This window comes from Alteromonas antoniana (assembly GCF_019249295.1).
GTDB lineage: Bacteria > Pseudomonadota > Gammaproteobacteria > Enterobacterales > Alteromonadaceae > Alteromonas > Alteromonas antoniana.
This window is the reverse complement of sequence record NZ_JAESDH010000016.1, coordinates 1-57671: the sequence shown is the minus strand read 5'-3', so window position 1 is coordinate 57671 and position 57671 is coordinate 1. Positions and strand designations below refer to the sequence as shown.

Sequence of the window (57671 nt, the reverse complement as noted above, 5' to 3'; positions counted from 1 at the left end):
AATGCCAGTCACCGGCTTGTGAAAGCGGCAGCATCGCTTTCCCTTTGGTTATCGTAAGCGAGGCCTTTGCCAGCGCCTGTTCCGTTTTCTTATTTTGTTTTAAAGGCAGTTTAGCGCGCGCTTCCTGGATCCGCGCATCCAGCGGCACCGAGGTAAACCCGCCAATGCCAAAACTGGCTTTCGTTTTGGCAATGCGTTTGGCAGACCGCGCCATGTTCGCGGCATTGAGCCGGCCGTCTTTCACCGCATTCACCACATCATCAAACACTTTTGAGAACGTGGAGATGTCCTTCGGGGTTCGAACCGATACGGGCATCAGCGCAATATCAGCACCGGCGTCAAAGGTGTGGATCACCGCTTCTGCCTGTGAAAAATAGTGAGCAATACCGGCCATATCCAACGCGTCGGTAACGATCAGTCCGGTATATGCCAACTCCTGCCTGAGGACACCGGTTAAGATTTTTTTCGACATGGTTGCCGGGACAATGGTTGGCTTGCCATCTTTGGCCTGAAAGCGGGTATCGTCCAGTTGCGGATATTGTATGTGCGCGGTCATCACCATGGCGGGCGGTGTTGGCCCGGCAATGATCCGGGCAAACGGATAGACGTCGGTACGGTTAATCGTGGCGCGATCGTGGTTCACTACCGGTAGTCCGGTATGGCTGTCGACATGGGTATCGCCATGGCCGGGGAAGTGTTTAATGGCGCTCAGAACACCTTCTTCCTGCATGCCGGTGACGGTGGCCTGCCCCAGCGCTGCCACGAGTCTGGGATCTTCTCCATAACTACGCACATTAATAACGGGGTTATCCGGGTTGCTGTTCACATCCACCGTGGGTGCGAAGTTGACGTTAAACCCCAGCATTTTAATTTCCCGCGCGATGCCTTTTGCCACATCGGTGGCAAAGGCGGTGCCATGCACCGGGTAGGTTGCCCCTATCGCCATGTTGCCAACAAAGCGTGTGGCAATATGATCATTTAACCGCGCCACGCGCCCGCCTTCCTGATCGATAGCGATAAACAGCGGCGGCAGTCCATGCTTTTTCATCAGCGCCTGAAGCTGATAGTTCAGCCGTATGATCTGAGGGATATCCTGTAAGTTTTCTGCAAACAGCAGAACGCCGCCAATGTGTTTGCTTACCAGCAGCTGTTCCATCTCGGGTGTCAGCGACAGCACGGGCTTACGGCATTGATGGGAAGCGGTTCCGTCATCACAGAAATAACGAAAATCGAGCATCATTTTTTGCCCGATTTGGGCTGTCAGCGCGTTATCTCCTGAAGCGGGAAGCGCTTTAGCACTGAAAAAAGAAAGCACAAAAATGCAAAGGCACAGCGTTCGGATAAGCATGGAATACTCAGGCTGACTACAGGGTAAAAGCATCCTACCCCACCAGGCTGATAAAATAAATTATTCCTCCGAGCATTGTCCGGGTTTAGCGTTATCGCAGAATTGCTCGATCATGACTAAATTGAAGTGGAAGCCACCCCCTATTATCTCAAGAATATTTTATTATCAGGAAGTAGTCATCATTGGCTAATACCGGTATGGTGATCATTCAGACTATCTGGAGACCGGACTGTGTCATCGCCTCTGTTTTGCGGCTTCTTCCGCCGTACTGTGCTGATATTGATTGTTGCCGCTTTGATGAGCTGCAGCACATCAAATATTGTGCAGTTGCCGTCGAAGAATCAGGGGGAGCGCATTAAGACCCTGGTTATTCATTACACCGCACTGAACTACGCTGACAGCGTAAAAGCCCTGGTGGATGAAGGCGGACTCAGCGCCCATTATCTGGTGCCGGAATCCGGCGACCCGAGCTACCCATACAACCATTTGAAAGTGATGCAGCTGGTGGATGAATCCCGGCGCGCATGGCATGCCGGGATCAGCACATGGCAAGGCCGGTCAGGTCTTAATGATCAGTCAATTGGCATTGAAGTGGTTAATGTGCCGGATTGTCACTGGGAAAAAGATGTCCCTGGTCAACATAACGAGCACGGTGCCAGCCGCCCCTGCCTTTTTCCCGACTATGACAGCGAGCAAATTGCGCTGCTGACTACCCTCATTCGCGACATCCTGGCGCGAAATCCTGATATCAACCCTACGGCCGTTGTAGGTCATGCTGACATCGCGTTTAACCGCAAAAGCGATCCGGGTCCGCGTTTTCCCTGGTATGCGCTTTATCAGGCCGGTATTGGCGCCTGGTACGATAAAGAAACGCTGAACACCTACTGGCAGACGTTTGCTTCCCGGCCGGTTTCAATATCGCTGTTTCAGCAGGCCCTGGCCCGCTACGGCTATGGCGTGATGGAAACCGGGCAATTGGATGAACAGACCATTAATGCTATCAGTGCATTTCAGATGCACTTTCTCCCCTGGCAGGTAAGCGGTCGCCCCGACGCCCAGACATCGGCCGCTGTATTTGCACTGCTGGATAAGTATTTTCCGCAACAGGCTGAAATCATGGTGTCTCGCTATCAACGTGAGGGCGATGTCCTGCCACCCCCCCAAACTGAGCGTAAACGAGGGCAGATAGATATGCACTTTACCGCAGCAAGCGGTGCAGACCGGCAGGGAAATAATAAAGCCCGGTTCAGGGCGTATCGTGGTCGCGGTGACATCGTGATTGAAGCAAGCGAAGATGTGAGTGCCACGTTGCGCGTAAACGGTGACGCGTTAAATATCGCTGACGTGCTGTCCGCCAACACACAGTATGCCTATTCCCTGGCAAGACGTACCCACGATGGCATCAATACGTTTTCAGTCAGTGAGATTTCTCCGGCAACCGGTTCCGTGCACGTGACCGTGCCTTACCCGGTTCTTGTCGACAATAGCGCCGCCTATACCAACGCCTTTCGCGAGGTGGATAAGCAGATTCAGCACGATGTTGATAACGGTTTCCCGGGTGCCGTGCTGCTGGTCATCAAAGACGGAGAAATCATCAAACACGATGCCTACGGGTACGCCCTCAGATACGATGAAAACCAGCAGCCCCTTGAAAATCCGCAACCGATGACGAAAACCACCGTTTTCGATCTGGCCTCGAATACCAAAATGTTCGCCACTACACTGGCACTGATGAAACTGGTCGCTGACGGCAAGCTGGATGTATCGGAACCATTGCAAACCTATATTCCGGAGTATCGCGGCGCCGGAAGAGATGCCCGGCGCGTTATCGACCTGCTCAGTCATCAGTCTGGCTACGCACCGGAAGTGAAGTTTTTCACACCAGAGAACCAGCTCGGTTCCGACTTTTACTCTTTAGATAAAACGCGCACCACCGAACTGCTGTTACAGCACCTGCCGTTTACCGCTGGCCGCGCCGGGCAGACTATATACAGCGATACCAACTTTATGCTGCTGGGTTTACTGGTTGAGCGTATAACCGGGATGACACTGGATGCCTACTGTGAGTCGCAGATATATGAACCGCTGGGGCTCACTCACACCCGTTTTACGCCGCTCTCAAAAGGCGCTCAGAAGAACGCCTTTGCTGCTACGGAGATAAACGGAAATACCCGCAATGGCACTATCGACTTTCCCGGCATTCGAACATCGACGCTGCGTGGAGAGGTACATGATGAAAAAGCCTTCTATTCAATGGGAGGGGTTTCCGGTCACGCAGGCCTGTTTTCTACTGCCGGAGAACTGGCAGTGCTGGTACAGGCACTGATCAACCGGGGTGGCTACGATGACGTCCATCTCTTTGACGGCGACATCATGCAGTTATTTATCAGCCCCGGGCCCGATACTTATGCATATGGCCTGGGCTGGCGGCGAGCCGGAGATGGCGGGAAACATTCGTATTTCGGCCCCTACGCCAGTGACAGCGCATTTGGCCACACCGGATGGACCGGCACAGTAACGGTAATAGATCCCGCGCTGGATTTGGGCATTATATTACTGACCAACGCCCGCCACTCCCCCATAAAGCAGGACAGTGCAGGTAATCCCGTCTTTTCCGGCTCTCAGTTTGATACCGGCAACTACGAGCGGATTGTCACGTTGATTTATGAGGCGGTGCTCCATCATCGTACCCGGTGATGCCAGATCCTCGCTGGACTTACCCGATAATGCACATCGCCACACGGTCTACTCATTCAACAATGGTATGTGCACAGGTCTCGGCGGCTTGGTATTCTTTGAGCGCGCTGGAAACGCGCCACGTTGAGGCAGCCTTGCTTTGTTTTTTCAGCCGGTTTCCCTGCCGGTAATCATAATCAGACTGGCTATCGACAACCTGATTGCGGTACGCTTACGCATTCGCTTCAGGCCCCGACGCTCCCTGCAGCATGAAAACATTCTCCCGCTTTGCTCATGATCTGACATCAACGGGAAAGCAGGGGCTGTACCAAACAAAAATAACACAGGAAAAAGTATGGATTGGCTGTCCATTGTCCCGCCGCTGGTGGCGATTGTTGTCGTCTTCTGGAAAAAAGAAGTCATTCTTGCGCTGGTGCTTGCGGTACTTTGCGCCGAAGGGTTGCTGTTACTTCAGCAGCCAGGCGAAAGCGTGCTGCTTACGCCTGTCACCGGTATCGAACGGGTAATTGATACCGCTTCCAGCCCTGGTAATACCCGAGTGCTGATTTTTTCAGTACTGGTAGGCGCATTACTGGCTTTTATTCGCGATTCAGGCGGGGTCACCGCCACGGTCAACTGGCTTGTCAATAAAGGGGTTGCCCGCGGTAAAAAGCAGGTTGGCGGGCTGACCATGTTTACCGGTGTCGCCGTTTTTATAGAATCAAATTTAAGCGTACTGACCTCCGGTATTTTTGCGCGGGGATTGTTTGATAAATTCGGCATGAGCCGGGCGCGACTGGCATACATTATCGACAGTACCAGCGCCCCGGTCTGCATTCTTATTTTACTCAATGGCTGGGGCGCGTTTGTGCTCAGCCTGCTGGACAGCTACGAGCTGGAGTCCACCTCTGCAGCTATTCTGTGGGGGAGCGTACCGCTGAACTTCTATGCGCTGTTTACGTTAGCCATCGTGCTGTACACCATCATTACCGATAAGGTTCACGGACCAATGGCTGAAGAGGATAAGCGCAGCCGTAAAACCGACACCGTAATCAAAACGGAACCCGCAACACGTGCCCGCTATATGCTGCTTCCTCTGATAACCATGGTCGTGAGCATGGTGGGCTTTATGCTATGGACCGGCGACGGAAAACTGGCCGATGGCAGCGGCAGCAAATCGGTTCTTTATGCGACGGCGCTGGCAACCGCACTGGCATATCTGCTACTTATCACCCATAAGCGTTTCACCCATAAAGAGGCGGTGGAAATCGGCTTTAAGGGCATGGGAGAGCTGTTGCCTCTGGTCACCATCGTGTTGCTCTCACTGACACTGGGAAGCAGCCTGAAAGTACTGGGTACCGGCGTGTTCGTTGCCGGTGTGGTGGGCGAGTTTCTGCCCCTGGTATTAATTGTACCAATGCTGTTTCTGGCCGGTGCCGTGATGTCGTTTACTACCGGCACGTCATGGGGAACCTTTGCGATCCTAATCCCCATCGGGGTCCCCCTGATCCAGTCTCTTGGCCTTCCGCCGTCACTGGTGGTGGCGGCGATACTCGGTGGCGGCATTTTCGGCGATCACTGCTCGCCAATTTCAGATACTACAGCGGTGTCTTCGCTGGCGGCTGGTTGTGATGTATTAACGCATGTAAAAACCCAGTTCCCCTACGCGCTGGTGGCAGGGGGGGCTACGCTGATTGCCTACTTACTGGCAAGTATCGCGATGATTGGCTAACCCTGATCCCCATTTATCGCTCGCAGATAACTTCAGCGCAGTTTCATGGCAGCGAGAAACAAAGCTAACGCGCAACCATGGCAACGAGATGTAACACGAATCTGCAATGGGGTGTGGTCAGAGGATAATGCACATTCCGCAGAGTACGCAGGGCCGGGTAAACCTTCGATCAGGCGGCCGCCAGCCCTGTCTCCTGGTCAGAATAGAAAGGCAGCGTCAGGCGTTGCAGGCTATATAAAGGTTGTCAGCAGCTGACAAAACGACGGCAACGTGATGTCAGCTTTCCTACTTCGCAAACAGCTGCGACATTGACGCAAACGCTTTAAATTCCAGCGCGTTACCAAACGGGTCGTTAAAGAACATCGTTGCCTGCTCGCCGGGTTGCCCTTTAAAGCGAATATAAGGTGCAATAATGAACTCAGTTTCGGCCACTTTGAGACGTTCAGACAACGCCTGCCAGTCATCCATATCCAGCACAACACCAAAATGCGGCACCGGCACAGCATGGTCGTCAACGGCGTTATGCGAGGGCGGCGTTGGCATACTCGCAACACAGTGAGTTACCACCTGATGGCCGAAAAAATTCCAGTCAATCCATTGGCTGTCACTTCTGCCCTCTTCACAACCTAACAGCTCACCATAAAACGTGCGCGCATCATCAAGGTTGGTAACCGGAATTGCCAGGTGAAACGGATTGGGCATGTAACGACACTCCTTATATCAGTCCTGCGTTCGCTTTGCAGGGCCCTGTAGTTAGTAGAATAGTCAGGGTTTCAGCTCGCTTGCTGGCAATGGCTACTGCCATTCCCTGCGAGCTCCGCCTTGCGATTGCAACACTCAGGACTCGCTGAGTGCTCATAGATTAACTCGCGTCTTCTCCGGTTGGGTTTGCGAGAAGACTACAAAAACTTCTTCAGTATTTTCAGTTTTAAATCCGAGAACGGCGCGTAACGAAAAGCGGCATCAAATAAGAATGAGCGCCGCATCACGGTTTTCAAATGACTGAACGTATCAAATCCAGCCTGGCCATGATAGCTACCCATGCCTGAGTTTCCTACCCCACCAAACGGCAATTCAGGGTTTGCCATAAACATCATGGTATCGTTGATACACACATTGCCCGCACTGGTTGATGATAACACTCTGTCTTCCAGATGCTTGTCATCGGTAAACAGATACAATGCCAGCGGCTTGGGCCTGTCGTTAATAAATGCGATAGCATCATCCATACTATCGACCGTGATAACAGGGAGTATTGGACCAAAAATTTCTTCCTGCATCAGGGCACTGTCTTTTGCTGGATCCACCACAATCGTCGGCGCCATAGCGTTGGCAATGTCGTCAACCTCGCCTCCCAGTGCAATGTCCTGCCCTTCCAGATAACTTTTCAGCCGCGCTAAATGCCGCGGGTTTATAATGTTACCGTAGTCATCGCTTTGCAGTGGATTATCACCATATTGCTTTCTAAGCTCTTCGGTAATTGCCTCCATGAAGGCAGGCAGCAACCCTTTTTCTACCAGCACGTAATCAGGCGCAATACAGGTTTGCCCGGCATTCATCCATTTCCCCCAGACAATGCGTCTGGCGCTTACCGCAAGATGCGTGCGTGAATCGACCAGACAGGGGCTCTTTCCTCCCAGTTCAAGGGTGACTGGCGTTAAGTGCTTTGCTGCGGCGCTCATTACCACTTTTCCTACCGCTTCACCGCCGGTATAAAAGATATGGTCCCATTGCAGTGCCAGCAGCGCCGTCGTTTCCTCTTTGGCCCCCTCAACAACGCACACAGCATCACCATCAAGATATTTCGGGATCAGTTCAGCGAGCATGGCAGAGGTATTTGCAGCCAACTCGGAGGGTTTCAGTACCGCGCAGTTTCCTGCCGCCAGCGCGGCGATATAGGGTGCCAATACCAGTTGAAACGGATAGTTCCACGCGCCGATAATCAGCACCGTACCCAACGGTTCCGGATACCGGAAGCTTTTACCGGGCCAGGCAACTACAGGCGTACTGACTTTACGGGGCTTACTCCAGCCGCTCAGGTGCTTCAGGGTATGCCTGATATCACCAAGTAAAAAACCAATCTCCGAGGTATAGCTTTCTGCCTGGCACTTTCCTAAGTCTTTTTCCAACGCTTCTGCAATTTGTTGCTGGTTTTCTTCAACCAACGCAGCCAATGCATTGAGCTGCGCTTTTCTCCAGGACAGCGCGCGGGTTTTACCGCTTCGAAATGTTGTATTTAGTGACTCAAGCAGCGCTGAATAGTGCTCTTGCATACTCATTTGATTCCCCGTTTAGTCTGTACTTAGCATATACCAGTTGAGCTGCCGTTTACCAACCCGCTTTGCAATGCGTTGTTTGTTGGGAGCATGTCATTTCACCGTCACGTAGGTTTTGTGTGTTGGGAGCTTGTCATTCAACCGACAGATATGCCTTGCGAATGGGGAGCTTGTCATTCAACCGACACGAATGCGCTGCCTTTGCGGCGCGCTACGTTGCCAATATTCACCAGGGAAGATGGACCCCGAAGCACTGCAGAAAAGAGATGCATGAGACCAAGAAGCTAGAGCTGAAGAAAGTGTGAACGATGACGTATCGTACCGTTCGGCGCTTATCCGCACCACTTCATGATAACATCGCGCATTTCGCGTTCGCGGAACGGTTTACCAAGATGGTCATTCATACCGCTGGCAATGGCTTTTTGCTTGTCTTCCACCATAGCGGCGGCGGTCAGTGCGACAATTGGCACCGTGATCCCCGCCTTCCGGATTTCCCGTGTTGCTTCGTACCCATCCATTACCGGCATCTGAATGTCCATCAGTACCAGCGCATAGGTATTGCCTTTCACTTTATCAACAGCTTGTTTGCCGTTTTCGGCAATGTCAGGGTGAATGCCGATATGCTGCAATTGCTCACTGATTACCGCCTGATTGATGGCATTATCTTCTACCAGCAACACTTTACCGGACAATGCCATATTATTCGTAACAGCTGAGGATACCGCGTGCTCCTGTGATACGGCCTGGAGGCGTTCGGCGTCAGTCGCCGGACGAATGGGTAAGGTAACGGTCATGGTCGTGCCTTTGCCTTGTGCACTTTCGACCTCAAATTTTCCCCCCATGGTTTTTACCAGCCGTGAGCTGATTGCCATGCCCAGCCCGGTGCCGCCGTACTTGCGGCTGGTAGAGGTATCGGCCTGAGTGAACGCATCAAACAGACTATCAATCTGTTTGTCAGTCATACCGATACCGGAATCCTTTACTGTCCAGGTCATCGCGGCTTCACCGGCGGCAGTTTGCTCCGGCGTGACAACAACGTCGATTCCACCGGTATGCGTAAACTTAACCGCATTACTCACCAGATTCACCAATACCTGATTCAGTCGTAAGGCATCCCCCACGTAGTACTTTTCGCATTTACCGCCAAAACGAAATGTCAGCGTCAGATTTTTCTCCTGAACCTGTGAACGGAACATGCTATCGAGCTGACGGATGATATCGGTCAGGGCAAAGACTTCCGTCTCCAGTTCCAGTTTATTGGCCTCGATTTTGGAGAAATCCAGAATATCATTGATGATTTGCAGCAACATCTCACCGGACTGGTTAATTCGCGTAAACTTCTCATGTGCCTCCGGGCTCACCGCCTGACGGCTTCCCAAGCTGCTCAGTCCGATAATCGCATTCATGGGGGTGCGAATTTCGTGACTCATGTTCGCCAGAAAATCACTTTTTGCTTTATTGGACTTCACCGCCTGATCACGCGCTTCTTGCAGCTGTTTTTCAGACTCCATCAAGCGGTCGTTACTTAATTTCAGGTCCCGGGTACGGGTTTCTACCTGATACTCCACTTCATTAGCATGCCCGGCAAGGATCACGATAAACCATCCCAGTAACCCGGTGAAAAGCAATCCGGCAGCCAGCAGCAACTGTACGCCCCATGGCTGGATGATATATTCAGTTTCGCTGAACTGAATCAACTCCCAGGCGCGGCCACCAACCGGCACGATATGGCGCTCGAATAAGGGAAAATAGTCAGACGGAGTATTGTAACGATCGGGGGCCAACATCTTTTTCAGTGCCTGCAAGGCGGACTCTGACATCTCAGAGTGATACATTATGGCTTGCTCTTCCGGCGCATCGGGATCCACCAGTGCAATACCGGTATTGTCCAGAACGTTGCCAGAGAGCGTCATCTCAGCCATATCACTTACCCTCAGTATCGCCGTGGCATAGCCCTCTGACATATAACTGTCGGTATCGGTCGTGATGGCCTGAGCGGGCAAAAACAGCAACACGCCCGTTTGTTCACTCTCCCCCTGAATCAGTCGGATAGGCTGGGTTGGGAACACATTCTCTGTGACTTTTGCTATTTCCAGCGCCGTGGCGCGGGTCGACTGAGAGTTTGCCACATAACCTAACGCTTCACGGTTTCGTTCAAATGGCGCGATGTAGCTCACCACGACATGCTCATGTCGCGGCTGCACAGCCTCAATACTGCCATCCTCTCCCCGTTCGTTAACGACAAAGTCGGTGGCAAATTGTCCCTCGCGGTACCGCTGCTGCATATGAGACTCAAAGGCTTTAAGTTCTTCGTCAGGGACCCTGGCATTCCAGGACAGACCGTGCAAAATTGGATTGCGCTGCATCAGTTCTGCGCTGAACACATCAAATTCATCAGGCAATAGTTCTGTGTGTGAGCCCACAAAACCGGCGGTGCTGTGCAGAATATTGATGACATTGCTAACCTCGCTTTTCAGCGATTGTGACATCATCGCGGCATTGTCAGAAAAGGCCTGATGTTGCTTGTTTTTCTCCATTTGTGTGGCCAGCCACGACAGACTCAGGATGCCAAGGGTTATGCCAATCAGTGACAGCAATACCAGCTTGGGTTTTTGATGTGATACCGAGAACGTTTTCGGAAACAATACCAGCAACCAGGGAAACAAAAAGATGACCCCGATGGCATCACCAGCCCACCAGTTTATCCAGCTAATGAGCAATGCTCCGGTGTCGATAAAGCCGTACATCCACAGCAACAGGCAACTCACTGAGGCGCAAATTACCGTGCTGAGTATCGCGCCCAGTAAAACGAAAGTGACAACATTCGATGAGCGGTGATAGGCGAACGGAAAACCAATGGTCTTCTTTATAAGCACGCTGCCAACGGCAGCCTGCAGGCAGGCAGCGGCGCTCATCAGTGCAGGCAGAAGATAATCGATGTTCCAGTTGCCTGAGCCTATGGTTTTGACGTTCAGAACAAAGGCACCCAACAAGACTCCCGCCAGCCCGGTACGCCCGAATAATAATGCCGACGCCAGGGCGATGCCGGCAGCTGGCCATATGATTGCCGCGAATCCCGGAGGCATAGCCACTTTCTGACCCAGCACGCCTAATACGAAATAGAGCGCAGCGGTGAGAATAAGGACTTGAGCGTGCCTGGCAATAGTCATAGCGAGAGTACAAAAACAGAAGGAACAAAAGTGAATAAGAGGGCCGGCAGACCGTATCCCGATGCGGAAGTGGCGTTCAGAGACGACAGCGCGGCCTCGCCACCATGATTGTGCGATACCAGTTTCTGTAGCAACCAGCCTTTATCTGAGAGGTTGCATAGACGAAAATTATCAGTAGACCACCGTATTCCGTTTTTAGTGCGTCCGGACACAAACGTGTCTGTCAGTTTTTTCCTGAACACGAATAGACTAGCGCCAGCGTAGTTTTGAACTGCATAGTTCATACTAAAACATTTTCTCACCGAAAAGCCACAATATTCAGCTTCGGCCGCTATTGCGCCGCGCGTTTCATATAGCAGACATGACATTTCGCAGTAAGCGTAACTGATTTGCAGTGCGCGCAACGAAATGAACGGTTTGCTCCCCTGCCACGCTATCAATTCGACGGTAGGTGCTGCGGACTCCTGGTTTGACAACCGGATGCTCATGCGCACGCCAAAGATTAGCCGGCACCGGGGCGACGCCAAAAAGTCGCTGCCGGAAACAACACAGCCTGCAAAAGCAGGCTGTGGATAATCACTGAATAACGTGTGTGTTATGCGTCGTAAGGGTGACGTAACACAATGGTTTCGTTACGATCCGGGCCGGTAGAAATAATATCCACAGGCACCCCGGTGATGTGCTCAAGGCGCATAATGTAATTCTTTGCAGCCTGAGGCAGATCTTCATAACGGGTGATACCAAAGGTGTTATCAGACCAACCTGGCATTTCTTCGTAAACAGGCGTTACCAGGTCATAGCCGTCTGCGGCCATTGGCGGTACATCCTTGACATTACCTTGTGCGTCTTTATAGCCCGTACAAATTTGCAGGGTATCCAGACCGTCAAGTACGTCCAACTTGGTCAGACAGAAGCCGGTAATAGAGTTAATCTGAACGGCACGCTTCATGGCAACGGCGTCAAACCAGCCAGTACGACGCTTACGTCCGGTGGTAGCACCAAACTCGTGACCTTTAACACCCAGGTGCTCGCCCACGTTACAATCCAGTTCGGTAGGGAACGGACCCGAACCGACCCGCGTAGTGTAGGCCTTAACGATACCCAGTACGTAATCGAGTTTCAGCGGACCAAAGCCCGCGCCGGTTGCGACACCACCTACTGTGGTGTTTGAAGAGGTCACATAAGGATAGGTACCGTGATCGATATCAAGCAGCGTACCCTGCGCACCTTCAAACATGATGGGCAGACCGGCTTTATGCGCCTTATCCAGCTCGTCGGTGACGTCCACTACCATGGCTTTCAGAATATCGGCCACAGCCAGCGCTTTTTCCAACGTTTCATCGAAATCAACCGGCTCTTCTTTGTAATACTGTGTCAGCGTGAAGTTATGGATATCCAGTACTTCTTTCAGCTTAACGGCGAAGTCCTCGGCGTTAAACAAATCGCCTACGCGAAGGCCGCGGCGCGATACTTTATCTTCATATGCCGGACCGATACCACGGCCTGTGGTGCCAATGGCTTTCTTACCGCGGGCTTTCTCACGAGCCACGTCAAGCGCAATGTGATAAGGCAGGATCAAAGGACACGCTTCGCTGATTTTCAGGCGCTCTTTAACCGGCACGCCACGCTCTTCCAGCATTTTGATTTCGGTCATTAGGGCGTCCGGGCTCAGCACCACGCCATTACCAATGATACAGGTAACATTGCTGCGCAGAATACCCGATGGGATTAAATGAAGGACGGTCTTTTCGCCGTCAATTACCAGCGTGTGACCGGCATTATGGCCGCCCTGATAACGGACCACATATTTAGCGCGATCAGTGAGAAGATCAACAACCTTACCTTTACCCTCGTCACCCCATTGGGTGCCGAGTACCACAACGTTCTTTGCCATGAATCAAATGCGTAAAAAAATTAGGCGTGGATTCTATCAAAAATCACCTGTGGTGATCATCTCTTTTATGCGCAAAAAGGCATCACTCAGGACATTTTTCCCGCATTTCAATGAATTTCAGCGTGTTAGCAAGGCTCCACTGCGTTGCCAGAAAAATTTACTGATCAACCAGATACCAACGATACTTGTCTGATGCCACAATAGCTTCTGTCTGTTCGCCAGCTAATCGGGACGTGCATGGGCACACCTCGTCAGATAGCCGGGGGGGATCTTATCAGCGAACAAGATAAAACAGACTCACGATACCTACTACGACCAGTACACCACCAATCTGTCGAAGGTGATTGGTCGGTTGCTGACTAATTTGAAGCAGATACAGGCGCCAGCGCTGCGGAAACAGCAGTGGCCCGATCCCTTCAATAATTAATACGATAGCCAATGCCTGCCATAGCCAGTCCATATCTACTCCTTACCTTGCCTGACTGTGGATGTCAGTTATTTGCCTGTTGTCTAGTACCTTGCAGCCACATTTAATGCATCGTGTGACTGCACGCCTGGCCATTAGCGGCACTGCGCCAGCGCACTGATGTCGATGCTGTCCGGGTCATGATACATCGCAAACCCAAACCGCAGGCGATTACCGCGATAGTCTGTAAGAATATTGTGTGTTTTCAGCTGTGAGGCAATGCGGGAAGTGGTATCTGCATCAGGTAGCTCAAACGTGAGAAAGTGGCCGCGCCGGGCAGGATCTGTCACCAGCAGTTGCTGCCTGTTTATGAGCGGATGCGAAAGTTCATCCAGCTGATCCAGAAACGCGTCCTGTACGGCCATGACATGCGCATCCACCGCGGCTATCGTAATCCCTTCGTCCGCGAATAAGTCCATCACCGCCCGCAACCGATACAGTGCGGAAAAGTCCATGGTGGCTCCAGCAAAGCGCATCCCATCCTCGCTGTACTGTACTTCTCCGGCACGAGGCTTATCCAGCGCCCCAAATTCTGCAAACCAGCCGGTATACAGTGGTCTTAGTTTGCAGCCGCGCGGCACATGTGCAAAACACACACCTTCTCCGCCCTGCGCGTACTTATAGCCGCCAGCGAGATAGAAAATCCGTGACTCAAGCTCGCGAATATCCAGAGGCTTGGCCATAAAGTGATGATAACCGTCAATAATCACAATGGTGTCGCTGTCGGCAACGGCTTCAACAATGCGGTTGATGTCCTTGACGACAAACCCGGAATTGAAAAAGACATGGCTGAGAAAAACCACGTCATACTGTCCGTCGTCAATTGCCGCAATGAAGCGATCGGTAAAAGAAGCGAAAGGCTGCGCAGCCACAGTATCCACAGTCACATTATCCAGCTCAGCAAGACGATTTGCCTGACGGAAAAAACTATGAAATTCACTGTCTGTGGAAAGCATCCGCAGCGAACGACGCCAGTCCTTGCAACTGAGAATACGAAAGAGTAATTCGTGGGTGTTGGAAGCGAACACGATTTGCTCTGGGCATGTGGTATTCAACAAGCTACTGATGTGTTGTTGTAACTGCGGTACACAGGTTTCAAAAAAGTGCCCCCATTTATCATCGACCCAGCGTGCGCTGTCATCCCAGTATTGCAACATGGCATCGCGGGTAACATCTGGCCAGAAATAATGGCTGTGTGGCGAAAAATGCTGTTTCGCGCCATTTTCTTTTAAAAAGCGCTGATAGTACTGCTTGAACATGTACGATGTATCCTATGACGGCAAGACAGGAGGACTTTAGCAAAAAATGCCAGGCTCTGTAGTTTCCTTTGACGGATTATATCGCTACAGGCACTGGATCTGGTCAGCAGAGTTTACACCAGAAGCGCGCTATTGCAGATCCTCGTTCGTTGCCGGTCATTAACCGGGCGACTAATCGTGACACATACGTAAACAGAATGCTCCTTTAAGTGAATAACTCAGCAAACATAAAATCCTTTAAAAATAATACTTTGACACGGGGTGTCGTATTGGTAACGTAATGCTTACGTAGTCATGACGTATAGGAAAGTGGAGTCTTCGGTTAGGGTAAAACTGAGCCAACGAGGAACTCCTCCGTGTTAGTGAATATAGACGCTGAAAAAATAAAACAGCTTAGAGAAAGCCGCTGCTGGTCTCAGCAACAACTGGCAGATCTCTCAGCATTAAGTTTACGCACTGTGCAACGAATTGAAGCCAAATCTGTCGCCTCGCAAGAGAGCGTAAAGTGCCTGGCAGCGACGTTTGATGTACCTGCACACACTCTGTTAAAAAGTTCAGCGCCTGACGCTTCCACGGACAGTAAACACTACGACAACACGTCAGCAGAGGACACGTCGGCAGCACCTGCAACGCAAACCGTTTTTGACACGCCGTCATCACCGGTTTCCGGTTCTGCCCCGGCACGAGCGTTACGAAAGTTGTATATCAGATTCGCCATCGTTTTTGCCAGTCACCTATTTGGGTTTTACGGTATTTTTACTGCATTTGATGAAGGTCGCATCTCTGAAGATACGTTCCAAATGCTAAAAAACAGCTTGTCGATAGTGCTAATTGTTTCTGCGGGGATCTTCTTTTTCAAAGACAGAACGTTGAAAAAGCAGCATGCCTCCGGCTCATCTTTATAACCCTCGTCTAGCGGGCAATACAGACTCCCCTTAAATAAAGGAACAAAGATGACTACTAACACTTCATTGATAAAGGCTTCGGGCCTGACGTTTTTACTGTATGTGGCATTATCAGTTGTTTGCAGCATTGTGCTGACAGGCATTTGGCAACGTGGCGTCGATACGTCCACGCTAACGACTGAGCAACTGATGCTGATGGCGGAAACCGCACCATTTATTAAAACAGGCTCGGCTATTATTGGCATCGTCAGTGCTGTTGTCTGCGCATTTATACTCAGTTTGAAAAGGACAGTGGGCGGCTACCGACCGGCAATATACTTTGCTGCTATGTTGGTCCTGTATGGCGCAATAAGTATTGCGCTGCATCCCGAGCACACGCTGATACAACAAGCTGCAAAGGTTCTTATGCCCTTCCCGCTATGCCTGTTAGGCGCCTGGCTGGCCCACCGCTTTGCTCCAGCCCTGTCCGCCTCACCCAACGCGGTCAACGGGTAACCCGGCACCTTGTCCTCATGAGCAGTAAGTGAGACATCCCACTTGCTGCTTTCCCGCACATTCTCCGTTACAACAAACAACTACGACCAGTGGATTTAACCTGACCTGGTGCCGATTTATTTGCTATATACAATAAGACACCTGAAAAATACTTCTTTGACTGATGTTTACTCACGTAAAGGGTTGGGAAGGTGCGACTAAGTCTATGGCCTCTCAGGCTTACAGCCAAGTGGATAGTCGAGACCGCCTTTTGCAGGCCTAACGGGTTAAGTCACACAATGACAAAGTACTCGTTACCCTGTAAGCCGTCAGACTGACTTGCGAAAATTCCAGTCAAATAAGTATCAAGGAGATGCAGGTGAAATTCCCCAAATACGGGCATTATGCTCTGGATTTTTCCGGCAATGTCATGGAAGTGTTTGCGACTGGTGCCTGGAATCTGAATACTGCAGAGGCGATGGCGCTTGATATGCAAGAGCTGGTGCACCGCATTGATAACACGCCCTGGGCTGCTCTCATGGACGGCCGGAGGTGGGTGTTGTCCACACCTGACTGCCAGAAGTGTCTGTCTGAAACCATCAAAAGCAACATTAGCAACGGACTGAAACGCTCTGCTTATGTGCTGGACGCCGGCATGGTAAAAAAAGCGCAATTGGAACGCACTCATCCTGCAGAAAACAGTGAGCTGGCAAAATACGATTATCAGCGTGAGTATTTTACCACGTACTTTGACGCCCTGAACTGGCTGCATAAGGAAGGCTACTCACCCTTTCCAAAACCATGAGTGAGGAAAATACCCGCCATAATGATTCTGGTTGCAGGAACTGCGCAGGAAGCGCAAGCCGACTAGGTATCCGGAACGTTTGAAAGGGACGTAAAGTACATCGCGAACTCTGGCAGAGTCCGCATCAGGCAAAGAGGCTGGCCTGCATATCTCGACCAGCCATTTTTCCTGCTTAATAAAGTAAGCCGTAAACCTTTCTGCGGTACTCAGATTTCAGCGGATCGCCATCGGCAAGGGCATTGACCATATCCAGCATCAGCTTGCGCGCGTCACCAAAACCCAGATCCTTTTTCAGCACAGTGTAAAGTAACTCCAGCGCTTCATCCGCCTTGTGTGCCTGTTGTAACTGCACGGCAAGATCGACTTTGTACTGCAAATTATCCGGCTCGTTAGCCACAGCCTCTTGCAGTTGCTTGATTTCAGGGGTTTCTGCTGCCTGTTCGGCCAACTCAATCTTGCCGTTAAGTGCCTGATAGCGTCCGTCCTGATCGACCATTTTTATGGTCGCCAGCTGTTCTTTCGCCTGAGAAACCGAGCCGGTTTCAATTAAGCAATCGATATACAGGTATTTCGCATCGATATTGTCCGGATTAATATCGAACGCTTGCTTTACGATAGGAAACGCAGCCTGATAATCCCCGGCAGCAGCCAGCTGGGCAGCTTCCTGCAACGCATCATCTTCAGGATTTGGTAAATATTTTGCCAGCATTTCACGAATTTGCGCTTCCGGCTGCACCCCGGCGAAACCATCAACAGGCTGTCCGTCTTTTACCAACATGACGGTAGGCAGACTTCTTATACCAAATTGCCCTGCGACTTCCTGTTGCGCATCGCAATCGACTTTCGCCAGGATCATATGTTCACTGTACTCGCCCGCCAGCTTCTCCAGTATTGGCATCAAATCTTTGCATGGCTCGCACCAGTCAGCCCAGAAATCGACCATCACCAGCTTTTCCTGAGAGTCCTGCAAGATCACTTGCTGGAAATTTTCGACGGTGATATCCACCACCGTTGCGGTGTTATTTGCGACTAAATTATCCATAGTTTTTGCCTGTTAATCTGCGTTGTGGGTTATATGGGGCGGTTAGGGAATATTACAAGGTGATGCTATGAGTATCACAGGTTCACGCCTGTCGTAAACTGTGGCAAATTGGCGCTACGTTAAAATAGTGTTAATGTGATGCGAGCTGGATCCTGTCGCAGCTACGTTGACGAATACCAGTCCAGTTTACATTGATAACTGCACGGAGAGGATGATGAGCACACCCGACAATCAGGTTCAGAAACACCACGAGCCCTTTACCCGTTTTGCTGATTTTTATCCGTATTACCTGCAAGAGCACTCGCATCCCACCTGTCGCCTGCTGCACTTTGTCGGCTCCTGGCTGGTACTTGCCGTAATTGGGATTGCCGTCATCACACAAATGTGGATGCTGTTATGGCTGCTACCGGTTATTGGTTACGGTTTTGCCTGGGTCGGTCATTTTTTCTTTGAAAAGAATAAGCCCGCTACCTTCAGTTATCCGCTGTATAGTCTGATGGGCGACTGGGTCATGTTTAAGGATATCCTTACAGGAAAAGTCTCGCTGAGATAACGGCGGCCAGGGTTTACCACTATCTCATTTGTTACGTACACGGAATTCAGCGTGATCGGCACGAACTCAGTGGTCGTAAATAGCCGGATACGAATTCGCACAGTTGCGTGCCCACAATAACCAGTCATAGGGTGTGTCAATAAGACGACTTCTGACTGCCTGAATAAGATGGGGCTCGCATTGCGCGCACAGGGCAATGTGACCCCAAGTTACGTGAGCGAAATTGCAGTGCGAAACGGTAGCGAAGAATTAATAATTAAAAAGGGAAGCACATGCTAGCAATAAGAAAGGTCTCTCTGGCGCTTGCGCTGTTTACTGGCGCAACCGCAGCCAGTGCGGACTCATCATCACTTCCGGATACGCTGTCTTATCAGGATACATTTAATCTTGAGTACCCCGCCTCGCCGTTCTTCCTGTCGGATGGCGGTACGGTGGTTTATGAGCGCCGTAGCATGGATATTATGCAGGACCGTACTCATTCCTCTTTGTGGCAGGTAGATTTGAAAACCCAGTCTCACCGTCCGTTGCTGGCAAATAATGCCAATATCCGGCAGGCGGTGCTTTCCGACGATGGCAGTAAACTGGCTTATATTTCAGACGAAGGGGGTTCCGCGCAGCTGTATGTGCGCTACATGGACTCTGGCCAGTCAGCCAGACTCACCAACCTGACTCATTCTCCGGGCAGCCTGACCTGGTCTCACGATGGACGCCATATTGCGTTCACCCTGTTTACTCCTGCCAGTCAGCCGCCTTTGTTTAAGGACATGCCGCAAAAGCCAAATGGTGCCAGCTGGGCTGAGCCAGCAAAACTTATCGAAAAAACACAGTACCGTTCAGATGGAGCAGGTTATTTACCTGAGGGCCATCAGCAAATCTATATTTTACCCGTCAGTGGCGGTACGCCGCGACAGCTGACCACCGGCAATTTCCCTAATGGCGGAAGCCTTTCCTTCAGCAAGGATGATCAGTGGATTTACTTTGCCGCGGATCGCGAAGAAGACTATGCGCTGCGTCCTCTGGGAGGCGATATTTTCCGTGTAAATACACAGTCAGCCGCGGTTGAACAAATCACTGATATTGCCGGGCCTGAGTATGCGCCTTCGCTTAGCCCTGATGGCAAATGGCTGGCATTCGTGCAGCTTAACGATCGCAAACTGTCCTACCAGACCGGCGATATTATGATAATGCATACAGAATCAGGTAAAACCCGTCGGTTAACCTCGGCGCTGGATCGCAATATCGGTGGCTTTGTCTGGGCGGATGACAGCGACAGCCTGGTATTCTCGTATCTGGATGAAGGCAACAATCGCCTTGCCCGCGTAGAGCTGGACGGCGACATCGATAAACTGGATATCACCATTGGCGGTCAGTCAATGGGGCGTCCTTACACATCCGGAGAATTCGCACTGAGTAAAAAGGGTGATATCGCGTTTACCACAGCGACGATGACAACCCCTGCAGATCTGGCCTTACATACCCGCCGCGGCAAAACCACTACACTAACGGACCTGAATTCCGACGCGCTGGGTCACCTGAAGCTGGCGCAGGTTGAAACGATTAACGTCACGTCGAGTGTGGATGAGAGGAACATTGATGCCTGGATTGCCTTGCCGCCTGACTTTGACAGCAGCAAGCGCTATCCGATGATCCTTGAAATCCACGGTGGCCCTCACGCTGCCTATGGGCCACATTTCTCTATGGAAGTGCAGCTCATGGCCGCTAAAGGTTACGTGGTTGTCTGGTCAAATCCTCGCGGTAGCTCCTCTTACGGAGAGGACTTCGGCAATCTGATCCACCATAACTACCCGTCTGAAGATTATAACGACCTGATGGACGTGGTAGATGCGGTAGTTGCCAAAGGCTATGTCGATACTAACAACCTGTTCATCACCGGTGGTTCTGGTGGGGGCGTTCTGACGGCATGGTCAGTGGGCAAAACAGACCGGTTCGCCGCAGCGGTGGTTGCTAAGCCCGTTATCAACTGGGTGAGTTTCGCGCTGACAGCAGATGCGTATCCTTACTTTAGTCAGTACTGGATGGAAGCCATGCCATGGGAAGTCGCGGATAAGTTGTGGGACCGCAGCCCGCTGTCACTGGTGGGCAACGTGAAGACCCCTACTATGCTGTTGACGGGTGAGTCGGATTACCGCACCCCCATCAGCGAATCTGAACAGTTTTATCAGGCGCTGCGACTACAGGGCGTTGATGCTGCCATGGTTCGCATTCCCGGAGCCTCACACGGTATTGCGTCCAGACCTTCACGACTGATCCAGAAAGTGGGTAACATTCTGGCCTGGTTTGAGCGCTACAAAACCACACAGGATAAGTAGCACGGATAACGCACACTATCGTGCGAGCGAAGCTTACAAAAATGCCGGGATTTACCCGGCATTTTTTATAAGCGTCCAGCTAACTTAGCTCATCTGGCTATGGCACCGCGATGAAGGCAGTGCAGCTGCGTTATGGTTACTGTCAGACGGTGGGCCAGCATGGGATCAGCGGATAATACCGCACAACACGCGCGGCCCGCCGCCACCGAGCTTCTTCGGCGTATCGGAATAATTGTCACCGCCTTCATGGACCATCAGGGCTCGCCCCTGTATATCGTTCATACTCAGACGGGGAGCAAGAACCGGGTGTGTCGCATCCCCCTGTTTACTCACATAAAGTAGTGGCAGGTCGCCCATGTGCGCATCATCATCCCACGGATAGCCGTGGTTGCCGGTCTGCTTCGGGTCGTAATGACTGCCGGCAGCACCTGCCGGTACGCTTTTCCCTTCTTTCATGCTGCTTTCACACGACGGGTTTTCGTGTACGTGAAAACCATGCCCGCCCGGTTTGAGACCGGTCAGCGCCGGGGTAAATACCAGGCCATAATCGGACTCACTTACCACGACGGTTCCCATCGCTTCGCCGGTACTCGCGTCCGTCATATCAATCGTGGTGGCCAGTGCTGATGCACTGGAAACGCTTAGCAGTAGTGCAATTAATTGCTTTTTCATAGTCGTTCCTTGTGGTGAATTTACTATTGCTTAGGTTTGCAAATGATGTCGGGATCACCACGTCCTGCAGATTTAATGTGTGCAACGTGTTCGCAGCACGTTGGAATACCATCGCGGTAAACATCAGAAAAGAAAGCGGGCGTTGCCCTGTTAGCGGGAGTGAAACACCGTCATCTGATAATCAACAGTTGATAATGCGATAGATATTGATGTCAAAAAAGGCCGGCAACTTGCCCGGCCTTTTCACCACGTTACGTGTTGGCATACTGGTCAATCTGAATTGCCAGAATCCCTACGTTGCTACTTTCCTGCGAATAGCATCAACGCTGGGTAAGATGTTCTTCCAGGAACATATAAACGGCCTGACGCTGAATATCCCGGTTTTCCTTTTTGCGATAACCGTGACCTTCATTGAGGGCATTCATGTACCACACCTCTTTGTCTGCCGCGCGCAGCGCTTCTACAATTTGTACTGCCTCGGTAACCGGCACCCGTGGGTCGTTTTCACCCTGAATAACAAACATCGGCACCTTTATTTTCTCGACATTGTTACTCGGACTAATGCGCTCAAGAAACGCGCGCATGTCTTCGTCCCGCTCGTCACCATATTCAACCCGACGCAAATCCCTGCGGTAATCTTTGGTATTTTGCAGGAAGGTAACAAAATTTGAGATCCCGACAATGTCCACAGCCGCTTTAAGCCGGTCACTGTAATGTACCGCACTGGCCAGCACCATGTAGCCGCCGTAGCTGCCACCGTAAACCGCTACCCGGGAGGCATCCAGGTCAGGCTGCGTGGCGATCCAGTCAAGCAGCGCGCCGATATCTTTCACGCTGTCTTCGCGCTGAAAACCGTTATCCAGATTAATATACTCTTTGCCATAGCCTGACGAGCCGCGAACATTAGGGGCAATAACTGCGATCCCTAACTCTTTAGCCCACAACTGAAATGTGCTGGCAAAAGAAGGACGAAACTGCCCCTCCGGGCCGCCATGAATATACACCACAACCGGACTTGGTTGCGCCGATTTCGGCTTATAAACAAAGGCCGGGATCTGTCGTCCGTCAAAGCTTTCATAACGGATCAGGTCCGGCTCAACAAAGGATTCGGTATCCAGCCCGCCAACTTCACTGAAGGTCCAGCGTGTCAATTCACCATATTGCGTTGCTTTCGGCTTCAGGTTTAAAACAAACGTATCGCTGGGCGTTTTCGAGGTATTAAGTGTGAGCGCCAGCTTGCTGTTTTGCGGCCCGATTTCAAGCCCGCCAATCAGACCCATTGGCAAATCTTGCACAGCAGTGTATTCCAGCGTTTTGGTATCCATCAGATAGAGTGAATCGCGCCCATCCTGATTTACCGTAAACGCTGCGCGTTCACCATTGTCACTGAGGGTAAAGTCACTGACATTCCAGGGAATATCTGCAGTGATGACGCTGAGCTCTCCGCTCTTAGTGTCCAGATGTGCGAGCTGTCGGAACTCACTTTTCTGATTTGTCACCAGAAACACACCGTTGCCGCTTTTATCAAACCCTAGCGCGAAGTTTACAGAGAGATTATCCTGACCACCGGCAATCAGGGTTTTCTCTTCGCTGTCTGTTTGCTGAATGTACACCCGCGAGTCACTGGCGCTGATGTATTGCTGCACCAGTAGCTGACGGTTGTCTTTGCTGAAATCTGATGGCCCCCACCAACTGCCATCTTCGGAAGCCAGAACCATGGTCGCTTCATCAGGCTTGTCCGGGTTCAGCATCCAGATATCATTGCTCGCACCGTTGCGCCGCGTGCTCTGGAAAGCCAGCCAGTTACCATCCTGACTCCATACCATTGCTCCGTTTCTGGACTCGCCGTCCGTCAGCATACGGTGCTTGCCTGTTGTCGGGTCCAGCAAAAAAATCTGGGCGTACTCATTGCCGCCGGAGTCCATGGTGAAAGCCAGATTATTGCTGCCTGGCTGTCTGGCCACACTGCCTACCGGCTCCGGAAAAAATGTCAGTTGCTGGCGGGCGCCTCCAGGGCTGTCCACCCGGTGCAGTTGCGACACGTCGCCAAAGCGAGTGGAGATATACACCGAAGTTCCATCGTTGGTAAAGCTACGAAAGGGCGCTGAACGCACGTTCTGATACTGATTTAAGGCTGCTTCCACCTGCGCCGGAATTTCCGGCACATCCTGCATTACCAGTTGCCCATTGTTCGCGGTGCGTTCGGTGTAGGCGGGATCTTCCTGTGCCATACCGATGTGGCTTACCGTTAATCCAGCAACAAATAGCCAGGCTATTTTCATGGTTTCTTTCCTCTGTCGTTGTCGTTCTCTGCTCTTCGGGGCCTCCCGAGACAACAGCAATATTGTGGCGAAAATACGTCGCTGCGAACCGTTTCTCAGCAGCAGTCATAGCGTAGTACACAGACACAGAAGTCTGCGCTTTTTCTCACTTACCGCTACTCTACCGGTTTTCCCGACAAACACAAAAAACGCGGCACCATGGCCGCGTTTCCCGTTATCTCTGATCCTGCTGTCAGAATATTAATTTGCAGGAGATACCTTTAACAGCTTGCCGTTCGGGGCGTCTGTCAGCAGGTAAATAAACCCATCCGGTCCAACTTCCACATCGCGGATCCGCTCGCTGCGGTTACGCAGGTACTCATGCTGATCTTTGGGTGTATCCCCTTCCATCTCGACACGTCGCAGATGCGTGAATTTCAGCGACCCGACTAACAGGTCTCCTTCCCACGCTTTAAAGGGCTCTCCATAGTAGAAGGTCATGCCACTTGGTGCGATTGACGGGTCCCAGTAAAGTACAGGTCGCTTCATACCTTGCATTTCCGTCTTATCAGAAATGATATCGCCGTTGTAATCGATGCCGTAGGTAATTTCAGGCCAGCCGTAATTGGCTCCGGCTTCCAGCAGGTTGACCTCGTCGCCGCCTTTCGGGCCATGCTCCATCGCCCACACAGCTTTCGTCTGCGGGTGCACGGTGATCCCCTGGACATTACGGTGTCCGTAAGAATAGACTTCCGGTGCGCCACCGTCAGTAAACGGATTAGATTCCGGCACACTGCCATCGGCATGAATCCTCACTATTTTACCGAAATGATTATCGGTATTTTGTGCCTCATCCATGTACTTGTAACGATCGCCCAGCGTGACAAACAGGTACCCCTCGCTGTCAAAAGCCAGGCGACAACCGAAATGAAACCCGTTATTCACCAATGGTGCGGCAGTGAAAATCGTTTTTGCATCCGCTATTTCACCGTCTTTCAGGGTGGCTTTTGTTACGCTGCTACTGCTGCCGCCATCGCCGGGTTTGCTGTAACAGAAGTAGATCGTATTATTGGAAGCAAAATCGGGATCGACAGCGACATCCAGCATGCCGCCCTGATTGACCGCCGCCACGTCAGGTACGTTTTTCAGCCGCTCACCAAGGCCTTCTCCTGGCGTATATACGCGAAGTCCGCCAGCCCGCTCACTGACCAGAATGTTGCCATCCGGCATAAACGCCATGCCCCACGGATGGGTTAACCCATCTGCCAGGGTCTCAACGTTCAGCTCAATGTCCTCAGCAGACGCTGCAGTTCCTACAAATAAAGAGGCCGCGGCAATTGCCGCAGCCTTTAATTTATTAGCCATTTGTTTCTCGCTTTCTTAGTTTGGCAGCATCGCACGAAGCATCCACGCCGTCTTCTCGTGTACACGCATGCGATCGGAAACCAGTGCTGCTGTGGACTCATCATCGGCGTCCTGTGCCAGCTTCAGCGCCTCACGACTGGTTTTAACCACCTGCTCGTGTCCGTGAGTTAGCAGTCGTACCATTTCCGTTGCTTCCGGTACGCCTTCCACTTCTTCTATTGAACTGAGCTGTGAAAACGATTTGTACGTGCCCGGCGCAGCAATGCCCAGGGTACGGATACGCTCTGCGATTTCATCAACCGCTTCTGCCAACTCGGTGTAATGCTCTTCGAACATCAGGTGCAGTTCACGAAATTGAGGGCCTGTCACGTTCCAGTGAAAATTGTGGGTTTGCAAATACAGCGTGTAGGAATCGGCCAGCAGTTTTTTCAGACCTTCCGCAATTTCACTGCGGTCCCCTTCAGAAATACCAATATCAATCTTTGTCATCGCTTACTCCTTTTTTAAGTTTTTGCGAACAGATTAAAAACTAAATATCTAATCTATATTTTTGATACTAAAGCATCAGGGATTTGGATTAGTTTCACCGCAAATTCCTTCCCTGAACCAGAGCTTAAGCGCCTGACACAGGCAGATGTCCGGCTCGTTCTGCACAAACCGTCTTCACCCGCGAGCGCCTGTACTGACAAACGTCACGCCATTTCAACGACCTGACGCACATTCTCAGTCTATTAATGATGATGGTGGTGGCTTGCTTCTTTATCAATGGCTTTTACCGCGGCATTTACCGTAATGGTCTCGCCATTTGCCATTGTCAGGGTCAGCGGAACTGTGTCACCCTCTGAAAGACCCTGCTTCAGTCCCATCAGCATAATGTGATAGCTGCCAGGTTCAAAGCTCATCGTGGTACCGGCTGCCAGCACAATGCCTTCTGTGACCTGACGCATCTGCATCATATCGCCACGCATATCTGTAGTATGAATTTGGGCTTCACTCGCGATATCTTCGGCTACCGATACTGCACTCACGGTGCGTTCCGTCTCGCCGGTATTCTCGATGGTCAGATAAACAGCACCTGATTGGGCCATAGGGAACGTAGCCCGGGCGTAAGGATCCATTATCATAACGTCAGCCTTAGCATAGGTCAGCGAAGACAACGACAAACCCAGTATGGTGAAAAATAATTGCCTGAAAGACATACGGTTACTCCGAAAGATACGAAGGGTTATCTTACGGTAGTCACTGACGGGATAAAAGAAGAAATAGAAATGGTGCCGACTGCCGGAATCGAACTGGCGACCTACTGATTACAAGTCAGTTGCTCTACCAACTGAGCTAAGTCGGCACACTAAGGTGACACACTGATACGACATTCCCTGAAGGGGGCTGCGTGACAGCGGATGCGTATTTTAGTCATCCGCCGCACGTTGTCAAGCGATTAAATGTGTTTAAGACGCTGCGCCTCGTTGCCCAGTTTAGGAAAAAACTCAACCGGTACGTAGGATGACAGGGTCTGCAACTTATCGCCGAGTTCTGCGTAAGTCTGCGCGGTGATGTTAATGTGGCCCATCTTACGCTTCTCTCTTACCGACTTGCCGTACCAGTGCAAATGGCAGCCTGGGATACTCAGCAGGTCACGGGAGAAGCTGCTGCAGCCAATAATATTGACCATCGCCGCCGGCCCCCGCGCGCGGGTATCTCCCAGAGGCAAGCCGCATACAGCACGCAAATGGTTTTCAAACTGACTGGTGTCACTGCCGGTTAAGGTCCAGTGACCTGAATTGTGTACCCGGGGTGCCAGTTCATTGACCAGTAAGGTGTCACCGCACTGAAATAACTCAACAGCAAGCACGCCAACGTATTCCATGCCTTCCGCCAGCGTGGTGAAGATCTTTTCCGCTTCGGCCTGAAGTTGCTCACTCACCTTCGTGGCCGGCGCCACAGACACATGCAACTGCCCCTGATGATGCAGATTTTCAGCCAGCGGATATACCTTTATTTCACCTGACTTACTGCGAATACCGATAACAGAGAGTTCGCGGTCAAAGTTAAGCATTTGCTCTACCACAAGCGGCACTGTCTCTAAATCAAGTGCAGATAAATTGCGTTTCAGCTCATCAAGCTTTGCGGCATCGGTAAGGCGCCATTGTCCATAACCATCGTATCCATCACGGCTGGCTTTCAGGATAAGCCTTTCACCCAGCGATGACAGACACTCATCAAGCTGGTCCAGTTGGGTAACTATACGATGTGCGCAATTAGGCACGCCGACAGATTCCAGCAGGCGCTTTTCTCTGACCCGGTCCGCTCCCACTAATACCGATTCAATGCCAGGCATCAATTTTTCTGAGCGCGCCGCCTCTTCCAGCAAGCGCTCCGGAACGTGTTCAAACTCCACGGTAAGCGCGTCCGCCGCATCAATCGCGTGCGCCAGTGTGATGTCTAACGGCTGTTTATTGACGGGATTTACCACCGTGTCGTTGCTGACATCTACCGCCTGAACATCAATGCCAAGCGGGCATCCTGCTAAATACATCATTTGTGCCAGTTGCCCGGCACCGTAAACGAGGACCTGCATCAGTCGAGCTCCAGCTTGCTGCTGGCAAGCACCTTATCGGTCTGCGACTGACGAAATGCGATAACTGCATCACGGACTTTTTCATCGTGCAAGGCCACTACCTGTGCAGCGAGCAGTCCGGCATTAGCGGCACCCGCTTCGCCGATTGCCAGTGTGCCAACGGCAACGCCTTTAGGCATCTGCACAATAGACAGCAATGAATCCAGACCGCTCAGCGCACGAGATTTCACCGGGCAACCAAACACAGGCAGATGGGTATGTGCGGCGACCATTCCAGGCAGATGCGCGGCGCCACCTGCGCCTGCAATAATGGCACTGAAACCGTTTTCTGCTGCGCTCTCGGCGAACTCGACAAGTAAGTTCGGCGTACGGTGTGCAGACACAACTTTGGCTTCAAACTCTACGCCAAATGCCTTAAGCATTTTGGCCGCTTCCTGCATGGTAGGCCAGTCTGACGTGGACCCCATTACAATCGCAACTTTTGCCATCTACAAATCCTCAACGGTTAGATGTTTGACTCACCTGGCTGGCCCGACTCTGATCGTGGTGATGATCTGGTTTTGGCATCAGGCCCGGCCTTCTGGAAAAGCCGGCGATTGTAGCGCAATTTCCCATCAAATCCCATAGCTTCGCTACGCTTACAGCGCTTCAGCAATAAACTTGACGTAGCAATATAATAAAATAGTATTTATCTATATTTACAAAAATAAATAAGAAAAAGCCGTATGAACAACATCACTTTTCGCTTGTTAGAAGTCTTTCAGCACGTCGTCGATGCGGGCTCAGTTACTGCGGCGTCGGTTGAATTAGGTTTATCACAGCCTACCGTTTCTCTGCAGCTGAAAAAACTGAGTTCGATAGTGGGCATGTCACTGCTGGAGTATCAGCAGGGTAAGGCAGTCATGACCGATGCAGGCATAGCGGTTTACCGCTGCGCGCAGGAAGTACTGACTTCGCAACAAACGCTCAACAGTCAGATACAGGCCTTGCAGGGCCTTGAAGTGGGCTCACTGAAGCTGGCTGTTGTGACTACCGCCAAATACATTATTCCGCCGCTTCTCAGCCCGTTCTGTAAAGCTCACCCCAATATCGATGTTCGCTTCACTGTGGGTAACCGGGAAAAGATTGTTGACCGTTTGACGCGTAATCAGGACGACCTGTATATTTTCAGCCTGCCACCAAGCAATCCAGAACTAGCCTGTACGCCATTCAAAGAAAACCGCTTGCAGGTTATAGCACCGCCTGATTATGACGGGCCTGATAACTGTGACCTCAAAACCTTACAGAACGAGAAATTCCTGCTCAGAGAAACCGGAAGTGGCACCCGCCGCGCCATTGACGACTTTTGCCATAAGCACGGGGTTCATTTTGATAATGTCATGGTTATTGAAAGCAATGAGGCTATTCGCCTGGCGGTGTCTTCCGGACTCGGCCTGGCAATTGTTTCTGAACATACACTTGCGCAGGTGCCAAAAGACACGTTCAAAGTACTGAACATAGTGGACTTTCCGCTGATAACGCATTGGCAGGCAGTCACGGTCAAGTCACGCCCGATGAGTCTGGCATCGAAAGCCTTTCTGGAATCTCTGACGACGTCTGTTGCGTGATGCGTGTGTAGTCAGCTCGCGGTTTTACAGGTGACCGTCTTATTCAGTTTGTACGAATATATCGTGACATCACCGCAAAAAGGCGGGCTTTACGTATTGGTTTGCTGAGATGTGCGTTCATGCCAGCAGCCAGACATGCCTGTTGGTCTTCTGAAAACGCGTTAGCGGTTAATGCGATAACCGGAATGGTTTCGACACCATCCTTTCGCTTGCGTATTTCCCCGGTGGCCGCAAACCCATCCATGACCGGCATCTGACAATCCATCAGTACCAGATCAAAATGCGTGCGTGACAACGCTTCTAACGCCTGCTCACCATTGTGCGCGCGCAAACACTTGACCTTTTCAGAGGCCAGCATCTCCATCACAATTTCGGCATTAATATCGTTGTCTTCTACCAGCAGAATGCGGGAATCAGGTGGCAACGGCGATACATGCTCCTCGTCAGGCACTACATCATCAAGACTCTCTTCAAGCGGAACAGTGACGGTAAATGTGGTACCCGCCCCCGGGGCGCTGGTAACCTGGATATCGCCTCGCATAAGCGTTATCAATCCTTTTGTTATCGCCAGACCAAGTCCTGTTCCACCATAAATTCGCGTGGTGGACGCATCGGCCTGTTCAAACTGTTCGAAGATACTTTCATGCTTTTCGGGCGAAATCCCCACGCCAGAGTCGGTAACCGACAAATACAGCTGGTTATTTTCATATGACGCCGTAACCTCCACGTCGCCATTTTCGGTGAATTTGACCGCGTTGCTCAACAGGTTATTCAATACCTGACTGAGTTTAGCGGCATCCCCATAAACACTCGCAGGAAGGTTGTCATGAAGATGCAGTCCGATGTCGACGCCTTTTTGTTTAGCCGTCTGAGAATGCAGCTGACAACAGGCTTCAACCACCGAGTACAGCGACATGGACTGATGTTCCAGCGTCATTTTTCCTGCTTCAATTTTAGACCAGTCCAGTATGCTGTTTAATATATGCAGCAGATTATTTGCCGACGACGCAATAACACCGACTCGTCGTGCGATGTCTTTATCCAGTGGCTTACTCAACAGGTTTTCGCACGTGCCAATAATGCCATTCATCGGGGTTCTGATTTCATGAGACATGTTGGCCAGAAACTGTGTTTTTGCGACATTGGCTGCTTCGGCTTCATCCAGAGCAATGGTGAGTGAGCGGGTTTTGTCTTCGATGCGTTCTTCCAGAGAGGCATTCAGCACGCCCATTTCAATATTCAGGCGATGCTGCTCTTCCCGTGAAGCATCGAGGGCCTGAAATGCCTGCACCAGACGTCGTTGCAGCGATTCAAACTCTTCATTCAGCGCTGAAATTTCCTGAAGCTGCAAGCCGGCGTTCCGGGTCATTTTCTTCATGCTTTTGGCAGTAGGATCAAACTCCGTAAAATGCCGGATAAGCCGGATTATCGGCTTATCAACCAGTCGGGCTACCAGCTGCCCTACCAGCACGCCAAATAATGCGAGCAACAGCAATACCACTAATGCCAGCAGCAGATATTCACTGGTAACGCTAATAAAACGCTTAACATCATAGTAAAGGTATACGCGCCAGCCGATATCCGTGATGGGTGAGACTTCCGTAAGCCAGGAAGCATCATTCAGCACCACCTTACCCTCGCAGCCATCACACACCTTGTGATTCACCAGAGATAAGGTCTCGATGCCTAAAGAAGGCGATGCATACACGGCACGCGATGCCGTGTCGGTAATTAGCAGTGAGAAGCCTTCCATATTTTGTTCGTCAAAAGAGACGAAGGTATCCAGTGACAGCGAGCCTTCAACAATGCCCGTATGCTCACCTTCATCAGTGGTTATCGGTGCCGACATCGCAACGATAGGATCATTACCAAACCCACGACCGCGAAACGCGTCTGACTTGTACGCCATGCCTGCGTTCATTGGCACAATGAAATAACTACGCTCCGAGACATTGGTAAACCCGGTTTCGCGTGCCTTTTCCAACAGGTTGTCAGGATGTGCATGAGTGATTTCTCCGGTTTTGTCGGTAATCAGAAACGTCAAAAACTGGGGATTGGTATTCGCAAGGTTATCGAGGAGACGTTGCGAGAGACGATCTCGCTGCTCCTGACTCAATGTCTCCAGGCTGGCCACATTTGCCGCACTGTTAATGATGGCGTTGTGATGAACGGTCAGAAAACTGTTCAGTTGCTCCGACAGCACCATGGTTCGCTGCGTCATGTAGTTAGTTATGCGGTCAGAAGTTTGCGACTGAAACACGCCTACATAAAAATAAATCACCAGCAGCAATAACATGAAAAACGTGCCAGCAAAAAAGTAGCTAAACAGCGACTCGATGTGCATGACCTCGTCACTTTTTGCTCTGCCATAAAGGCTATAGCCGACATACACAAAATGACCGGCTAACAGAGAAAATATGCCACTTAACCAGGTAACCATAGCGGCGGTCATGATGATAACCGGCTCTGCAGGAAAGCGAAAATAGTATTCCACCAGCAGAGGAGGGATAAGGATCACAGACCAGTAATACATCCCTGTTTTTAACACCCTGAAGGTATCACCGCGGTTGCTGAGCAAGGCAATTATCAGTGGTAATAACACCAGTCCGGCTATATCCACTATCGCGGACTGAGTCAGAAAAACCGGCAGGCTGATGATGGTAAGGGAGGGAATAACAACCCGAAATGGATAGACCAGAGCAATATATACCGCTGGCGCAAAACCAAAGGCAATTGTGCCTTCAGACTGAAATGGTGCCGGCAATATATTCAAACCGGCACCGATAACACATAGCAACAGAATAGAGAGCGCGTTTTTACCGCTGATTGGCTGAGGTTTCACGATACTCTCTTCATACAACAGGGACTAGTTGTTCTTCATGTAGTCAAGTGTCAGGTTGGTTAGCAGCTCCACCCCCAGTTTCATTCCCGAGTCATCTACATAAAACTCAGGTGTATGATGGGCGGGAGACTCTTCCTCTGGCACATCTAAAGGTTTTCCGCCAACCCACATATACAGGCCCGGAATTTCCTCCTGGAAGAATGAAAAGTCTTCTGCGCCGGTTACCGGCTTTGTCAGAATGGTATTTTCTTCGCCAGCCGTTCGTTTTACGGTAGGCAACATCTGCGCGGTCAGCTCGGGATCGTTGTAGGTAATCGGATAGTAATAATCCAGTGGCAGTGTCAGCTCGGCCTCTGCCCCCATGCTGTCAGCGATACCTTTCACTTTGCGCGGCAGCGTTTCGTAAATGTGATCGCGGGCCGCTTTATTCAGGGTGCGAATGGTGCCCACCATTTCAACCGTTTCAGGAATAATGTTAGAGCGGTTGCCACCATGAATGGAGCCTACCGATACTACCGCAGCGTCATCAATCAGTTTAAGCTCACGGCTGACGATAGTTTGTAAACTCATGATCATTTGCGCGGCAGTGACTACAGGATCGACGCTCTTCCACGGATACGCACCATGTGCCTGTTTACCATGGATAACAATTTTGAACGGGTCTACGGCCGCCATGGTACCACCCGCGTTATAGCTGACGGTTCCTACGTCGGAATTGGCACTGATGTGCAGGCCAAAAATGACGTCGACATCAGGATTTTTCAGTACGCCTTCTTTTACCATGATTTCCGCCCCACCTTTTTCACCGGCAGGTGCCCCCTCTTCCGCAGGCTGGAAAATAAACTTCACTTTGCCGCGTAGCTCAGACTTCATGCCGGTCAGAATTTTGGCAGCGCCCATCAGCATGGCCATGTGCGTGTCATGACCACACGCATGCATTACCGGGACTTCCTGGCCGTTATACTCGCCCATCTGAGTCGAACGATACGGCAAATCACTTTCTTCTTTTACCGGCAGGCCATCCATATCGGCACGCAGGGCAACAACCGGACCGGGTTTACCACTGTCGAGCACCGCCACAACGCCAGTCCGAGCGACGCCGGTTGTGACGTCTAAATCCAGAGAACGCAGGAATTTTTCGATGTACTTTGCGGTATTGAACTCGCGATTTGATAGTTCAGGAAACTCATGAAAATGGTGGCGCCATTTGATGACATCCGCCTCAACTGCCTCGACCTTTTTCTCTACATCAGTTTGGGCGACGGAGACAGTAGCGAAAACGCCGAGCGCTGCAGCAGCAAGTTTTCTATACATAGTTACATCCTTTGTTTTCATTTTAGGTAGTGGTCACTAGTCCAGCATACTAGGTAAGGTGCGAATAAGTCTATGGCCGCACAGGCTTAATGCCCTTCCCTGTGATCCTGGCCTTGCAAATGCATACTTCAGAACTCGCTGATTGACTCTGAACGTAGCCGCTCCCTTTCTGTATTTTGATAAGCCTTGCAGTACATTTTTCACAGCGACACGTGTGAGAGGAGCATGCTCACACTGATTTGAAAATCCTATCTTTCTTACAGGGGGAAGCGCAATATTCACTGTTACCGGCCACCAGAAATAGTGAAAAGGGTTACCGCACAACATCATTGGTTTGGGAAACTACCTAAAACCTGCAAACTTCAGTATTGCTGCCGCGTCGTTTACGCACCGGACGCATGCTAAACAGCACAGCAACACCAAAATGAACAGTAAAGCAAAAGCGTGTGTTTGAACATTAGACAGAAGTTTGAACTTCATATTTTGACAGGGATACCCGCCAGTCCGGCTCAGCCGGAGCAGTTCGAAACGCGTTTTAAGTGAGGGCTGCGTGTTAATGCATAAAAGCGAAATGATTCGGCTGTGAGTGCTGCCATGTTTGTACGCTTTCAAAAGCGCGCTGTATGCCATGAGAAGTGATGATTGATACAAACCCGGACATCTTCTTCGAACAGCCGTATGAAACATCAACAATCAACGCAGCGCGTTCAGTCTCACCTGGCGCGTTTCGTTAGTCATAAAAAAACGCGCTCTGAGGCGCGTTTTTGTCTTTCTGAAACTGTTGTCAGCTTTTCTGACGCTTCATGGCATCAAAAAACTCGTCGTTCGTTTTCGTCATGGACAACTTATTAATAAGGAATTCCATGGCGTCAATTTCTGACATTTCATGCACAATCTTGCGCAGGATCCACATTTTCTGCAGCTCGCCCTCAGAGGTCAACAACTCTTCACGGCGTGTACCGGAACGGTTGAAGTCAATTGCAGGGAAAACACGCTTTTCCGCAATCTTGCGGTTCAGATGCAGTTCCATGTTACCGGTACCTTTAAACTCTTCGTAGATAACTTCATCCATTTTAGAGCCGGTATCAATAAGCGCGGTGGCGATGATGGTCAGGCTGCCGCCTTCTTCCACGTTACGTGCCGCGCCGAAGAAACGCTTAGGTTTATGCAAAGCGTTGGCATCCACACCACCTGTCAGCACTTTACCTGACGAAGGGATTACGGTGTTGTATGCACGTGCCAGACGCGTTATGGAATCCAGCAGGATAACTACGTCTTTCTTGTGCTCTACCAAACGTTTGGCCTTTTCGATAACCATTTCAGCTACCTGAACGTGGCGGCTGGCTGGCTCATCGAAAGTCGATGCTACAACCTCACCACGCACCAGACGGTGCATTTCGGTCACTTCTTCCGGGCGTTCATCGATCAGCAATACCATCAACTCACACTCAGGGTGGTTGGCAGCAATAGACTGCGCAATGTTTTGCAGAAGCAGTGTTTTACCCGCTTTAGGCGGCGCTACAATCAAACCACGCTGACCGCGACCGATAGGCGATGCCAAATCCAACACGCGCGCCGTAATATCTTCCGACGAACCATTACCACGCTCCATGCGCAAGCGAGACTCGGCGTGCAGTGGGGTAAGGTTTTCAAAAAGGATTTTAGTGCGGGAGTTTTCTGGTTTGTCGAAGTTGACTTCGCGGATTTTCAGAAGGGCAAAATAACGTTCACTGTCTTTAGGTGGTCGTATCTTACCGCTTATCGTGTCACCGGTGCGCAGATTGAATCGACGAATCTGGCTGGGTGAGACGTAGATATCATCCGGGCCTGCCAAGTAAGACGAATCCGCCGAACGAAGGAAGCCAAAGCCATCCTGAAGGATTTCCAGGACGCCATCACCGAAAATATCTTCACCGCTTTTTGCGTGTGCTTTCAGGATAGAGAAAATGATGTCTTGTTTTCTGGCTCGCGCCATATTTTCCAGGCCCATTTCCTCGGCCAGGCCAACCAGCTCGCTGATTGGTTTGTTCTTTAGTTCAGTTAAATTCATACTGGTGGGTCTTTGTGCTTGAACTTCGCTTACAGGACTATTAGTCACTACGTTTTCTTTAGAATAGAGTTAAATTATGCCCGGATGTGGGCTAAGCAGAACGCTGCTCAGATGAGAGCTGATAGAACGTTAGCACCATAACCCGAGTACGTCCAGCCTTTTAACCCAAGATGTTAAAAAAAGTTAAACAACCGGCTTAAACCGGCGTTGCCAATGTTACGTCATACGTTGGCGCGTCAATGCACCGAGCTAGGATCGCAAAATCAGGTAGCATGCCTTCTACAGCAGGAATTGTTACCTCGTAACCGCTTCCCGGGGCCACTTCAACCAACTCATTCTTGTTATTGCGTAAATCCTGGAGTTGAAAGCAGAGGTTTCCCGATGGCGTCATCAGCTCAACAGTATCCCCCAGAACAAAACGGTTTTTCACATCGATAAGCCAACGTCCATCGACCGTCTCACCGGTTACCTCTCCTACCAGCTGGCGCGAATGACTTTTTGACTCACCCCGCTCATACTGCTGATACGCCTCATGAGAATGACGTTTAAGGAAGCCATCAGTATAGCCCCGATTGGCCAAATGTGATAATTCTGCCAGCCACTGTGGGTCAAACGCCCTCCCCGCCACCGCCGCATCAATAGCCTGACGATAGACCTGCGCGGTGCGAGCACAGTAATAAAACGATTTCGTTCGCCCTTCGATTTTTAGAGAATCGACGCCAATCTCCACCAGCCGATGTACATGCTGCACCGCACGCAAATCCCGGGAATTCATGATGTAGGTACCGTGCTCGTCTTCGTCAGCTGACATTAATTCGTCAGGGCGCATTGGATCTGCCAGCAAGAATGCCTGTTCGGTCGGGGCACCCTGACCTAATGTGGGCTCGGGCACATACTGACCAACACTGTCCTCGGTCGCAGGCGTTACTTCATAGTTCCACCGACAGGCATTGGTGCAGGCCCCCTGGTTTGGATCACGCTTATTAATATAGCCAGACAATAGGCAGCGCCCGGAATACGCCATACATAAAGCGCCATGCACGAACACTTCCAGCTCGATATCCGGGCAGCGCTGGCGAATTTCTTCAATTTCATCCAGTCCTAACTCGCGGGATAATATGACTCGCTTAATCCCCTGCTGCTGCCAGAATTTCACCGTCGCCCAGTTGACCGCGTTGGCCTGTACAGAAAGATGAATGGGTAAATCTGGAAAATGCTCGCGGGTCAGCATGATCATGCCAGGGTCAGACATGATTAAGGCATCTGGTTTAACCTCGGCAATTCCCCTGACATCATCAATATAGGTATTTAGTTTGCGGTTATGCGGTGCCACATTACTGACGATATACAATTGCTTTCCCAGCGACCGGGTGCGCGCGCGGGCCTCGTGGAGTTTTGGCAGAGTAAACTCGTTGTTTCGCACCCGTAGCGAATAACGTGGCTGACCGGCATAAACCGCATCAGCACCGTAGGCGAGGGCATAATTCATATTTTTAAGCGAACCGGCAGGGGACAATAGCTCAGGTGTATCAGACATCACTTTTCTTCAGTTTTTTACGCGTAACATGGTGGCGCCTCTGGTATGCGCCAACGACACGCTGACAATGGAAAACAGAAGTATACGAAGGGGAGCTTTAGCGATTGTTGCGGTAAATCAAACAGGCACAAAAAAGCCCGGCGAACATGACATTCCCGGGCTTTTTTTCTGAACTGAACCGTTACAGGTTTTCGTTCAGAAATTCTGTCAGTTGCGTTTTCGATAAAGCGCCAACTTTGGTTGCGGCAACGTTACCACCTTTGAAAAGCAACAGCGTAGGAATGCCACGAATACCGTATTTTGGCGGCGTTTCGTTATTTTCATCGACATTCAACTTACCAACTGTTAACTTGCCATCGAATTCGCTCGCAATTTCTTCCAGAATTGGTGCGATCATTTTACAAGGGCCGCACCACTCAGCCCAGAAGTCAACCAGCACAGGACCGTCGGCATTGATAACATCTGCTTCGAACTTATCGTCAGTTAACTGGATAATTTTGTCGCTCATTCTTTTCTCCATGATTGGTCTGTCGCTGATTTGTATCAGCTCTACCATAAGTGTTATATAGAAACTGTTTTTTAATGCAAGCACTGATAAGCTATAAGCTATGCAAACAACTCATTTAACTGATACTCACTTTTCTGATTTGCCGATTAACCCTAAGGTCATTGATGCCCTGAAGGCGGCGAATTTCTCTCATTGTACACCTATTCAGGCGTTGTCTCTGCCCCCGTTGCTGGATGGCCTTGATATTGCGGGCCAGGCACAAACCGGGACCGGCAAAACCATCGCATTCCTGGTTGCCACATTCCATTACCTGCTTAGCAAAGCAGATAATGAGGAAACCAGCAAATCGAAAGGGCCACGTGCCATCATTATGGCACCTACCCGCGAACTTGCGGTACAGATATACAACGACGCTGAACTACTTAGTAAGCACACCGGCATATCGCTTGGGTTGATTTATGGGGGCGAAGGCTACCAAAGTCAACGGGAAGTGCTTGAAGAAGGGGTGGATATAATTATCGGTACGACAGGTCGCATCCTGGACTACTACAAACAAAACGTATTCACGCTAAATAACATTCAGGTAGCCGTGCTTGATGAAGCCGATCGCATGTTCGATCTGGGCTTTATTAAGGATATTCGTTACCTTTTCCGCCGTATGCCAGCTGCCGAGAAGCGTCTTAGCATGCTGTTTTCTGCCACACTAAGCTACCGCGTGCAGGAACTGGCTTACGAGCACATGAATAACCCGACTCACGTACAGGTAGAGCCACAGCAAAAAACCGCCAGCCGCGTGCAGGAAGAACTGTTCTATCCGTCAGATGACGACAAAATGTTGCTGTTACTGACGCTGCTGGAAGAGGAATGGCCGGACAAAGCCATTGTCTTTGCGAACACCAAGTCGGGCTGTGAACGCGTGACTGACTGGTTGGCCGCTGATGGTCACCGCGTAGGCATGCTAAGTGGTGACGTACCGCAGAAGAAGCGTCTGGGCATTCTGGAGGACTTTACCAAAGGGGTACTGGACATTCTGGTTGCCACTGACGTAGCAGCCCGCGGACTTCATATCGATTTGGTTACCCATGTGTTCAACTTCGATCTGCCGGATGACGCGGAAGACTACGTTCACCGCATTGGCCGGACTGGGCGTGCCGGACAAAGCGGACATGCCATCAGCTTTGCCTGTGAAAAGTATGCACTGAATCTGCCGGACATCGAAAAATATATTCAACACCCTATTCCGGTAACCGATTATGATAAATCGGCATTACTGGATGATGTGAAAGCGCCAAGACAGCGTCGACGCCGTACGCCAAACAATCGCAACACGCAGCGCCGTGGTCGTGGCAGAGGCAAGCCTAATAACCGTAACAGCTAGTACGTCTATGCAGCCAGAATTACAACATGACACCCAGACCTATGGTGAATATTACGCCGCTGTTGACTTAGGCTCTAACAGCTTTCATATGGTCGTGGTGCATGTTGTTAATGGCAGCGTGCAAATTATTGGCAAGGTGAAGCAAAAAGTACGTCTTGCCGCAGGCCTTGATGAAGACATGGCACTGGATGAAGTCAGCATGGAACGCGGCTGGCAATGTCTGCAAACTTTCTCTGAAAGGCTGCAGGATATTCCACCCTCGAACATCAAAGTGGTAGCCACGGCTACCCTTCGACTGGCAACCAACGCCCACGTATTTGTTAAGCGGGCAGAAGACATCCTCAAGCATAAACTGGATGTTATCAGTGGTGAGGAGGAAGCCAGACAAATCTATCTGGGCGTTGCCTATACGTCGGCGAATCAGGGCAACACGCTGGTCATTGATATTGGTGGTGCCAGTACCGAAATCATTATTGGTAACGACATGCAACCTATCCACCTGAAAAGTCTGGATATGGGGTGTGTTACCTTTATGGAAAGGTACTTTCCCGGCGGGATCATTACGGAAGAGAACTTTAACGCTGCCAAACTCGCTGCACATGCGCTGTTGGATGATGTCGCAAATACTTTCCTGTGCTTCGACTGGCATCATTGTCTGGGTGCATCCGGCACACCTCAGGCCATTACCGAGATTTTAGTGGCACAAGGGATCAGCGACGCCATTCGCCTGGACTACCTGGATAACCTCGAAAAACAGTGCATTGAGTGTGGCAATATCGATGCCCTCAATATTCTTGGACTGGAGGACAACCGCAAAGCGATTTTCCCCAGTGGACTGGCTATTCTCATCAGCTTGTTTGAAAAGCTGAACATCAAAGAAATGAATATCTCAGGCGGTGCACTGCGCGAGGGTTTGATTTACGGCATGCTGGATAACCTGCAGGAAAATGACCGCCGGGTTCAGACACTAAACCAAACCACCGCCCGATACCATATTGATAAACCTCATGCTGATGCAGTACGCGGCCTGGCAGTAAACTTATGCCACCAGCTGTGTTCGCAACAGAATATCTGTCACCTGGATACCGAGGCAGTTCTGGGCGCGGCTGCCACGCTACATGAAATCGGCCTGCATATTGAGTATAAAAAGTACCATGAACATGGTGCCTATATTCTTACGCATATCGACCTGCCGGGCTTTACCCGCTTGCAACGTGCCGCAATACGCGACCTTGTTGCACACCATCGCACGAAGATCACAGGCGATGTGTTTGAACACTATCATGATGATGTAAAGCCCATGTTGGAGGGCCTGCTGCGTATTTTACGTATTTCCGTTGTACTTTGCCTGCGCCGTCAAAATAAACATATTCCCGAGGTAAAGCTGCAGGTATCGGATAGCCACTGGACACTGGAATTTCCGGATGGATGGCTGAAATCGCATCCGTTAATTAACGCAGAAATGGCTAATGAGGTCTGGCTGCAACATCGCGCTGGCTGGGAACTCAACTGCAAGTAGTCCCAATATCGTTGTCATACACTCAGCCAATTCTCGACTTTTTCCATTACATTAGCCACTGCCCGAGCATGGTAATGATGTTGCCTCCACACCAGATACAACGGTTCGGACACCGGATGGGCTAACGGCTGCACCTCAATCTTGTCCTGCTGCTGAAATGCATTTACCGCATTCTCCGGAAGAATGGTGTACCCAAGTCCACGACTTACAGGCTCCAGAATGAGGCTAATCTGATTACAGTAGCCGCTGCGTCTTAGCTGGCTGTGTTGCTGATAATCGGTAAAGTTCGAGCTGAGAAGCAAATTCGCATGATGTGCGCCATCCGGATGATCAATAAAACCCAGCGCATTCAGGCTGTTGATATCATCCACTTGGGCGTTTACAGGAGTGACTAACAGAAGCCTCTCTTCAGAAATTCGACGAAAAGCACATTGCGGGTCTTCTGGTAAGCGGGTCATCAACCCAATGTCAGTATCTCGTCCACTAATCGCATGCTCAATATCACTATTGGGCGCAAAACGTAAGTTTATTATTAGCCCGGCATGTTGCAGCTGCAGGCTAAGCAGCCTGTCATGCAATATCAACCCCGCACTGCCGGGCGTCATAATGCGTACTGTACCTGTATATTCTGATTCCCCTGTAACGCTATCGCTGAGCCGTTGTAACGCCGCCAGCACGGGCTGCGCCTCATGAAACATCCGCTCACCTGCTGCCGTCAGTGTAATGTGATTATCGCTGCGATCAACCAATATAGTGCCCACAGCGTCTTCCAGCTTGCGAATGTGCTGACTCACTCCCGACTGTGTCATGAAGAGACGTTCCGAGGCGCGGGTAAAGTTCCGGGTTTCGACGACACAGCAGAAGGTGCGCAACCAGACAGGATTAACCATAACAGTTTGTCATTACAATGATTAAAATTGATAATTTCACATTATATCAGATGATTTATTAACCTGTTGCAGTATTCAGACAACAGGAGAAAACCATGAACACACCGTATCCCCGTACATTTTCACACATTGGTATTTCTGTACCCGCCCTTGAAAAAGCGGTGAAATTCTATACCGAGGTACTCGGTTGGTACCTCATTATGAAACCCACGGTTATTGAAGAAGATGACAGTCCTATTGGCGAAATGTGTACTGATGTTTTCGGCGCCGGTTGGAACACATTTAAAATTGCGCACTTATCGACAGGAGATCGTATTGGTGTTGAGATTTTTGAATTCGAAAACCAGAAAAACCCTGATAACAACTTTGAGTACTGGAAAACCGGTATTTTCCACTTTTGTGTTCAGGATCCGGATGTAGAGGGGCTTGCTGAGAAAATCGTCGCTGCAGGCGGCAAGAAGCGAATGGCAAAGCCGCGGTATTACTACCCGGGAGAAAAGCCCTACAGAATGATTTATATGGAAGACCCGTTTGGCAACATTCTGGAGATTTACAGCCACAGTTATGAGCTGACATACAGCGACGGCGCTTATTAAGCTGTACCTGTTATCATGCCCGCTGGCGGGCATGATACTCACACAGATGCGCTGTTGTCAGTAACGCTTACCGCCTTTCGCAGCTTATGGCTTTCTTAATAATGCAGCCGCTTTGGGAGCAAAGTACGTCAGAATGCCATCTGCGCCGGCACGTTTGAATGCCAGTAACGACTCCAGAACCACCTCATCTTCGTTCAACCAGCCGTTGGCGAATGCCGCCTGATGCATGGCATATTCGCCACTTACCTGATAAGCAAAAGTCGGCACTTCCAGATCCTGCTTGCAGCGCCGGACAATGTCCAGGTATGGCATGCCGGGCTTTACCATGACCATGTCAGCGCCCTCTTCCAGATCCAGCCTGATTTCATGAATGGCTTCGTCACTGTTTGCCGGGTCCATCTGATAGGTTTTCTTATTGCCGCCTTTAATATTGGCAGCAGAGCCCACCGCATCACGAAACGGGCCATAGTAGCTGGATGCATACTTGGCCGAATACGCCATGATGGTGGTATTGATATGCCCAGCCTCTTCAAGCGCCTCACGAATAGCCCCAATGCGACCGTCCATCATGTCAGAAGGCGCAATAATGTCCGCTCCCGCCTCGGCATGCGACAGCGCCTGCTTCACCAGCACCTCTACAGTTTCATCATTCATCACGTAACCGTCGTCATTGACCAGACCATCCTGTCCATGGGAGGTGAACGGATCTAATGCCACATCTGACATCAGCAGAAGCTGCGGATAGGCTTGCTTGATTTCGCGCATCGCCGTCTGCGCTAAGCCGTCAGGGTTGTAGGCTTCTCTGGCACATTCGGTTTTTAATTCCATCGGTGTTACCGGAAACAGCGCCAGTGCAGGTATACCCAGCTCCACCCAGTGCGCAGCGTCTTTGATCAGCTCATCAACAGACAGGCGCTCTACACCCGGCATAGACGGCACGGCTTCACGCTGTCCTGTCCCCGGTAAAATAAACACCGGATAAATAAGATCTTTTACGGTTAACTGATTTTCGCGAACCATGTCGCGAAGTGCATCCTGAGCCCGTAACCGGCGCATGCGGCGTGCTGGAAAACGTGAATCTGTCATGAATTATCCTGGGAGGTTATCTGCTTTTACCTGATTTCTGCCCGCCTCTTTGGCGGCATATAGCTGTTTGTCAGCGTGCTTCAATAATGCCAGTTCGTGCTCTTCATAGGCAACCACAGTGGTCGCAACGCCCGCGCTAATCGTCATAGAAATTGACTCACCGTCAACCTCCACCGGCGTCGATTCAATGGCCTTGCGCATGGTCTCAACAACTTGCTCTGCGCCGCTGAGATCCGTGTTTGGCAGAATGACAGCAAACTCTTCTCCACCATAACGGCAAACATCATCGGTGGGTCGACGTAACAATGACTGCAGTTGCTTCGCAACATGGCTGATACAGCTGTCACCTGCCGTATGTCCGAACTCATCATTAATACGTTTGAAATGGTCAATATCCAGCATAGCCAGACTCAACGGGGTTTGCTCCCTGCGGCTTCGACGCCCCTCTGCCATCAGTCGTTTATCGAAGTGGCGACGGTTACGGATCCCCGTCATGGAGTCGATGGAATTGAGCGTTTCAAGCTCTCTGTTCGCATCGGATAGCTCTCTTAATGCGATCTCCAGCTCCAGTGTTCGTTCTTCGACTTTGTATTCCAGTTCTTCCTGATAGCGGGTCTGCACTGCGAGCAGATCTTCTTTAGCCAGCAGCGCTGCTTTTTCCTGCGCCAGCGCTTTCTCCTGCGCATCATACATTTCTTCACGATTGTGGCTATAGCTTATCGCCAGCACCAGCGCGAGAATCAGCGTCTCCACTGCGGCCCCCAACATCAGCAGGTAATTGGACGGAATATCAAATGGGAGCAGGTTGAGGTTGTCCAGACTGGCAGTAAAGCCACTGAACAGCAAAAATGCCCAGGCAAATGAGTAGTAGCGTGCGACAACCACACCTTTAAGTGCCAGCCATATCCCCAGCGCCAGCGTAATAAGCACTACAGCACTGAGAAGCAGCAAAAATATCCGGATCAGATAAGCATAAGGAAGTATCAGGCTTATCAGGATATTTACTGCGAATAAGGCGCTGAGTAATTTCAGTAAATGGTCGGCCCGTCGACTGTGTTCTGATACCTGCAGCAACATACGCGAAAAAATCAGTGCAAACATGATCGCTGCATTCGCAAAAATTGCGACAGCCCGGCCCTGGAACCACACCTGATTTGGCCAGATGTGTGCGTACGCAAAGCCATGAATGGCACCCAGTGTCAGCGTTAGCGAAAACACATAACCTGAGTACATTAAAAAAGTGCGGTTTCGGGTAGTCAAAAACAGAAAGAGGTTACTTATCCCCATCGCCAGCAAAAAGCCGAAGAATATTCCCATAAACAGGTTCTGTTTCGACGTATGCTCGACAAACTCCTTTTCTTCCCACAAGCGGATGGGAAGGCGTATAGTACCCCCGGTTTTCACCCTCACTATTGCCTGCAAACCTTCTGAGCTGGACGGAACCGGAAACAACAAGGACTCGTGTGATACCGGCCGCGAGGAAAATGCCTGCGCATCGCCGCCCGAATACGTCATTTGTGGCTCAGTCGATCCCGGCGCATAAAACGCCACTTCAATATTATCCAGCAGAGGGTAGCGAACCTCGACGAGAAAGGCGCCAAGATTATCGGGAGTAGGAGGCAGTGTTAACGAGAACCAGAACGGGACGTGATTCATCCCCAGATTCACGGGGTTAGATACCGATTGCCATCGTTCAGGTGGCACATCAAAGACGTTTTCAAAAGTGAGTGTCTCTTCTGAGTCCTGGACGTATTGTAAGTTACCTATACGCTCAACACTTGTTGATACTGGCACCAGCCGAAACGCCACCACAAGAAAAAACGCGATCGCCAGGCAGGTTGAAGCAACCAACCAGAAGTCATAACGACGAACCGTGTGTGTACGTAACTGCATTTATGTTCTGTTACCCAAGACCAAACAGACGACAGCTATTAGCATAACTGTTCAAGCTAATTTGTGCAGGTGTTGTTTGCAGTAATTCTGCCACAGCTTCTGCAATATGAGGGACGCTTGCCGGTGAGTTATGTTTTTTACGAGGACGCAGGGTCTTCGGGAACAGATACGGTGCATCGGTTTCCAGCACCAGTCGATCGAGCGGCAGCGAAGGCACAGCTTGCCGCAGCGCCACACCACGCTTGGGATCACAAACCCAGCCAGTGATGCCAATATACAACCCCATATCCAGATAAGCCTGCATGGTCGCTTTGTCGCCTGTAAAGCAATGCGCGATACCGCCTTTGAGAGTTTGCAGGAATGGATTCAGGCACGCCTGCTGCGCGTCAAACGCGTCGCGTTCGTGCAGATAAACCGGCAGATTCATCTCTGCTGCAATTTCCAGCTGACGGGTGAAAACCGTTTTCTGAATTGCCGGCGGGGAAAAATTACGATTAAAATCGAGACCGCACTCACCGATAGCAACAACGCCGGGAGCGGTGGCACAGGCTTTTAGCCGGGCATAATGGGTTTCTTCAACGTCTTTTGCATTGTGCGGATGCACGCCAACGGTATAACAGAGTGAATCGGGAAAAGCCGCGTACAGCGCAGCGGCTTGATCCCACTCATCAGGGTGGGTAGTGATCAGGCAAATTTTATCAACGCCTGCACGGGCGGCGTCTGCAATAACCGTCTCAGGATCAAGCCGGTTATCTAACAGATTAACGCCCGCGTCGAACCATTTCATACTACTTGATTCGCTTGACCTTCATTTGGCGGTTTACATCACTGCGTGACAAGTAAAACGCCCCAAGTAAACCACGTTCGATACTGATAGTTTGACCTGCTTTCAACTTCAGCGTATCACTGTCTGTCTGACGCCAGACTGTGCCGTTATCCAGCGTGATGACATATTTGTCGCGAAGTGACTTATCAATTTCTACAATCGAGGCATACATCGTATCGTCGCCAGAGTCATTAGACTCGGTATGCTCAAGCCCAAAACGGGTTTCCGGCTCTGCTGGCTTCGCATTTTGACGGGCGACTTCCGGCAACGCAGGACGAGGGTTGTTTCCGGCTTGCGGACGCGAATTGGCCGGGGGCACGGGGTATCCGCGCTTGATAGCCTCTTCTAAACCGCTGTATTGCCCCATATCTTTGACGACACGGTCATAGCACACCAGGCGCTGAAGACTGTTATCTACCGACTTACATTTGTTCAGCGCATCTTCTATCGATTCTGCTTGCGCTGAGGTGGCTGTCAGTGACAGTGCTCCGGCGATTAAAAGTAAGGCGTTATACTTCATTTATTATCCTTTCTTGATCTTTATTCGGCTGATGAAGAGCCGGTTGTCTCGCTTTCATCTTCATCATCGTCCGGGCGTCGCTTACCCGCATACAAGCCGCCAATGATGATGCCAATTTCAAATAACAGCCACATTGGAATAGCCAACAGTGTCTGTGAAATTACGTCAGGCGGGGTTAGTAACATCCCCACCACAAATGCACCAACTACCACATAGGGCCGCTTTGCCCGCAACGATTTGGCATCAGTGACTCCCGTCCAGCACATCAAAATGATGGCAATAGGAATTTCAAATGAGACCCCAAAAGCAAAAAACAGTTTCAATACAAAATTTAAATAGCTGGAAATATCCGTACTGACGGTAACGCCTTCAGGGGCCACACTGTTAAAAAAGGCAAACGCGATGGGAAACACCACGAAATAGGCGAAGGCCATACCAGCGTAGAACAACAGCGTGCTGGAGAGCAGTAAAGGAGCTACCAGCTTTTTCTCATTTCGGTAGAGACCTGGTGCGATAAATCCCCAGATTTGGTAAAGCACAAAAGGGATCGCAATAAAGAAAGACAGCACCAGCGTTAATTTAAACGGTGCAAAAAACGGTGACGCCACATCGGTGGCAATCATCGATGAATTCTCCGGTAACGACTCCAGCAGCGGCATGGCAAGTAGCTGGTAGAGGTCATTTGCGAAATACGCCAGGCACAAAAATACAATCAGCACACTCGCCAGTGCTTTGAGAATGCGCGACCGTAGCTCAATTAAATGAGAAATCAGACTGTTGGGATCAGACATTTATTCTTTTTTATAAGGTTGCTGAACAGATTTCGCAGCGTCTTTTAGCTCATCCACGCTCTGTTTCAGTTCGGGGGTAAGATCTTTCAATCCCTGCTGTTCGGCTTTTTTCAGGTTTTCGTGCAATTCGTGCACCCGCAACTGATGCTCCACTTCCTGTTTGAAACCCGAAGCGGTATTGCGCACACTGCGTACCATTTTGATGGTGGAACGCATGGCACCGGGTAGCCGCTCTGGCCCAAGAATGAGCAAAGCTAATACGCCAATGACCAACAGTTCCCAAAAGCCAATGTCAAACATCAGGACTTATCTTTTGCTTCGCTCTTGGTGTCTGTTTGTACGGTGTCAGATGTACGTTTTTCTTCGACTTGTTTTTTCTCGTCAAAGTCAGCGTCTTTTTCTTCTTCCGTTACTGCTTTTTTAAAGCCTTTTATCGCGCCACCAAGATCGGAACCGATACCTTTCAGTCTCTTAGTACCAAAAAGCAAAACCACGATAACCAGTATAATGAGCAACTGCCAAATGCCGATACCGCCCATAAAAAAACCTCCCTAACTTCAGTCGCAACAGTATGCCACCGCCAGACTCAGCTTTCACGACAATATTTAAAAGATTCGGCATTTTGTGGTTATGATTTTGTATGCGACACAGCCGACGTGTTGTTAGCACATGCAGTAAACGCATAGCCGTTGATGTTTCAGACTTTTTCTCCTCTGAATTTGTCTGAAAGGCAATGCATTTGTTTATATTTTGACGCCTGGTTTTTCTTGATGGCAATGAAGAGTACCCATGATATTGTTAATAACATGACGTTTATCGCTGGTTAGGGAAGACGCTTTTTGTAGCGCGTAGAAAAGGATGGTAAAGAAATACGATGTCCTGTCTGTATCTGGTTTTTTGTGCTGGGCTTGCAACCTCTTCCGTGGAAGAGGCCGGTTTACATGGTCAGGGCCTGGCCGAAGTTGACCGCTCGCCTGTCTCATCGTCGGTGGACCAGGAGCACTGGCTGGATCGCTGGCAGGACAATCTCACCGACTCGATGGATTACACGGTAAAACAACTCGACAGTTTCTTTGCCATGGAGGACAGTACGATGTACGAGGACGCCAAAGCGGAGGGGCGCATTCGTCTTGGCTGGGAGCCGCGCAGTCGCGACCTCGCTGAAACCGATCTGCGTTTTCGTATCCGGGTTACACTCCCCTCACTGGAAAACCGGGTAGATTTACTGCTTAGCGATAACGAAGACTTCCAACAGGAAGATACCATTAAAGCCGCAAGGGAACCGGCATTCCGTGGCGGCGACTCCACCACCCTGTCGTTGCGCTTCAAACGTGATGTCGACTCGCATTTCTCGCACCGCATTGGTGCCGGACGCCGCGACCAGCTTTATGTAAAAAGCCAGTACGAAGACGTGGTGGCGTTCAATGAAGCCTGGGCCCTTCGCTACGATGCAGAACTTTACTACTACACCCGCGACCGTCTCGGTGCTGAGATAGGCACGTCATTTCAATACATCAGCCCGCACGACCACGTCATGCGTTTTAATCACCGCTTTTATTTTCGTGATGATTCGAATGACTGGCTGTGGCGGCATGAGTTGCAGCAACTGCAGCCGATCAACACGAATAATGCGCTGGTTTACAGTGTGTTAGTTGAAGGCCTGAGCCAGCCCACCTATCAGATAGAAGAAGTGTATACCAGCGTTCGGTGGCGCACGAACCCGTTGCGCGACTGGTTATATTTTGAAGTGGAACCGTTCGTGCTGTGGCTTCGCGAAGAGGATTTCAAAGCGTCTTATGGCGTTGCGCTGCGGGTCGAGGCTTTTTACGGCAAAGAGTACTAGGGACGGTGCAATTAAGTCTGTAGCCGCTCAGGCACACCGCTGCTTACCGATAAATAAAAGCAGCAGCGGACCCAAACGACATGTTTCCTGCCAGACTCAGTCTAATGGCGATCTGCTTCGTAACGGATCACAAAAGGCAAATGTTGATAGCTGCAATGCTTTTCAGATGCACTGAAGCGGGTCTGGTCACCGGCCTTAACCACATACTGATTGCCAAACTGCGTCCAGCTGACCATATTGTCGCTGCCGCATTTGTACCCGACTTCGCGTCGCCAACGGCCTTCATAGTTGTTTTTTATTGGTGTTGCCTTTTTCGCTGGCTCGCCACTTAACCCTATCTCCCACTTTCCGTTTTGCAAGGTCGCTATCGTGCCGCTTGCCCAGTAATGTGCATGCCCGCCAACCTGGCGCACGAATGCAGCTTCAGTTTGCTGTTCCAGCCACTCGTGTTCAGCCAGATCTGCAACAAATACGCCGCGTTCTCCGATAACACGAAACGACACCTTGCCATCGTCATGCTTTCCCACCATCAGCGCAGTGGTCTCGTCAACACCAAAGCCCAGTGTTTGTCCTGAGAGTAATGTGGCGACGATCAAGCGGGTTTCGCGGTCACGTTCGGAAAAGTGTGTGTCAATAAGCCCGTACGTAAACAGTCCGGTACCACCGGCAGGATTGACGGTAATATCACCCGACTTCAGACCATTGTCACAACGTGTCCCATCGCATCGCTGCGACGGCGGTTCCAGATAGAACATTCCTCTGCCCATCGCATTTTCCGGATCACCACTGCTTAACATGGGTATGGGTCTTTGATTATTAACGCCGCCGCCCTGCACTGCGGTTCCGGCACTGGTACCGCCCACCACCAGCGCGCCCTTATCCACCTGCGAATGAATTCGCTTGAGCAGCGGTGAGGGTGACCCATCCGGGTGCAACAGTGAGGCAAGGGTCTTGCTCTGGTCTCCGCCGTTAAAGAATATGCCATGGGCCTCATCAATCAGACTTAGTAACTTTTCCGGGTTTTCACACAATAATTGCTGCTGCTTAGTGCGCTCAGGATAAAGCCGCTCGCGATCAAACACGTTAACGCGTTTACGACTCATCGCCAATGCCTCGCAGCCATTGCCAGATTGCGCCTGTGAAAAAGCGGCATGCTGAAACGCAGCGCTGACCGGCAACCAGCGTGTGTCTGCCCCAAGATCGGTAAAAATGGCGGTATAGAAATCGGCCACACTGAAGGGATCTCTTGCCGAAGCGGTGACTACCAATATCATCGGCGTATCCCCTCCGGCGCGCACACGGGCCTGCTCAACAAACGCCTTATAGATATCCTGACTGTGCGGATTACTGGTATCCCCGATACTCACTTTTTCTCTCATCCGGTTGCCCGTTTCATCTGTCTGGTACACCTCGTGCGTATCCAACAACGCAAAGTAAACATAGTCGGGCAACTGACTTATCTCTGCGTTTGTGATCCCCTGCGCATTCAGCGCATCAAGGAACGTGTTTTTCGACACCGCCTGGCTTTCACCGCCCGCATAAATATGCTCAAGAGATGAATAAAGCTGTGAAATCACGGCGTTATCTTTTTTCCATTGTGAAAGTGCTTCACGAAATCTCGCATGAGATTCCGGGGATATTTTGTACAAATCCTGCTTTTTTGAATCATGAAATAACGGGTCATTTTTACAGTTATGCGGCAGAAAACTGGAGCAGGTTTTTAACGCACCACCGGCTAAAACCAAATCGAATTTATCGTGAGCGACAGAAGAAAACGACGTTAATGCGGTGATAAACAGGAGTTTTATACCATTTCTGTTAGTTGGCTGATTAGTCGGTTTTTTATTTTTCACGCAAGAAAGTATTTTTGAAAACACCGCAAATTCCTGTAGCAAGATTGGATTGACTTTTAATTACACTAGTGTTAACAAATTATTTAAGTCAACGCGGGATCACATTTTCGCGAACACCTGAAATTTGAATAAATGCATACTTTTGCATTTAGAGAAAGCAGAGTTTCATGATTAAAAAAGCTGCCAATCTCGGCAACTACCGTTACCAAAATTACTATTTGTCGGAGTGGTTCGACGAATAGCCCCGGAACCTCCCGTTTTCTTCGGGACGTTTTTTGCTGCGCGCTCTGCAGCACCAATCCAATAAAATTTTGTTAACCCGGCCCCAGGGCCGTCTCGCGATCACGTCGGCGTTAAGACCGGCATCGTGTTGAGGGAATCATTATGAAACTATCCAGACTTACTGCTGCCATTGTAAGCAGCCTTGCAACACTCTCTACTTCTGTACTCGCTCAGGAGGCCACCGACTCATCAACGGAAGAAGTGGTTGAACGTATCCAGGTGACCGGTACGAACATTCGTGGCGTTGATATGGAAGGCGCGCAGCCGCTGACTATCCTCAATGCAGAGGATATCGCCAAGAGTGGCGCGACATCACTGTCAGATTTGATGAAAACCGTTAGTCAGGCTCGCGGCGGTGTCGGCACGTTTGATACTACCCAAAGTGGCGCTACCTCAACCGCCACCCCCGCTGGTCAGGCCGCCGCGTCATTGCGTGGGATTGGCCCGTCAGCCACTCTCACGCTGGTAAACGGACGGCGCATTGCGGCCAGTTCGTTTGCGGCCGGTACCGAGAACTTCGTTGATATCAACAGTATTCCGGCATCCGCCATTGAGCGCGTAGAAATTCTTGCGACCGGAGCCTCGGCCATTTACGGCGCTGATGCGGTAGCAGGGGTTATCAATTACATTTTGAAAGACAACTTTGATGGCCTTGAATTAAACGGCAGTTACGAAAACACGACGAACAGTAACGATCACGGTGCAATAAACCTCCAGGCGCTGTGGGGCACGAAAGTCGCAGAGGGCAACCTGACTATTTTTGCCGATTACTATGACCGCAAAGAAGCGAAAGCCACCGACTTCAGCCAGACCCGGGATCCAATTCTCACCAGCAGCTATTCGTACTTACCGAAAAACACGCCCAACATCTATTATTTTTCTGAGGTTGACGGCCTGGAAATTGGCGCCCCAAACTGCGCCACACCTTACGTCACCACCGAATTTGGTGAGGAAATCTGTGCTTACTATGGCAACGGCGATGACTGGCTGGAAACACCGCTGGAAACCTTTTCTGGTGGCCTGACCTTTACCCGTGAGTTTGACGATGTCACATGGAAGACAGATCTGCTGGTATCGCACTCGTCGTCCACATCCTACTCCACCCCGGCGCCGATTAATCAGGTGGATGACACCGAAGGGCCGTGGGCGCCAGTGTCTGCGCTCAATGTCTTTAACGACGATGTGCGCAACGGGCTGTTAGACAGAATGTACATCGACCCGTTTGATACCCAGTCCGGACAGGGACTGGATGGATTCCGCTACGACGCACGATTCAGCGATCCGCGCACCATTGACATTGATACCACAGCCTGGCGTTTAGTTTCTGAAATCAGTGGCACCTGGGAGCAATGGAACTGGGCGAGCGGTATTACGTTGTCCCGCTCTGAGTCTGAGCAGGTAGCCAGCGCCGGTGTATACAACCGCTACCTGTACACTGCAGCAGTACATGGTGAACTGTGTAGTAATGGCGGTATTGCCAGCTATGACGCAGATGTTGACTCGTTGTCTTGCGCCGGCGGCGATCTGCTACCGATGTACAACCCGTTTGCTACGGGTGATGCGGCGAATCAGGATATCCTCGCCCGAACACAGGCGATGCCAACCCGGGACGGTGAAAGTACCGTTTACGGCTGGGACTTTAAATTTGATGGCGAGCTGATGGAATGGGGGAGCGACTATATCTACCTGGCCGCTGGTGCTGAAATCCGTCGAGAGGAAATCACCGACACTCCATCGGTTGATGCCCGTGCCCGCGCGGAAAACAACTATTTAGTTGATGTATTCGGGTTCGGCTCAAGCTTGTCTGCCGCCGACCGCACTCAGTGGGGCGTATTTGCAGAACTGCTTGTGCCGGTGACCGATCAACTGGACCTGAGTCTGGCAGGGCGTTTTGATGAATATGATGACTTTGGCAGCACCTTCAACCCCAAAGTGGGTTTGACTTTCCGCCCATTGGATTCACTGATTTTACGCGGTTCCTGGTCAACCGCCTTCCGCGCGCCGTCACTGACGCAAGCTGGTGTAAAATTGCGCACCACCCGTGCGTCATTTGACTGCTCGGCAAATGACGAGGTTGCTGATTTTTATTGCGAGGGAGAAGGCGCTATTCGCGGCAATAACGTGCTGGAACTGGGTAACCCGAAATTACGTGCGGAAGAATCAGAGTCCTTCAGTGTGGGGATGGCCTGGAGTCCGGCTGAACAAACTCACGTCACCCTCGATTACTGGCAGTTTGATCACGAAGACATTGTTGATACCAACATGACAGGCGTACTGGCGAATGCTATTGGAAACGCCTCATTGCGCCATTGCGGCGTTATCCCGGAGGGTGAGCAAGGAATTTCCTATGAGGAAGACTTGTGTCTGGTTACGGATACCAGTGGGTTGACCATTGAAGAAGAAGGGGCAAACCTCTCTGAAATACTCGATGCCTGGGTGGCATTTGACGACCCCCGTTATGCTGAACTGCCACTGTATCGCGACCATGTACTGCTGCTGGATAACACCGGTACACAAACGCTGGAAGGGGTTGACTTCAACGTGACTCACGACATCACCCTGTCTGGCGGCACGCTGGAAATGGGATTGTCCGGTACACATTATCTTACCTATGAGCGCAATAAGCCGGGCTCTGATGAAATCGAGTCTCTCGCTGGCACCTTCCGTTATCCGGAAACTGTGGCCACGGCTGAGCTATTCTGGGTAACCGATGACTGGTATGCCGGTATGTATGTGTATTTCACCGACAGCTACATGGATGAAACAGAGCGTCTGCGTGGCCGTGAAATCGATGAGCTTGAGGCTATCGGCGCACTCGATGCCAACGGTGAGCGCGACATCAGCAGCTGGACCACGGTCACTTTCAGCGCCGGTTACTATCTGGAGAATGCAGATATCCGCTTTACGGTAGATAATCTGTTTGACCGCGATGCGCCAACTGCCTATGGTTCAGCCAGAGGGTTCGATGCCTATAACCACGACCCGTACGGTACCAGCTATCGCGTTTCGCTAAGCTATTACTTCCAGTAACCTTACCGATGTGGAACGGGCATGGTGTTGCCCGTTCCATTTCAGCCGGAGAGCAATGTGAAATCTGATTTGCGCGCTGTTCAGCGCATGCCTGATGCGTTTGTTATTCTGTTTTTTGTCATTCTTATTGCCGGTGCCATGACCTTTGTGGTTCGCCCCGGCGCGTTTTCTACCGAAACGGTTGCGATGGGGGAAACCGGTGACGAACGTACAGTAATCGACGCTAATTCATTTCGATATACCGCTGACAGCCCGGCGGGAGTTGCGCTGTTCGATGGCTCCGGTAGTCAGACCGGACTACTGAACTATGCCTTTGATGGACTGGTTTCCGGTGACCGCTGGGGATCAGCAGTAGGGGTTGTTGCCTTTATTCTGATTGTAGGCGGCGCGTTTGGGATCGTAATGAAAAGCGGGGCCATCCATAACGGCATACTGGCATTAATTGCCCGCACACAAAAAGCAGATAAACTCATTATTCCGTTAATGTTTCTGCTGTTCTCCTTAGGTGGTGCGGTTTTTGGCATGGGCGAGGAAGCGATCGCGTTTTGTATTGTACTGGTGCCACTGGTAATCGCCCTGGGTTATGACAGTATTACTGCGGTATTGATTACTTACGTTGCTACCCAGATAGGGTTTGCTACCAGTTGGATGAACCCCTTCTCCGTTGCCATTGCACAGGGAATAGCGGATGTGCCACTGATGTCGGGGCAAACGTTTCGCATCACGATGTGGGCCGTATTCACGCTTGCCGGACTCATTTTTACCCTGCGTTATGCCAGTAAAATAAAACAGCAACCTGCCACCTCGTTAAGCTATGAATCCGATGCTTTTTTCCGCAATAAAGAAGAAGCGGTGAGAAGCACATTCAGTCGCACCGATGGCATCATACTGCTGGTATTTCTTGCTGCTATCTTATGGGTTATATGGGGTGTCACGGCGAAAGCCTACTATATCCCGCAAATTGCCTCGCAATTTTTCGCGATGGGCGTCGGGATTGGTATCATCGCCTGTTTTGCGGGACGAATGCGCGCCAATGACATAAGCCAGGCGTTTGTCGAAGGGGCTCGCGATTTACTGCCTGCGGCGCTGATTGTGGGTATGGCAAAAGGTATCGTGTTGGTGCTGGGCGGCGATGATGTCACTTCCCCATCAGTATTAAATACCCTCTTACATCACACCAGCGAGTTAATGGCTGATACCAGCTCGGCGGTATCCGCTGTTGCCATGTTAGTGTTTCAGGGTATTTTTAATTTCTTTATTGCATCAGGCTCGGGCCAGGCCGCGATTACCATGCCGCTTATGGCACCCTTGTCTGACCTGGTAGGGGTCAGCCGACAGGTCGCGGTACTGGCCTTCCAATTAGGTGACGGGCTGACAAATCTGATTATTCCTACCTCGGCTTCGCTGATAGGTTGCCTGGGGGTAGCGCGTCTGGACTGGTCGGTCTGGATAAGGTTTGTCTGGCGCTTTGTGCTGATGCTACTTCTACTTGCCGCTGGCACGGTGGTGCTGGCAGTAATGACAGGACTTTCTTAATGATCACGTTGATTAAGGGCGCGGATGTATATGCGCCCACGCCGTTGGGCATCAATGACATATTGATAGCGCACGACAAAATTGTAGAAATTTCGCCGTCTATCTCTCTTCAGGGAGGTGCGGTAACGGTAGTGGATGGCAAAGGGTGTATTGCCATGCCGGGTCTGGTCGACTCGTTGGTACATATCACTGGCGGCGGTGGCGAAGGCGGGTTTCATACCCGCACACCAGAAATGCAGCTCACCGAGGCCACCCTAGCCGGTGTCACAACGGTAGTGGGTGCGCTGGGTACCGATGCCACCACCCGCACCCTCCCCGACCTTATTGCCAAAGCGCGCGCGCTATATGAAGAAGGTATTTCGGCCTATTGCTACACCGGTTCATACCAGCTACCGGCGCGCACCATCACCGGCAGTATCACTGACGACATTCTATTGATTGATACCATGATTGGTATTGGTGAAGTGGCTATCGCCGATCACAGAGGCTCACAGCCAACAGCCCGTGAACTTGCAAAAGTAGCGGCAGATGCCAGAGTAGGCGGTATGTTATCTGGCAAAGGCGGGATAGTAAGTATTCACACTGGCGATGCTTCTGATCAGCTAACATTACTGCATGAGGTCATCAACACCACAAACATTCCTGCTTCACAGTTCTATCCTACCCATATCAATCGAAACCAGTCGTTACTTGAAGCTGGACAGCGCTGGTGTGAAGCCGGTGGCTTCATAGACATGACCACCAGCACCAACGAACAATTTATCGAAGAGGGTGAAATTCCTGCCGCCCAGGCCATCGCCTGGTGTCTTGCGCAGGGTATTGACGCCAGTCAGCTAACGATGAGTTCCGATGGCAACGCCAGCCTGCCTGTGTTCGATGCAGAAGGTCAGCTTATTGGGTTAGAGGTGGGCAAAGTACGCAGCTTATTTGACGCCTGGCAGACGCTCGCGAAGACCGAGGGTGTATTTTTGCATGATGCTATTGCGGTGGTGACATCCAGCCCGGCATCAGTGTTGAAGTTAAAAAATAAAGGTAAGCTGGCGGCCGGTTGCGATGCCGATATTGTGTTGTGCGACGCTCAGAGTCTGGACATCAGAGACGTAATAGCCCGTGGCAAACACATGGTGAGCGATAACGGGGTCCTTATTAAAGGGACGTTTGAAGCATGACTTTCCATGCGAAGACGAACACGTAACCAACGTTTATAAGCGCAGGCAAGTCATATATTGCTCTTTATTCATTGCGCGCGAGCGTACAGTGAGCATTTACTAACTAATTTATTTGGCATATAAAAAAGGCGAGCAGTAGCTTAATGCCAGTCAGTTAAGAACTGACTGGCATTTTTCTTTTCACTGGATACTTCTTAGGTTTGAGTCTTACACAGCGTGGATAAGCTCTGTCTTCTCTTCGTATCGGCAATATGTGGTGTTCTGTTTCTGCTAATAATCCATCAATTCGTTTGGGGATTGTGCCTGCCGCTTCCAGCCAGAAGCCATAAATCAAATGGATTATTGATGTTGCGCATGTGGTAAAGCTGAGCTGGTTGGCGTGGAGTCCAGGTTTCGTTTTCGCCATCTTAACCATTTGGAAGCGAATGATGTTATAGCTAAGTAACACCCCCCATAGCTCCTGCTTTACCATGTCTGGCTTTTTACTTCTCAGCGTAAACTCACTGTTCAGCAGGCTCTGCTTCATTTCCCTGTAACCGAGCTCTATTTCCCACCGGTGGCTATATAAATCAACAATGTCTGCACTGGGGAACCGTAGCGGCTCTATCATTGACGTCAGAATGTTTACCTCTTTACCTTTGACCGTTTTGGTAAGTAAACGAACCTCCAGTGTATCGGGTAAATCCTTGAAGCGCTTTCGGGACTGAGGCGTTGTTTCCAGTCTGACCAGCTTATCTTGCCGACCTAGCTTTTTGACAACGTCGAATTGAATCCCTTTTTTCATAGGAATAAGCC

The 57671-nt window shown here is 50.7% G+C and carries 45 protein-coding genes and 1 tRNA gene (1 of these 46 running past the window's edge); 15 read left to right on the top strand and 31 right to left on the bottom strand.

The window, feature by feature from the left end:
* Nucleotides 1–1381, bottom strand: the 5' portion of a protein-coding gene (locus JKP77_RS14010) for a glycoside hydrolase family 3 N-terminal domain-containing protein (protein WP_218311783.1). Its footprint begins 503 nt before the window's first position; 1381 of the gene's 1884 nt are visible here — the first part of the coding sequence; the start codon lies at nt 1379–1381; its stop codon lies beyond the left edge, outside the window.
* Nucleotides 1382–1579: 198 nt separating this feature from the next.
* On the opposite strand from JKP77_RS14010, the gene pbp4b reads away from it, so the two are divergent.
* Nucleotides 1580–4045 (top strand): penicillin binding protein PBP4B, encoded by a 2466-nt coding sequence (gene pbp4b / locus JKP77_RS14005; RefSeq protein ID WP_338024874.1) that lies wholly within the window; start codon nt 1580–1582, stop codon nt 4043–4045.
* Nucleotides 4046–4379: 334 nt separating this feature from the next.
* On the top strand, nt 4380–5756 hold the full coding sequence (locus JKP77_RS14000) for a Na+/H+ antiporter NhaC family protein (protein WP_218311782.1): 1377 nt from the start codon (nt 4380–4382) through the stop codon (nt 5754–5756).
* Nucleotides 5757–6041: 285 nt separating this feature from the next.
* Here JKP77_RS14000 and JKP77_RS13995 read toward each other — a convergent pair whose 3' ends face one another.
* From JKP77_RS13995 to JKP77_RS13970, 6 genes are all read right to left on the bottom strand, one after another.
* Entirely contained in the window at nt 6042–6458 is a 417-nt protein-coding gene (locus JKP77_RS13995) for a VOC family protein (RefSeq protein ID WP_218311781.1), read from the bottom strand.
* Nucleotides 6459–6655: 197 nt separating this feature from the next.
* Nucleotides 6656–8035 (bottom strand): aldehyde dehydrogenase family protein, encoded by a 1380-nt coding sequence (locus JKP77_RS13990; RefSeq protein ID WP_218311780.1) that lies wholly within the window; start codon nt 8033–8035, stop codon nt 6656–6658.
* Nucleotides 8036–8364: 329 nt separating this feature from the next.
* Nucleotides 8365–11202, bottom strand: a complete 2838-nt coding sequence (locus tag JKP77_RS13985) for an ATP-binding protein (protein ID WP_218311779.1) — start codon at nt 11200–11202, stop codon at nt 8365–8367.
* A 595-nt stretch (nt 11203–11797) separates the two neighbouring features.
* A complete protein-coding gene (locus JKP77_RS13980) occupies nt 11798–13096 on the bottom strand; it encodes an adenylosuccinate synthase (protein WP_218311778.1) in 1299 nt (432 codons plus the stop codon).
* Between the two features lie 274 nt (nt 13097–13370).
* A complete protein-coding gene (locus tag JKP77_RS13975) occupies nt 13371–13556 on the bottom strand; it encodes a DUF2065 domain-containing protein (protein ID WP_218311777.1) in 186 nt (61 codons plus the stop codon).
* Nucleotides 13557–13657: 101 nt separating this feature from the next.
* Nucleotides 13658–14821: an aminotransferase class V-fold PLP-dependent enzyme gene (locus JKP77_RS13970; RefSeq protein WP_218311776.1), complete on the bottom strand. Its 1164-nt coding sequence runs from the start codon at nt 14819–14821 to the stop codon at nt 13658–13660.
* A gap of 356 nt (nt 14822–15177) precedes the next feature.
* On the opposite strand from JKP77_RS13970, the gene JKP77_RS13965 reads away from it, so the two are divergent.
* The 3 genes from JKP77_RS13965 to JKP77_RS13955 all read left to right on the top strand — a co-directional run bounded on the left by JKP77_RS13965 (nt 15178) and on the right by JKP77_RS13955 (nt 17005).
* Nucleotides 15178–15726, top strand: coding sequence for a helix-turn-helix domain-containing protein (locus JKP77_RS13965; RefSeq protein ID WP_218311775.1), 549 nt, complete (start codon nt 15178–15180; stop codon nt 15724–15726).
* A gap of 48 nt (nt 15727–15774) precedes the next feature.
* Nucleotides 15775–16221, top strand: a complete 447-nt coding sequence (locus JKP77_RS13960; RefSeq protein WP_218311774.1) for a hypothetical protein — start codon at nt 15775–15777, stop codon at nt 16219–16221.
* Nucleotides 16222–16573: 352 nt separating this feature from the next.
* The gene (locus JKP77_RS13955; RefSeq protein ID WP_220100167.1) at nt 16574–17005 is read left to right on the top strand and encodes a hypothetical protein; all 432 of its coding nucleotides are present in this window, start codon (nt 16574–16576) and stop codon (nt 17003–17005) included.
* 172 nt (nt 17006–17177) lie between these two features.
* Here JKP77_RS13955 and trxA (JKP77_RS13950) read toward each other — a convergent pair whose 3' ends face one another.
* Nucleotides 17178–18047, bottom strand: coding sequence for a thioredoxin (gene trxA, locus JKP77_RS13950; protein ID WP_218311772.1), 870 nt, complete (start codon nt 18045–18047; stop codon nt 17178–17180).
* Between the two features lie 211 nt (nt 18048–18258).
* Here trxA (JKP77_RS13950) and JKP77_RS13945 point away from each other — a divergent pair, with 211 nt between their 5' ends.
* The gene (locus JKP77_RS13945) at nt 18259–18600 is read left to right on the top strand and encodes an Mpo1-like protein (protein ID WP_420840068.1); all 342 of its coding nucleotides are present in this window, start codon (nt 18259–18261) and stop codon (nt 18598–18600) included.
* Between the two features lie 272 nt (nt 18601–18872).
* Nucleotides 18873–20930, top strand: a complete 2058-nt coding sequence (locus JKP77_RS13940) for a S9 family peptidase (protein WP_218311771.1) — start codon at nt 18873–18875, stop codon at nt 20928–20930.
* Between the two features lie 165 nt (nt 20931–21095).
* Here JKP77_RS13940 and sodC read toward each other — a convergent pair whose 3' ends face one another.
* The 8 genes from sodC to purE form a co-directional block, all read right to left on the bottom strand.
* Entirely contained in the window at nt 21096–21602 is a 507-nt protein-coding gene (gene sodC / locus JKP77_RS13935) for a superoxide dismutase family protein (RefSeq protein ID WP_218311770.1), read from the bottom strand.
* Nucleotides 21603–21922: 320 nt separating this feature from the next.
* A complete protein-coding gene (locus tag JKP77_RS13930; protein WP_218311769.1) occupies nt 21923–23884 on the bottom strand; it encodes a S9 family peptidase in 1962 nt (653 codons plus the stop codon).
* 240 nt (nt 23885–24124) lie between these two features.
* Nucleotides 24125–25228: a PQQ-dependent sugar dehydrogenase gene (locus JKP77_RS13925; protein ID WP_218311768.1), complete on the bottom strand. Its 1104-nt coding sequence runs from the start codon at nt 25226–25228 to the stop codon at nt 24125–24127.
* Between the two features lie 15 nt (nt 25229–25243).
* Entirely contained in the window at nt 25244–25717 is a 474-nt protein-coding gene (locus JKP77_RS13920; RefSeq protein ID WP_218311767.1) for a Dps family protein, read from the bottom strand.
* A gap of 242 nt (nt 25718–25959) precedes the next feature.
* A complete protein-coding gene (locus JKP77_RS13915) occupies nt 25960–26427 on the bottom strand; it encodes a copper chaperone PCu(A)C (RefSeq protein WP_218311766.1) in 468 nt (155 codons plus the stop codon).
* A gap of 70 nt (nt 26428–26497) precedes the next feature.
* Nucleotides 26498–26573: transfer RNA gene (locus JKP77_RS13910), tRNA-Thr, on the bottom strand.
* Nucleotides 26574–26666: 93 nt separating this feature from the next.
* Nucleotides 26667–27806 carry a 5-(carboxyamino)imidazole ribonucleotide synthase gene (locus tag JKP77_RS13905; RefSeq protein WP_218311765.1) on the bottom strand — a complete coding sequence of 380 codons (1140 nt, stop codon included), beginning with the start codon at nt 27804–27806 and terminating at the stop codon, nt 26667–26669.
* Entirely contained in the window at nt 27806–28294 is a 489-nt protein-coding gene (gene purE / locus JKP77_RS13900; protein ID WP_218311764.1) for a 5-(carboxyamino)imidazole ribonucleotide mutase, read from the bottom strand. Before purE ends, JKP77_RS13905 begins: the two co-directional genes overlap by 1 nt.
* Nucleotides 28295–28531: 237 nt before the next feature.
* On the opposite strand from purE, the gene JKP77_RS13895 reads away from it, so the two are divergent.
* Nucleotides 28532–29413, top strand: a complete 882-nt coding sequence (locus JKP77_RS13895; RefSeq protein WP_218311763.1) for a LysR family transcriptional regulator — start codon at nt 28532–28534, stop codon at nt 29411–29413.
* Between the two features lie 43 nt (nt 29414–29456).
* On the opposite strand, the gene JKP77_RS22685 is transcribed toward JKP77_RS13895, so the two are convergent.
* From JKP77_RS22685 to trxA (JKP77_RS13870), 5 genes are all read right to left on the bottom strand, one after another.
* Nucleotides 29457–32255 (bottom strand): ATP-binding protein, encoded by a 2799-nt coding sequence (locus JKP77_RS22685; RefSeq protein WP_218311762.1) that lies wholly within the window; start codon nt 32253–32255, stop codon nt 29457–29459.
* A 24-nt stretch (nt 32256–32279) separates the two neighbouring features.
* Nucleotides 32280–33569 carry an amidohydrolase gene (locus JKP77_RS13885; RefSeq protein ID WP_218311761.1) on the bottom strand — a complete coding sequence of 430 codons (1290 nt, stop codon included), beginning with the start codon at nt 33567–33569 and terminating at the stop codon, nt 32280–32282.
* A gap of 784 nt (nt 33570–34353) precedes the next feature.
* On the bottom strand, nt 34354–35619 hold the full coding sequence (rho, locus tag JKP77_RS13880; RefSeq protein WP_218311760.1) for a transcription termination factor Rho: 1266 nt from the start codon (nt 35617–35619) through the stop codon (nt 34354–34356).
* 196 nt (nt 35620–35815) lie between these two features.
* Nucleotides 35816–37156, bottom strand: coding sequence for a prephenate-dependent tRNA uridine(34) hydroxylase TrhP (trhP, locus tag JKP77_RS13875; RefSeq protein WP_218311759.1), 1341 nt, complete (start codon nt 37154–37156; stop codon nt 35816–35818).
* 181 nt (nt 37157–37337) lie between these two features.
* A complete protein-coding gene (gene trxA / locus JKP77_RS13870) occupies nt 37338–37664 on the bottom strand; it encodes a thioredoxin TrxA (RefSeq protein ID WP_218311758.1) in 327 nt (108 codons plus the stop codon).
* 100 nt (nt 37665–37764) lie between these two features.
* Between trxA (JKP77_RS13870) and rhlB the strand changes: the two genes are divergently transcribed.
* Nucleotides 37765–39042: an ATP-dependent RNA helicase RhlB gene (gene rhlB / locus JKP77_RS13865; RefSeq protein ID WP_218311757.1), complete on the top strand. Its 1278-nt coding sequence runs from the start codon at nt 37765–37767 to the stop codon at nt 39040–39042.
* 7 nt (nt 39043–39049) lie between these two features.
* Nucleotides 39050–40561: a Ppx/GppA phosphatase family protein gene (locus JKP77_RS13860; protein WP_218311756.1), complete on the top strand. Its 1512-nt coding sequence runs from the start codon at nt 39050–39052 to the stop codon at nt 40559–40561.
* Nucleotides 40562–40575: 14 nt separating this feature from the next.
* Here the strand turns inward: JKP77_RS13860 and JKP77_RS13855 are convergent, their stop codons facing one another.
* Entirely contained in the window at nt 40576–41451 is an 876-nt protein-coding gene (locus JKP77_RS13855) for a LysR family transcriptional regulator (RefSeq protein ID WP_218311755.1), read from the bottom strand.
* 95 nt (nt 41452–41546) lie between these two features.
* Between JKP77_RS13855 and JKP77_RS13850 the strand changes: the two genes are divergently transcribed.
* A complete protein-coding gene (locus tag JKP77_RS13850; RefSeq protein ID WP_218311754.1) occupies nt 41547–42047 on the top strand; it encodes a lactoylglutathione lyase family protein in 501 nt (166 codons plus the stop codon).
* 84 nt (nt 42048–42131) lie between these two features.
* On the opposite strand, the gene hemB is transcribed toward JKP77_RS13850, so the two are convergent.
* Genes hemB through tatA form a run of 7 tightly spaced genes read right to left on the bottom strand, consistent with a single transcriptional unit; the run spans nt 42132 to nt 47702 of the window.
* Entirely contained in the window at nt 42132–43133 is a 1002-nt protein-coding gene (hemB, locus tag JKP77_RS13845) for a porphobilinogen synthase (protein ID WP_218311753.1), read from the bottom strand.
* A gap of 3 nt (nt 43134–43136) precedes the next feature.
* Complete coding sequence (locus tag JKP77_RS13840) at nt 43137–45026, bottom strand: sensor domain-containing diguanylate cyclase (protein WP_218311752.1); 1890 nt, start codon at nt 45024–45026, stop codon at nt 43137–43139.
* A 10-nt stretch (nt 45027–45036) separates the two neighbouring features.
* On the bottom strand, nt 45037–45813 hold the full coding sequence (locus JKP77_RS13835) for a TatD family hydrolase (RefSeq protein WP_218311751.1): 777 nt from the start codon (nt 45811–45813) through the stop codon (nt 45037–45039).
* Between the two features lies 1 nt (nt 45814).
* Nucleotides 45815–46372 carry a hypothetical protein gene (locus JKP77_RS13830; protein ID WP_218311750.1) on the bottom strand — a complete coding sequence of 186 codons (558 nt, stop codon included), beginning with the start codon at nt 46370–46372 and terminating at the stop codon, nt 45815–45817.
* Nucleotides 46373–46392: 20 nt separating this feature from the next.
* On the bottom strand, nt 46393–47163 hold the full coding sequence (tatC, locus tag JKP77_RS13825) for a twin-arginine translocase subunit TatC (protein ID WP_218311749.1): 771 nt from the start codon (nt 47161–47163) through the stop codon (nt 46393–46395).
* Complete coding sequence (gene tatB / locus JKP77_RS13820; RefSeq protein ID WP_218311748.1) at nt 47164–47463, bottom strand: Sec-independent protein translocase protein TatB; 300 nt, start codon at nt 47461–47463, stop codon at nt 47164–47166. It lies immediately after the preceding gene.
* Entirely contained in the window at nt 47463–47702 is a 240-nt protein-coding gene (gene tatA / locus JKP77_RS13815) for a Sec-independent protein translocase subunit TatA (protein WP_218311747.1), read from the bottom strand. Before tatA ends, tatB begins: the two co-directional genes overlap by 1 nt.
* A gap of 335 nt (nt 47703–48037) precedes the next feature.
* Here tatA and JKP77_RS13810 point away from each other — a divergent pair, with 335 nt between their 5' ends.
* The gene (locus tag JKP77_RS13810; protein ID WP_218311746.1) at nt 48038–49006 is read left to right on the top strand and encodes a hypothetical protein; all 969 of its coding nucleotides are present in this window, start codon (nt 48038–48040) and stop codon (nt 49004–49006) included.
* Between the two features lie 101 nt (nt 49007–49107).
* On the opposite strand, the gene JKP77_RS13805 is transcribed toward JKP77_RS13810, so the two are convergent.
* The gene (locus tag JKP77_RS13805) at nt 49108–50883 is read right to left on the bottom strand and encodes a cyanophycinase (protein ID WP_218311745.1); all 1776 of its coding nucleotides are present in this window, start codon (nt 50881–50883) and stop codon (nt 49108–49110) included.
* A 360-nt stretch (nt 50884–51243) separates the two neighbouring features.
* Here JKP77_RS13805 and JKP77_RS13800 point away from each other — a divergent pair, with 360 nt between their 5' ends.
* The 3 genes from JKP77_RS13800 (at nt 51244) to iadA (ending at nt 56876) form a co-directional block, all read left to right on the top strand.
* Entirely contained in the window at nt 51244–54171 is a 2928-nt protein-coding gene (locus tag JKP77_RS13800) for a TonB-dependent receptor domain-containing protein (RefSeq protein WP_218311744.1), read from the top strand.
* Nucleotides 54172–54258: 87 nt separating this feature from the next.
* Nucleotides 54259–55707 carry a putative basic amino acid antiporter YfcC gene (yfcC, locus tag JKP77_RS13795; protein ID WP_218311848.1) on the top strand — a complete coding sequence of 483 codons (1449 nt, stop codon included), beginning with the start codon at nt 54259–54261 and terminating at the stop codon, nt 55705–55707.
* Complete coding sequence (gene iadA / locus JKP77_RS13790) at nt 55707–56876, top strand: beta-aspartyl-peptidase (protein WP_218311743.1); 1170 nt, start codon at nt 55707–55709, stop codon at nt 56874–56876. Before yfcC ends, iadA begins: the two co-directional genes overlap by 1 nt.
* A gap of 154 nt (nt 56877–57030) precedes the next feature.
* On the opposite strand, the gene JKP77_RS13785 is transcribed toward iadA, so the two are convergent.
* A partial coding sequence (locus JKP77_RS13785) for a transposase (RefSeq protein ID WP_218311742.1) occupies nt 57031–57671 on the bottom strand: 641 nt, incomplete at its 5' end.

Excerpts from the sequence above, each read along its gene's own strand:
- JKP77_RS13885 (WP_218311761.1), bottom strand. The coding sequence starts at position 33,569 with ATGTATAGAAAACTTGCTGCTGCAGCGCTCGGCGTTTTCGCTACTGTC.
- JKP77_RS13990 (WP_218311780.1), bottom strand. The coding sequence starts at position 8,035 with ATGAGTATGCAAGAGCACTATTCAGCGCTGCTTGAGTCACTAAATACA.
- JKP77_RS13810 (WP_218311746.1), top strand. The coding sequence starts at position 48,038 with ATGTCCTGTCTGTATCTGGTTTTTTGTGCTGGGCTTGCAACCTCTTCC.
- trxA (WP_218311772.1), bottom strand. The coding sequence starts at position 18,047 with ATGGATAATTTAGTCGCAAATAACACCGCAACGGTGGTGGATATCACC.
- tatB (WP_218311748.1), bottom strand. The coding sequence starts at position 47,463 with ATGTTTGACATTGGCTTTTGGGAACTGTTGGTCATTGGCGTATTAGCT.
- JKP77_RS13930 (WP_218311769.1), bottom strand. The coding sequence starts at position 23,884 with ATGAAAATAGCCTGGCTATTTGTTGCTGGATTAACGGTAAGCCACATC.
- JKP77_RS13945 (WP_420840068.1), top strand. The coding sequence starts at position 18,259 with ATGATGAGCACACCCGACAATCAGGTTCAGAAACACCACGAGCCCTTT.
- yfcC (WP_218311848.1), top strand. The coding sequence starts at position 54,259 with ATGCCTGATGCGTTTGTTATTCTGTTTTTTGTCATTCTTATTGCCGGT.
- JKP77_RS13915 (WP_218311766.1), bottom strand. The coding sequence starts at position 26,427 with ATGTCTTTCAGGCAATTATTTTTCACCATACTGGGTTTGTCGTTGTCT.
- JKP77_RS13905 (WP_218311765.1), bottom strand. The coding sequence starts at position 27,806 with ATGCAGGTCCTCGTTTACGGTGCCGGGCAACTGGCACAAATGATGTAT.
- JKP77_RS13850 (WP_218311754.1), top strand. The coding sequence starts at position 41,547 with ATGAACACACCGTATCCCCGTACATTTTCACACATTGGTATTTCTGTA.
- JKP77_RS13835 (WP_218311751.1), bottom strand. The coding sequence starts at position 45,813 with ATGAAATGGTTCGACGCGGGCGTTAATCTGTTAGATAACCGGCTTGAT.
- rho (WP_218311760.1), bottom strand. The coding sequence starts at position 35,619 with ATGAATTTAACTGAACTAAAGAACAAACCAATCAGCGAGCTGGTTGGC.
- JKP77_RS13895 (WP_218311763.1), top strand. The coding sequence starts at position 28,532 with ATGAACAACATCACTTTTCGCTTGTTAGAAGTCTTTCAGCACGTCGTC.
- JKP77_RS13920 (WP_218311767.1), bottom strand. The coding sequence starts at position 25,717 with ATGACAAAGATTGATATTGGTATTTCTGAAGGGGACCGCAGTGAAATT.
- JKP77_RS13985 (WP_218311779.1), bottom strand. The coding sequence starts at position 11,202 with ATGACTATTGCCAGGCACGCTCAAGTCCTTATTCTCACCGCTGCGCTC.
- JKP77_RS13860 (WP_218311756.1), top strand. The coding sequence starts at position 39,050 with ATGCAGCCAGAATTACAACATGACACCCAGACCTATGGTGAATATTAC.
- sodC (WP_218311770.1), bottom strand. The coding sequence starts at position 21,602 with ATGAAAAAGCAATTAATTGCACTACTGCTAAGCGTTTCCAGTGCATCA.
- tatC (WP_218311749.1), bottom strand. The coding sequence starts at position 47,163 with ATGTCTGATCCCAACAGTCTGATTTCTCATTTAATTGAGCTACGGTCG.
- tatA (WP_218311747.1), bottom strand. The coding sequence starts at position 47,702 with ATGGGCGGTATCGGCATTTGGCAGTTGCTCATTATACTGGTTATCGTG.
- trxA (WP_218311758.1), bottom strand. The coding sequence starts at position 37,664 with ATGAGCGACAAAATTATCCAGTTAACTGACGATAAGTTCGAAGCAGAT.
- JKP77_RS13970 (WP_218311776.1), bottom strand. The coding sequence starts at position 14,821 with ATGTTCAAGCAGTACTATCAGCGCTTTTTAAAAGAAAATGGCGCGAAA.
- JKP77_RS13925 (WP_218311768.1), bottom strand. The coding sequence starts at position 25,228 with ATGGCTAATAAATTAAAGGCTGCGGCAATTGCCGCGGCCTCTTTATTT.
- JKP77_RS13840 (WP_218311752.1), bottom strand. The coding sequence starts at position 45,026 with ATGCAGTTACGTACACACACGGTTCGTCGTTATGACTTCTGGTTGGTT.
- JKP77_RS13980 (WP_218311778.1), bottom strand. The coding sequence starts at position 13,096 with ATGGCAAAGAACGTTGTGGTACTCGGCACCCAATGGGGTGACGAGGGT.
- iadA (WP_218311743.1), top strand. The coding sequence starts at position 55,707 with ATGATCACGTTGATTAAGGGCGCGGATGTATATGCGCCCACGCCGTTG.
- JKP77_RS13955 (WP_220100167.1), top strand. The coding sequence starts at position 16,574 with ATGCAGGTGAAATTCCCCAAATACGGGCATTATGCTCTGGATTTTTCC.
- JKP77_RS13975 (WP_218311777.1), bottom strand. The coding sequence starts at position 13,556 with ATGGACTGGCTATGGCAGGCATTGGCTATCGTATTAATTATTGAAGGG.
- JKP77_RS14000 (WP_218311782.1), top strand. The coding sequence starts at position 4,380 with ATGGATTGGCTGTCCATTGTCCCGCCGCTGGTGGCGATTGTTGTCGTC.
- JKP77_RS13940 (WP_218311771.1), top strand. The coding sequence starts at position 18,873 with ATGCTAGCAATAAGAAAGGTCTCTCTGGCGCTTGCGCTGTTTACTGGC.
- purE (WP_218311764.1), bottom strand. The coding sequence starts at position 28,294 with ATGGCAAAAGTTGCGATTGTAATGGGGTCCACGTCAGACTGGCCTACC.
- JKP77_RS13855 (WP_218311755.1), bottom strand. The coding sequence starts at position 41,451 with ATGGTTAATCCTGTCTGGTTGCGCACCTTCTGCTGTGTCGTCGAAACC.
- trhP (WP_218311759.1), bottom strand. The coding sequence starts at position 37,156 with ATGTCTGATACACCTGAGCTATTGTCCCCTGCCGGTTCGCTTAAAAAT.
- JKP77_RS13830 (WP_218311750.1), bottom strand. The coding sequence starts at position 46,372 with ATGAAGTATAACGCCTTACTTTTAATCGCCGGAGCACTGTCACTGACA.
- JKP77_RS13800 (WP_218311744.1), top strand. The coding sequence starts at position 51,244 with ATGAAACTATCCAGACTTACTGCTGCCATTGTAAGCAGCCTTGCAACA.
- JKP77_RS13960 (WP_218311774.1), top strand. The coding sequence starts at position 15,775 with ATGACTACTAACACTTCATTGATAAAGGCTTCGGGCCTGACGTTTTTA.
- rhlB (WP_218311757.1), top strand. The coding sequence starts at position 37,765 with ATGCAAACAACTCATTTAACTGATACTCACTTTTCTGATTTGCCGATT.
- JKP77_RS13995 (WP_218311781.1), bottom strand. The coding sequence starts at position 6,458 with ATGCCCAATCCGTTTCACCTGGCAATTCCGGTTACCAACCTTGATGAT.
- hemB (WP_218311753.1), bottom strand. The coding sequence starts at position 43,133 with ATGACAGATTCACGTTTTCCAGCACGCCGCATGCGCCGGTTACGGGCT.